Origin of the sequence: Mycolicibacter senuensis (assembly GCF_002101885.1) — a bacterium.
In the GTDB taxonomy this organism is placed as follows: domain Bacteria; phylum Actinomycetota; class Actinomycetes; order Mycobacteriales; family Mycobacteriaceae; genus Mycobacterium; species Mycobacterium senuense.
The window spans coordinates 1-53,346 of record NZ_LQPS01000009.1 but is presented as its reverse complement, the minus strand read 5'-3'; the positions used below and the strand labels follow the sequence as shown (position 1 = coordinate 53,346).

Below are 53,346 nucleotides of genomic sequence, written 5' to 3'. Positions count from 1 at the left end.
GTGGAAAAGTAGGACACCGCCGAACACAACATAAAGCCCTGTGGCCCCCAAAACAATTGGGGGCCACAGGCATTTCCAACAGCCCGAGCCGAAGCGCGTGACCAGAGCTCGGATCGGTGCAGTAGCCGGACTACTAGCGGCGGGCCGTATCCTTACACGAGGTTTTACGGTGAAAGGTTTCCGTGGTCGACAACAGAGCAAGTGGCGGACGTGGTCAGTCGCGCGGAGGCGCCGGACGTGACCAGCGCGGTCCGCAGCAACGACGGGGAGCCGGTGACCAGCGGCGCACACCCAGCGGTGACCAGCGGCGCACGCCCCGCGGCGCCGGACCGGATCGGGACCGTCGCAGCCAGCCGCGGCGTGACCACGACGGAGGCGCACGGCCGCCACGTGCCGCCGCTGCGGAACCGGTTGCGCGCTACGACGATCCGCCGCTTCCGGCCGGGATCGAGCCCAAGCAACTGGCGCCGGAGGTGCGCCGGGAACTGAGCACGCTGAACCGGGCCACCGCCGACGGCGTCGCCTGTCATCTGGTGGCCGCCGGCATGCTGCTCGACGACGACCCGCAGGCGGCCCTTCGGCATGCCCGGGCCGCCCGGTCCCGCTCGACGCGGATCACTGCGGTCCGCGAAGCGGTCGGCATCGCCGCCTACCACTGCGGCGACTGGGCGCAGGCGCTGGCCGAGTTGCGGGCGGCACGGCGCATGGGCAGCAAGTCCGCGCTGTTGCCGCTGATCGCCGACTGTGAGCGCGGCATGGGCCGGCCGCAGCGGGCGATCGAACTGGCCGCCGGCGACGAGGCCGCCCAGCTGGAAGGCGATGAGGCCGACGAACTGCGGATCGTCGTCGCCGGCGCCCGCGCCGACCTGGGTCAGCTGGAGCAGGCGCTGACGGTGCTCTCCACCCCGGCAGTCGATCCCGACCGCACCGGGTCGACGGTGGCGCGGTTGCACTATGCGCGTGCCGAGACGCTGGTGGCGCTGGGGCGCGAGTCCGAGGCGGTGGAATGGTTCCTGCGGGCAGCCGCTGCCGACACCGACGGAGTGACCGACATCGAGGACCGGATCGCCGAGCTCGGTGGTAGCGGGGCCCTGGCCGCCGAATATGACTGTCTGCTACTGGATCTCGACGGCACGGTGTTCCGGGGCGGCGAGCCCACCGTCGGCGCCGTCGAAACCCTCGCGGAACTGCCGAGCCGCGCCCTGTTCATCACCAACAATTCCTCGCGCGGCGCCGACGAGGTCGCAGCGCACCTGAACCAGCTGGGCTTCACCGCCGCCGCCGAGGATGTCGCCACCAGCGCCCAGATCGCCGCGCACCTGCTGGCCGAGCAGCTGCCCGCCGGGTCCCGCGTGCTGGTGGTGGGCACCGAATCACTGGCCGCTGAGATCGCCGCCGCCGGCCTGGAACCGGTGCGGCTGGCCTCCGATGAGCCGGCCGCGGTGGTTCAGGGGTTGTCCACCGAGACCGGCTGGGCGGATCTGGCCGAGGCGGCGCTGGCGATCCGGGCTGGCGCGCTGTGGATGACCACCAACGTCGACAAGACACTGCCGTCGGAACGCGGCCTGCTGCCCGGCAACGGCTCGATGGTGGCCGCGCTGCGGGCCGCGACCGACGCCGAACCGCAGGTGGCCGGCAAGCCCGGCCCGGCGCTGCTCACCGAGGCGCTGACCCGCGGCGCGTTCTACGCGCCGCTCGTGGTCGGCGACCGGCTGGACACCGACATCGCCGCCGCCAACGCCGCCGCGCTGCCCAGCTTGATGGTGCTCACCGGCGTCAACTCGGCGCGTGATGCGGTCGGCGCGGTCGCCGAGCAGCGGCCCACCTACATCGGCCACGACCTGCGGGCCGTGCATCTCGACGCCGACGGGCTGGCGATCGGCCCGCAACCGCAGTGGCAGATCAGCGTGGACGGTACGACGCTCACGGTGGCCGCGGCGCAGCCCGAGGAAGATGACTCCGATGGCCTGTCGATCGTGCGGGCCGTGGCCGCTGCGGTCGCCGAGGCCGACCTGGCCGGGCGCCCGTTCACCGTCGAGTCCGCCGATGACACCGCCGGGCAGGCCCTGCAACACTGGTGCTTGCTCGGCACCTGGCCCTGAGGGGAATCGGCTAGCGTTGGTGGCACCCATGAACAGTGAGATTGATGACGTCCGGGACCGCATCGCGGCCTTGCTGGCCGAGCTGCCCGGGGAAGCCGAGCTGGCCGAGCTACCGGCTCAAGGTGATCTCGGTGATCTGCAAGCCTTGGCGCAGCGCCTCGAGGAGGCGCACGAGGTGTTGGTCGCCGCCCTGGAGTCGGTGGAGAAGGGCTGAGAGCAGCGATGTCGCGGCGCGCGCGTGTTGACGCCGAACTGGTCCGGCGCGGACTGGCGCGATCCCGCCAGCAGGCCGCCGAATTGATCGGCGCCGGCAAGGTCACCATCGACGGCATCCCCGCCGTCAAACCGGCGACCGCCGTGACGCTCTCGGCAGCCCTGGCAGTCGCCGACGACGGCGAACGCAGTTGGGTCTCGCGCGGGGCGCACAAGCTGATCGGGGCGCTGGACACCTTCCGGATCGCCGTGGCCGACCGGCGGTGCCTGGACGCGGGCGCCTCGACCGGCGGGTTCACCGAAGTGCTGCTGGACCGGGGCGCGGCCCGGGTGGTCGCAGTCGATGTCGGCTACGGCCAGTTGGCCTGGTCGCTGCGCACCGATCCCCGCGTCGTCGTGGTCGAACGCACCAACGTCCGCGGGCTGACGCCGGAGATCGTCGGCGGGCCCGCCGAATTGATCGTCGCCGACCTGTCGTTCATCTCGCTGGCCACCGTGTTGCCCGCGCTGGCTGGCTGCGCGTCACCCGACGCCGATATGGTTCCGATGGTGAAGCCGCAGTTCGAGGTGGGACGAGCGCAGGTGGGCGCCGGCGGGGTGGTGTCGGAGCCGCGCCTGCGCGCCGACGCGGTGCTGTCGGTGGCGCATTGCGCGGCCGGGCTCGGCTGGGGCACCGTGGGGGTCACCGCCAGTCCGCTGCCCGGGCCGTCGGGCAACGTCGAATACTTTCTGCATCTGCGCGCCGCCGCCGCCGCACCGCTGAGCGGTGACACGCTGGAGGCAGCTGTCCAGGATGCCGTCGCGAAGGGACCCCAGTGAATAGCGGGAACGGCGAACGCACCGTTCTGTTGGTGGTGCACACCGGGCGGGAAGAGGCCACCGACACCGCCCGCCGGGTCGAGAAGGTGCTGGGCGACCACGGCATAACCCTGCGGGTGCTGACCGCCGAGGCCGTCGACAAGGGCTCGCTGCACCTGGCGCCCGACGACATGCGCGACCTCGGTGTCGAGATCGACGTGGTGGACCCGGACAACCGGGCCGCCGAGGGTTGCGAGCTGGTGCTGGTGCTCGGCGGCGACGGCAGCTTCCTGCGGGCCGCCGAACTGGCCCGCACCGCCGACATCCCGGTGCTGGGGGTCAACCTCGGCCGGATCGGGTTCCTGGCCGAGGCCGAGGCCGACCACATCGACGGGGTCCTCGACCACGTCATCGCCCGCGACTACCGGGTCGAGGACCGGATGACCCTCGACGTCGTGGTGCGCGCCGGCGGAGAGATCGTCGGCAGCGGATGGGCGCTCAACGAGGCCAGCATGGAAAAGGGGCCCCGGCTGGGCGTCCTCGGTGTCGTCGTCGAGGTGGACGGCAGGCCGGTGTCGACGTTCGGCTGCGACGGCGTGCTGGTGTCGACACCGACCGGCTCGACCGCCTATGCGTTCTCCGCGGGCGGGCCGGTGCTCTGGCCCGACCTGGACGCCATCCTGGTGGTGCCCAACAACGCGCACGCGCTGTTCGCCCGGCCGATGGTGACCAGCCCCGACTCGACGATTGCGATCGAGGTGGAAAGCGACGGGCACAACGCGCTGGTGTTCTGCGACGGCCGCCGCAAGATGCTGGTGCCGGCCGGCGGGCGGCTCGAGGTGCAGCGCGGCGGCAAGCCGGTCAAGTGGGCGCGGCTGGGCAGCTCCCCGTTCACCGACCGGCTGGTGCGCAAATTCCGGCTGCCGGTGACCGGCTGGCGGGGACAGTGACGACGGTGCCGGCCGTTGCTTACTGAGATCCGCATCGAGTCGCTGGGCGCGATCCAGGCGGCGACCGCCGAATTCGACCGCGGCCTGACCGTGCTCACCGGGGAGACCGGCACCGGCAAGACGATGGTCGTCACCGGCCTGCACCTGCTCGGCGGTGCCCGCGCCGACGCCAACCGGGTGCGCTCCGGGGCCGCCCGCGCGGTGGTGGAAGGCCGGTTCTGCACCGCCGATCTGGCACCGGCCTCGGCCACACAGATCGACGAGATCCTGGAATCCTCCGGCGCCGAGCGTGACGAGGACGGCAGCGTGATCGCGGCCCGTTCGGTCAGCCGCGACGGGCCGTCGCGCGCCTACCTGGGTGGTCGCGGGGTGCCCGCCAAGTCGCTGAGTGGGTTCACCGGCGGGCTGCTGACCCTGCACGGCCAGAACGACCAGTTGCGGCTGATGCGCCCCGACGAACAGCGCGGCGCGCTGGACCGGTTCGCCGCGGTCGGCGCCCGGCTGGAGCGCTACCGCAGCGCGCGGGAAGCCTGGCTGTCGGCGCGGCGTGACCTCATCGACCGCCGCAACCGGGCCCGGGAACTGGCCCAGGAAGCCGACCGGCTCGCCTTCGCGCTGCGCGAGATCGACGACGTCGACCCGCGCCCCGGTGAGGACGACGCGCTGACCGTCGAGATCCGCCGGCTCTCCGAACTCGACGCACTGCGCGCCGCGGCCGCCGGGGCCCGGGCGGCCCTGGCCGGCGGTATCGGGGATGAAGCCGACGCGCTCGCCGCGGCCGACGGGCCGACCTCGGCGACCGACCGGCTCGGGCAGGCGCGAACGGCGTTGACCGCCACCGACGACACCGCCCTGCAGGCGCTGGGCGACCAACTCGGCGAGGCGCTCACGGTGGTCGGCGACGTGGCCCGCGAACTGGGCGGTTACCTCGACGAGCTGCCCACCGGCGCCGACGCGCTGGACGCCAAGCTGGCACGGCAGGCCGAGCTGCGTTCGCTGACCCGCAAGTACGCCGCCGACATCGACGGAGTGCTGGCATGGGCGGCCGGGTCGCGTGACCGGCTGGCCCAACTCGACGTCTCCGAAGAAACCCTGGCGGCGCTGGCCGATCGCGTCGACGAACTCGGCGAGCGGGTGGTCAAGACCGCCACCGATCTCAGTGCCGCGCGCAGCAAAGCGGCCGGCTCGCTGGCCAAGGCGGTCAGCGCCGAGCTGTCCGGGCTGGCGATGGCCGACGCCGAGTTCACCGTCGGGGTGCACCACAGCCCGGCCGCCGACGACGACCCGGCCGCCCTGCGGCTGCCCTCGGGACAGCTCGTGCACGCCGGCTCCGACGGCATCGACGACGTCGAGTTCGGGCTGGCCGCCCATCGGGGCATGACGGTGCTGCCGCTGGCCAAGAGCGCCTCGGGAGGCGAGCTGTCCCGGGTGATGCTGGCACTGGAGGTGGTGCTGGCCACCTCGGCCCTGTCCGCGTCGTCGCGCGACTCGGTGGGCACCACGATGGTTTTCGACGAGGTTGACGCCGGCGTCGGCGGCCGCGCGGCGGTGCAGATCGGGCGGCGGCTGGCGCGGTTGGCCCGCACCCACCAGGTCATCGTGGTGACCCACCTGCCTCAGGTGGCCGCCTACGCCGACGTGCACCTGATGGTGGAGCCCACCGGCAGTAACGGCGCCAGCGGGGTGTGCCGGCTGACCGATGAGGACCGGGTCGGCGAACTGGCCAGGATGCTGGCCGGCCTGGGGGAGACCGACACCGCCCGGGCGCACGCGCGGGAGTTGCTGGACGCTGCCCGAGACGATCGGGACGCAGACCGCGACGGACCAGCCACCGTGTGACAACTGTGACGTAATTGAACTTCTGGGGCTATTGTTACGGCGCGCCTCCCGGGTTTTCCGTGGTATCGAGGACAGAATCGCCGCCATGAAGATGTCTGCGCTGCTGTCTCGTAACACCTCCCGGCCCGGTGTCATCGGCACGGCCCGGGTTGATCACGACATCGACCGACTGCTGCGGCGGGTCGGCCCCGGCGACATCGTGGTGCTCGACATCCTGGATCTGGACCGGATCACCGCCGACGCCTTGGTGGAGGCCGAGATCGCCGGCGTCGTCAACGCCTCGGCATCCATCTCCGGCCGCTACCCCAACCTCGGGCCCGAGGTACTGGTCGCCAACGGCGTCACGCTGATCGACGAAGCCGGGCCCACCGTGTTCAAGAAGATCCGCGACGGCGCCAAAATCCGGTTGCACAACGGCGCCGTCTACTCCGGTGACCGGCGACTGGCCCGAGGCGTCGAGCGCAGCGACGTCGAGATCGCCGACCTGATGCTGGAGGCCAAGAGCGGGCTGGTGGCGCACCTGGAGTCCTTCGCCGGCAACACCATCGAGTTCATCCGCAGCGAGAGCCCGCTGCTGATCGACGGGATCGGGATCCCCGAGATCGATGTCGATCTGCGGCGCCGGCACGTGGTACTGGTCGGTGACGAACCCGACGCCGCCGACGACCTGAAATGCCTCAAGCCGTTCATCAAGGAGTACCAGCCGGTGCTGATCGGCATCGGCTCCGGCGCCGACGTGCTGCGCAAGGCCGGCTACCGGCCGCAGCTGATCGTCGGCGACCCCGATCAGATGAGCGCCGAGGTGCTGCGGTGCGGATCGCAGGTGGTGCTGCCCGCCGACGCAGACGGCCACGCGCCGGGGCTCGAGCGCATCCAGGACCTCGGTGTCGGCGCGATGACGTTCCCGGCCGCCGGGTCCGCGATGGACCTGGCCTTGCTGCTGGCCGATCATCACGGCGCGGCGCTGCTCGTGACGGCCGGGCACACCGCCAACATCGAGACGTTCTTCGACCGGACCCGCCAGCTGACGAATCCGTCGATGTTCCTGACCCGCCTCAAGGTCGGCGAGAAGCTGGTGGCCGCTCGCGCGGTCGCCACGCTGTACCGCAGCCGGATCTCCGCCGGTGCGATCGCGCTGCTGGTGCTGTCGATGCTGCTGGCGATCATCGTCGCGCTCTGGGTGTCGCAGACCGATGCCCTGGTGCTCGAGTGGCTCAGCAACTACTGGCACGACCTGTCGCAGTGGCTGCGGCACTGGGTGACGTAACAGGATCGGGGGTACCGCGATGATCACCCCTCGTTACCACGCGATGTCGCTGACCGCCGTGCTGCTGGCGCTGGTGTTCGGTGTCGTGCTGGGCTCCGGGCTGCTGTCGGGGCCGCTGATGGGCGGCCTGCAGTCCGACAAGCAGGAGTTGCGCGCCCAGATCGACACGCTGCACCAACAGCAGAACGCACTCGGTGAACGGCTCAGCAACGCAAACGAATTCGACGCTGCCATGGCGCCCCGCATCGTGCGTGACGCGCTGCACGGCAAGTCCGCGGTCATCTTCCGGACACCCGACGCGGTCGACGAGGACGTCGACGCGGTGGCGCGGATCATCGGCCAAGCCGGCGGAGCCGTCACCGGAACGGTCGCGCTGACGACGCAGTTCGTCGACGGCAACGCCGAGGAGAAACTGCGCGCCGTGATGGAGTCCGGGATCGTCCCGGCCGGTGCCCAGCTGAGCAGCCACCTCATCGACCAGGGCGCTCAGGCCGGGGACCTGCTCGGCATCGCGCTGCTGATCAATCGGGACCCGGCCGTCGTGCCCGCCGATGACCCGCAGCGCGCCACGGTGCTGGCCGCGCTGCGCGACACCGGCTTCATCACCTACCGCGAGCAGCGATTCGGCCCGGCCAACGCGGCCGTGGTGGTCACCGGCGGCGCCCTGCCCGAGGATGCCGGCAGCGCCGGGGTGAGCGTCGCCAGGTTTGCTGCGGCAGTGGCACCGCACGGCTCGGCGACGGTGTTGGCCGGCCGGGACGGCAGTGCGTCGGGTACCGCGGCGGTCGCGATGGCCCGCGCCGACTCCTCGGTGGCCGCGACGGTCAGCACGGTCGACGACGTCGACGTCGAGTCGGGCCGGATCACCACGGTCATGGCGCTGAGCAGCCTCATCGAGGGCGGCGATCCGGGTCAATACGGCATCGGGCACGGCGCCGGCTCGGTCACCATCGCGCAATAGCGGACCGGTGACGGTCCCTATCGCCGGGCGTGTCCCGGGCCGGGTTGCGCCGTCGATGTTAGGGTGAGATTCCGTGGGTCGGCAGGCCCTCAATCCCTGCGCCGTCGTCACGGAGGTTGGTGTTGCCACCACTGCGAAAGCACCCGCAAACCGAGCCGAAGCACCTCTTCGTCACCGGTGGAGTTGCCTCCTCACTGGGTAAGGGATTGACCGCGAGCAGCCTCGGTCAGTTGCTGATCGCCCGCGGGTTGCAGGTCACCATGCAGAAGCTCGACCCCTATCTCAACGTCGACCCCGGCACGATGAACCCGTTCCAGCACGGGGAGGTCTTCGTCACCGAGGACGGCGCCGAGACCGACCTCGACGTCGGTCACTATGAGCGGTTCCTCGACCGCGACCTGTCCGGTTCGGCGAATGTGACTACCGGCCAGGTGTATTCGACGGTGATCGCCAAGGAGCGCCGCGGCGAGTACCTCGGCGACACCGTGCAGGTGATCCCGCACATCACCGACGAGATCAAGCGGCGCATCCTGGCGATGTCCGATCCGGACGCCAACGGCCGGCGCCCCGACGTCGTGATCACCGAGATCGGCGGCACCGTCGGCGACATCGAGTCGCAACCGTTCCTGGAGGCCGCCCGCCAGGTCCGCCACGATGTCGGCCGGGACAACGTGTTCTTCCTGCACGTGTCGCTGGTGCCCTACCTGGCCCCCTCGGGCGAGCTCAAGACCAAGCCCACCCAGCACTCGGTGGCCGCGCTGCGCAGCATCGGTATCACCCCGGACGCGCTGATCCTGCGTTGCGACCGCGACGTGCCCGAACCGCTGAAGAACAAGATCGCGCTGATGTGCGACGTCGACGTCGACGGGGTGATCTCCACCCCGGACGCGGCGTCGATCTACGACATCCCCAAGGTGCTGCATCGCGAGGAACTGGACGCCTACGTGGTGCGCCGGCTCAACCTGCCGTTCAAGGACGTCGACTGGACCGAGTGGGACGAACTGCTGCGCCGCGTCCACGAACCCCACGAAACGGTGCGAATCGCCTTGGTGGGCAAATACATCGATCTCTCCGACGCCTACCTGTCGGTGACCGAGGCGCTACGGGCCGGTGGCTTCACCCACTACGCGAAGGTCGAGATCAACTGGATCACCTCCGACCAGTGCGACACCCCCGCCGGGGCGGCCGCCGCACTCAGTGAGATGCACGGCGTGCTGATTCCCGGCGGCTTCGGGATCCGGGGCATCGAGGGCAAGATCGGCGCCATCGCCTACGCCCGCACTCACGGGTTGCCGGTGCTCGGACTGTGCCTGGGCCTGCAGTGCATCGTGATCGACGCCGCCCGCACCGCCGGGATCACCGAGGCCAGCTCGGCGGAGTTCGACCCGGACACCCCCGACCCGGTCATCGCCACCATGGCCGACCAGCAGGAGGCGGTCGCCGGGACGGCGGACCTCGGCGGCACCATGCGCCTGGGCGCCTATCCGGCGGTGCTGGAAGCGGATTCGATTGTGGCCGAGGCATACCAGGCCACCGAGGTCTCCGAGCGGCACCGGCACCGGTTCGAGGTCAACAACGCCTACCGGGACCGGATCGCGCAGAGCGGGCTGCGGTTCTCCGGCACCTCCCCGGACGGCAAGCTGGTGGAGTTCGTCGAGTACCCGCGCGAGATGCACCCGTTCCTGGTGGGCACCCAGGCCCACCCGGAGCTCAAGAGCAGGCCGACCCGGGCGCATCCGCTGTTCGCGGCGTTCGTCGGCGCGGCCATCGACTACAAGGCCGCCGAGCGGCTGCCGGTGGAGATCCCCGACCAGCACCACGAGCCCGCCGATGCCCAGCACCGGGCAGACGGGCGCCTCGGCAGCGCCAAGCCGTTGACCGGCTCCCTGCAAGAAGCCCTGCCGGAACATGTAACCCGTGGCTGACCACGTCTTCGAGACCACCTCGTCGCAGCTGCTGCACAGCGGCAAGATCTTCGCGTTGCGCCGCGATGAGGTGCGCATGCCAGGCGGCAATACCGCCACCCGCGACGTGGTGGAGCACTATGGCGCCGTCGGGGTCGTCGCCATGGACGAGGACGGCAACATCCCGCTGATCTACCAGTACCGCCACGCGTTCGGCCGGCGACTGTGGGAGCTGCCCGCCGGACTGCTGGACCTCGGCGGTGAGGCGGCGCATGTGACCGCCGGCCGCGAACTCGTCGAAGAGGCCGGCTTGACGGCGACCACCTGGCAGGTGCTGGTCGACCTCGACTCCACGCCGGGGTTCAGCGACGAGTCGGTGCGGGTGTATCTGGCCACCGGTCTCTCGGAGGTCGAGCGCCCGGAGGCGCACGACGAGGAGGCCGACCTCACGTTGCGCTGGTATCCGATCGACGAGGCCGCCAAGCTGGTGTTCAGCGGTGAGATCGTCAATGCCCTTGCGGTGGCAGGGATCCTGGCGGCCTATATGCACCGTCAGGGATTCACGACGTTGCGTCCGGTGGACGCCGAGTGGGCCGACCGGCCGACCGCGTTCGCCGCCAGGAAGAACCGGTCATGACCGCGGCGGCGCAGCCGGTCTATCCGCTGAACGGGCAGCTGCAGGGCTACCTGGATCATCTGACGATCGAGCGAGGGGTCGCCGCCAACACGTTGAGCTCCTACCGCCGGGATCTGCGCCGCTACAGCGAGCACCTGCTGGCCCGCGACGTCGACGACCTGGCACGGGTCGGCGAGAACGACGTCACCGACTTCCTGGTGGCGCTGCGGCGCGGCGACCCGGAGAACGGCATACCGGCGCTGTCGGCGGTCTCGGCCGGGCGCGCCCTGATCGCGGTGCGGGGCCTGCACCGGTTCGCCGCCGCCGAGGGCATGACGCCGGTGGACGTGGCGCGCGGCGTCAAGCCGCCGACGCCGGGACGACGACTGCCCAAGAGCCTGACTATCGACGAGGTGTCGGCGCTGCTGATCGGTGCGGGCGGCGAAAGCGCCTCGGACGGTCCGCTGACACTGCGCAACCGGGCGTTGCTGGAGATGCTGTACTCCACCGGCTCGCGGATCTCCGAGGCCGTGGGACTGGACCTCGACGACGTCGACGTCAGTGATCGGTCAGTGCTGTTGCGCGGCAAGGGCGGCAAGCAGCGGCTGGTGCCGGTGGGCCGGCCCGCGGTGGCGGCGCTGGACGCCTATCTGGTGCGGGCTCGCCCGGACCTGGCACGCCGCGGGCGCGGCACCGCGGCGGTGTTCCTTAACGCCCGCGGCGGGCGGCTGTCGCGGCAGAGTGCCTGGCAGGTGCTGCAGGACGCCGCCGAACGCGCCGGGATCACCGCGAAGGTGTCACCCCACACGCTGCGGCATACGTTCGCGACCCATCTGCTCGACGGCGGCGCGGACGTGCGGGTGGTGCAGGAGCTGCTCGGCCACGCCTCGGTGAGCACCACCCAGATCTACACGCTGGTCACGGTGAAGGCGTTGCGCGAGGTATGGGCCGGCGCCCACCCGCGCGCCCGCTAACCACCCAGGTACGTCGACTCCAGCACCAGGTCCTGCAACAGGCTCTGATACTCCACGTGCGTCTTGTGCTCGACGGTGTCCCACCGCGATCCCTGCTGGGCCCGCATGTATTCGCGGTACCGCGGCGCCCCCGGCAGTTTGACGTTGTCGGCGACCACCACCGACCCCGGATGCAGCCAGCCCCGGTCCAGGATGGCATGCAGATCGGGCAGGTAGGCGTCCTTGTCGTGGTCGATGAACAGGAAATCCAGCGTGCCGGCGGTGAAGCCGTGCCGTGCGGTCAGCGCGTCCAGCGTGCGCCCGCCGTCACCGATGGTGCCCACCACGCAGGTGATCCGTTCGGCCACCCCGGCGTGCGCCCAGATCTGCCGGGCGTTGTCGGCGTTGGCCTCGGCGAGCTCGATCGAATAGATCCGGGCACCCGGAGCGGCGCGGGCGATACGCAGGGCGCTGTATCCGCAGTAAGTGCCCAACTCCAGGGCCAGCGCCGGCTGGACCCGCTGCACCGCGGCGTCGAGCAGCGCGCCCTTCTCGTCACCGATATTGATCAGCAGCGACTTCTCGTAGGCGAACTCGTCGATGCGGGCCAGCACGTCGTCGATGTCGCCGGCTCGGGCATGAGCCAGCACGTAATCGACCGCGGCGGCTTCACGGCCGTCGCCGATCTGGCCGGTGGTGGTGATGTTGCGGGCACCGGTCGCCATCCGCAGGAACGACCACCGCAGGAAGGGGATACGTCGTTTCAGACTCATGGATCCGATCTTATGGCGCTCGGCGCGCCCGCGGACTGTTCATGTAGCAGGTATGGGCGTCGGTCACCCGTTAGACTTCTTCGGATGTTCGCCACGACGACGCCGATCCGGCCATGAGCGACGACGACAGCTCCGCCGTCGGCTTGACCGGGCGGCCGCCGCGCGACATCCCCGAGCCCCAGCCCCGCTCCACGCACGGCCCCGCCAAGGTCATCGCGATGTGCAACCAGAAGGGCGGCGTCGGCAAGACCACCTCGACCATCAACCTCGGCGCGGCGCTGGCCGAGTACGGCCGAAAAGTGCTGCTGGTGGACTTGGACCCGCAGGGCGCGCTGTCGGCCGGCCTGGGGGTGCCGCACTACGAACTGGCGCACACCGTCCACAACCTGCTGGTGGAGCCGCGGGTCGAAATCGACGACGTGCTGACACCGACCCGCGTGGAGAACCTGGACCTGGTGCCCTCCAACATCGACCTGTCGGCGGCCGAGATCCAGCTCGTCAACGAGGTGGGCAGAGAGCATTCGCTGGCGCGGGCGCTGCGCCCGGTGCTGGACCGCTACGACTACCTGCTGGTGGATTGCCAGCCGTCGCTGGGGCTGCTCACCGTCAACGGGCTGGCCTGCGCCGACGGGGTGCTGATCCCGACCGAATGCGAGTACTTCTCGCTGCGCGGGCTGGCGTTGCTGACCGACACCGTCGAGAAGGTCCGCGACCGGCTGAACCCGAAGCTGGAGATCAGCGGCATCCTGCTGACCCGTTACGATCCGCGCACGGTCAACTCCCGGGAGGTGATGGCGCGGGTGGTGGAGCGCTTCGGCGACCTGGTGTTCGACACCGTGATCACCCGAACGGTCCGTTTTCCGGAGACCACCGTGGCCGGCGAGCCCATCACCACCTGGGCCCCGAAGTCCGGGGGAGCGCAGGCCTATCGCGCACTGGCCCGCGAAGTCATCGACCGATTCGGCGCGTGAGTACCGACGCCCAGACCGACACCGAAACGGCTGCCAGCGGTTTTCGCGTTCGACTGACCAACTTCGAGGGTCCGTTCGACCTGCTGCTGCAGTTGATCTTCGCGCATCGCCTCGATGTCACCGAAGTCGCCTTGCACCAGGTCACCGATGATTTCATCGCCTACACCCGCGATGTCGGCGCGCAACTGGAACTCGAGGAGACCACGGCGTTTCTGGTGATCGCCGCCACGCTGCTCGACCTCAAGGCGGCCCGGCTGCTGCCGGCCGGGCAGGTCGACGACGAAGAGGACCTGGCGCTGCTGGAAGTCCGCGACCTGCTGTTCGCGCGGCTGCTGCAGTACCGGGCGTTCAAGCATGTGGCGCAGATGTTCGCCGAACTGGAGGCCGCTGCGCTGCGCAGTTATCCGCGTGCGGTCTCGCTCGAGGACGGTTTCGCCAACCTGCTGCCGGAGGTGATGCTGGGCGTCGACGCCGACTCGTTCGCCCAGATCGCAGCGGCGGCGTTCACCCCGCGCCCCGTTCCGACCGTCGGCACCGAGCACCTGCATCAGGTGATGGTGTCGGTGCCCGAGCAGGCCGGTGTGTTGCTGACACGGTTGGAGGCCCGCGGCACCGGTCAGTGGGCGTCGTTCTCGGAGTTGGTGGCCGACTGCCAGGCGCCGATCGAGATCGTCGGCCGCTTCCTGGCGCTGCTCGAACTGTATCGGGCGCGGGCGGTAGCATTCGACCAGTCAGAACCACTTGGTGTGCTCCAGGTGTCGTGGACCGGTGAACGTCCCAGCAATGAAGACCTGGTGAAAGCAGAATCGGCCGAGTAGTGCGAGACGAGTTGATGACCGACCACATGCCCGAATCCGAGGTGTCCGGCGACGCCGCGGCTGCCGAGACGGTGGACGACACCGAAACCGAGCAGCAGGAGCCGTCAGGCGGGCCGGGCTCCGATCTGGGTATCGACGTCGCCCTGGCCCCCGAACTCGAGGACTCCGAGTTGGGAGCGGTGCTCGAGGCGCTGTTGCTGGTGGTCGACACCCCGGCGAGCGTGGAGTCGCTGGCGGCCGCCACCGACCAGCCGGTCTACCGGATCACGGCCAAACTGCGGGCGATGGCCGATGAACTGGCCGACCGCGACAGCGGCATGGACCTGCGCGAGGCCGGCGGCGGGTGGCGGTTCTACACCCGCGCCCGGTTCGCCCCCTATGTGGAGCGCCTCCTGCTCGACGGCGCGCGCTCCAAACTGACCCGCGCCGCCCTGGAGACACTGGCCGTGGTGGCCTACCGTCAGCCGGTGACGCGCGCCCGGGTCAGTGCGGTGCGCGGCGTCAACGTCGACGCGGTGATGCGCACGCTGCTGGCGCGCGGCCTGATCACCGAAGCCGGCGCGGACGCCGACACCGGCGCGGTGACGTTCGCCACCACCGAGCTGTTCCTGGAGCGGCTGGGCCTGTCGTCGCTGGCCGACCTGCCCGACATCGCGCCGCTGCTGCCCGACGTCGACGTGATCGACGACCTGAGCGAATCCCTGGACAGCGAACCGCGTTTCATGAAACTCGGCGGTTCCCCGGCGGCCGACCAGCCGCTCACGTTCGATGTGGACCACCTCTGATGGCGTGGCCGAACGAAGAACAAGAGGGCGTGCGCCTGCAGAAAGTGCTGTCGCAGGCCGGGGTCGCCTCGCGCCGGGTCGCGGAGAAGATGATTCGCGACGGCCGAGTCGAGGTCGACGGGCAGGTGGTGACCGAACTGGGCACCCGGGTGGACCCGGCCGCGTCGGTGATCCGCGTCGACGGGGCGCGGGTGACCGTCGACGACACCCGAGTTTATCTGGCGCTGAACAAGCCGCGCGGTGTGCACTCGACGATGTCGGATGACCGCGGCAGGCCGTGCATCGGCGACTACGTCGAGCACCGGGTCCGCGGTGACGCCAAGCTCTTTCACGTCGGACGGCTCGACGCCGACACCGAGGGACTGATGCTGCTGACCAACGACGGCGAGTTGGCGCACCGGCTGATGCACCCCTCCTTCCGTGTCCCCAAAACCTATGTCGCCACCGTGCTCGGGTCTGTGCCGCGCGGACTGGGCAAGAAGCTGCGCGAGGGCGTGGAACTCGACGACGGGCCGGCGAAGGTCGACGACTTCGCCGTGGTCGACGCCGTACCCGGCAAGTCCTTGGTGCGGGTGACCCTGCACGAGGGCCGCAAGCGCATCGTGCGGCGGATGTTGGCGGCGGTCGGATTTCCGGTTCAGGAGTTGGTGCGCACCGACATCGGCGCGGTTGCGCTGGGGGAGCAGCGGCCCGGGACCATTCGGGTGCTGACCCGCAAGGAGATCGGCGAACTGTATACGGCGGTCGGACTGTGAGCGCGGGCAGCATGGCCGTCGTGGCCATCGACGGGCCCGCAGGCACTGGAAAGTCCACGGTTGCACGCGGATTGGCGAAGGCACTGGGATCGCGCTACATCGACACCGGCGCCATGTACCGCGTCGTCACGCTGGCGGCGCTGCGCGCAGGCGTCGCCCTCGATGACGCCGACGGCATCGCCGCGGTCGCCCAGAACGTCGAGGTCTCGGTGGATTCGCGATCTGACGGCGACCGCGCTTACCTTGGTGGAGAAGATGTTTCGCGCGAGATCCGCGGTGATGCGGTGACCGGGGCGGTGTCGGCAGTGGCGGCTGTCCCCGCGGTGCGGACCCGTCTGGTGGCCCTACAGCAGCAGTTGGCCGCTGCCGGCGGCGGCGTGGTGGTGGAAGGCCGCGACGTGGGCACCGTGGTGCTCCCCGACGCCGACGTGAAGATCTTCCTGACCGCCTCGGCCGAGACCCGCGCCCAGCGCCGCAACGACCAGAACATCGCGGCCGGCCTGCGTGACGATTACCCCGGTGTGCTGGCCGACGTGCGCCGGCGCGACGAACTGGATTCCACCCGGTCGGTATCGCCGCTGCGGCCCGCCGACGACGCGGTGATCGTGGACACCGGTCAGATGACCCAGGCGCAGGTGATCGACCACCTGCGAGACCTGGTCGAGCAACGCTGCGGGGCGATCCGATGACTACCTCCGAATCCGACGGCACCTGGTTCGACGAGACCGACTGGGAGATCGGCGAAGACGGTGGCTTCGACGAGAACGTCGAGGACTCCGGGCCGCCGCCCGTGGTGGCCGTGGTCGGCCGGCCCAACGTCGGCAAGTCGACGCTGGTCAACCGCATCCTGGGCCGGCGCGAAGCCGTCGTGCAGGACCTGCCCGGCGTGACCCGCGACCGGGTCTCCTACGACGCACTCTGGACCGGTCGCCGTTTCGTGGTGCAGGACACCGGCGGCTGGGAACCCGACGCCAAGGGGCTGCAGCAGCTGGTGGCCGAGCAGGCGGCGGTGGCGATGCGCACCGCCGACGCCGTGATCCTGGTAGTGGACACGGTGGTCGGCGCCACCGCCGGCGATGAGGCGGCCGCCAAGATCCTGCGCCGCTCCGGTAAACCGGTGTTCTTGGCCGCCAACAAGGTTGACAGTGATCGCGCCGAGGCCGACGCGGCGGCACTGTGGTCGTTGGGACTGGGCGAGCCGTTCACGGTCAGCGCGCTGCATGGCCGCGGGGTGGCCGATCTGCTCGACGAGGTGGTCGCCAAGCTGCCCGAGGTGGCCGAGATGTCGGCGGGCAGCGGCGGCCCGAGACGGGTCGCCTTGGTCGGCAAACCCAACGTCGGCAAGAGCTCGCTGCTCAACCGGCTCGCCGGCGATGAGCGTTCCGTGGTGCACGACGTCGCCGGCACCACCGTCGACCCCGTCGACTCGCTGATCGAGATGGACGGCAAGATCTGGCGTTTCGTCGACACCGCCGGGCTGCGCCGCAAGGTCGGGCAAGCCAGCGGGCACGAGTTCTACGCCTCGGTGCGCACCCACGGCGCCATCGATGCCGCCGAAGTGGTGATCGTGCTGGTCGATTCGTCGCAGCCGCTGACCGAGCAGGACCAACGGGTGATCTCGATGGTGGTCGAGGCGGGCCGCGCGGTGGTGCTGGCCTACAACAAGTGGGATCTGGTCGATGAGGATCGGCGCTACCTGCTGGACAAGGAGATCGACCGGGACATGGCCCGGCTGGCCTGGGCGCCACGGGTGAACATCTCGGCCAAAACCGGTCGCGCCGTGCAGAAGTTGGTGCCCGCGCTGGAGACCTCGCTGGCATCGTGGGACACCCGAATCTCCACCGGCCAGCTCAATTCCTGGCTCAAAGAGGTCGTCGCGGCGACACCGCCGCCGGCGCGGGGCGGCCGTGCGCCGCGGATTCTGTTCGCCACCCAGGCCACGGCGCGTCCGCCGACGTTCGTGTTGTTCACCTCAGGGTTCCTGGAGGCCGGCTACCGCCGATTCCTGGAACGCCGGCTGCGCGAGACGTTCGGGTTCGAGGGCAGCCCGATCCGGATCAATGTGCGGGTGCGAGAGAAGCGGGGCGCCAAGCGCACTCGCTGAGGTCACGGAGAAGGGGGAACCGGTGCCGGTTTCACAGATGGTGTTGATCGTCTTGGCCGGGGTGGGCGCCGGGGCGATCAACTCGCTGGTCGGCTCCGGCACGCTGATCACCTTCCCGACACTGGTGACGCTGGGTTTCCCGCCGTTGACCGCGACCATCTCCAACTCGATCGGCCTGGTTGCCGGCGGGATATCGGGTACCTGGGCGTACCGTCGTGAGCTGCGCGGGCAGTGGGATCAGCTGCGCTGGCAGATCCCGGGATCGGTGGCCGGCGCCATCTTGGGCGCCTATCTGCTGCTGCACCTGCCCGAAAGCGTCTTCAACCGGGTGGTGCCCGTGCTGTTGGTCATCGCCTTGACGCTGGTCGTGGTCGGGCCGCGGGTTCAGGCGATCGCCCAACGCCGGGCGGAAGGGGCCGGTCGCTCGCTTGAGCACCTGAGTCGCGCCCGGATGACAGTACTTACCATCGGAACTTTCGCGGTCGCCGTCTACGGGGGTTATTTCTCTGCAGCGCAGGGGATCCTGCTGATCGGCGTGATGGGGGTGCTGCTGCCTGAGTCGATGCAGCGGATGAATGCGGCCAAGGTATTGCTGACGACGTTGGTCAATGTGGTCGCAGCGTTGGCTTACATTCTGACCGCATTCGACAGGATCAGTTGGGTTGCAGTGGGATTGATCGCGGTCGGTTCCATGGTAGGCGGCTACTTGGGCGGGCATTACGGCCGCCGGCTGTCACCGAATACCCTGCGGGCGGCGATCCTGGTGGTCGGCCTGATCGGGCTCTACCGGCTGCTGACGGTCTGAACGCGTCAGATCGCGTCGCGGTTGCGCCACCGCTCCCAGCGATTCCGCGGCCGGCGCAACGCCGACATCACCGTGCTCATCGGCGCGGCATTCTGCTGCACCGGTTGGGCAGGTTCGGACTCGACCACCGCCGGCTTCTCGCCTTCCCACCACACCGGTTCCAACAGCGCCGAGACCACCGGGATCGCGCGCTGGACGCTCTTACGTCCCCATTGGCAGGCCCGCTCGATGGTGGCCGCCGACGGGGCCAGGTTGACCGGTGACAGCGTCGGGGAGAACCGGACCAGGTGGTCGGCGTAGGGGGCGTTGCGCACCATCTGCAGCTGGATCGCCTGGGTGATCGGCACCAGCCACAGGTGCCGCGGATCCCACTGCGGATGGAAGCAGTCGAAGGCCAGATAGCAGGCGTTGCGGGTGCCCAGCCGGCCGTCGCGGACCCGCTTCCAGGCCAGCTCGACGGGAACGTTGCTGGCCGCGCCGCCGTCCACCAGGGCGCCCACATCGTTGTCGGCGAGCAGCGCATCGAATATCGGCACCATCCGCGGGTCCTTGGTCTCGTGGTGCAGCACCCCCGGGATCGCCGAGGAGAACGACGCCGCGTCGACCACGTTGACATCGCGGTCCGGGTCGTCGCCGCCGATGACCAGCGGTTTGACCACCCGCGGATCGATGAAGGCCGCGGTCTGCCAGAGCCGGGTCGCCACCTGCGGGCCGAGTCCGATCGGCAGATACGGGAACGAGCGCAGCTGCAGCGCGGCGAGCCGCTGATTGCGGTAGCGCGCCGGCAGTGCGGCAAAGGGCTGCCGGCGCACGCCCGCGACCACCGCGTCGAACGGGATGGCCAGATCCGACATCCGCATCGGCTCGCCGTCCTCGCGCCGGAACATGGCGTCGGCGAACTGGTTGAAATTCAACGAGAACACGCCGGTCAGACCGTGACGGCGGCGCAGCCGTTCCGGTCCCAGGATGGCGCGGAACGACACCGTCTTGGCCCACGCGACGTACTCCTCGATGGGCACCGGCAGCGTCCGGCCGACCACCGATCCCAGGATCGAACCGAACGACGAGCCGATCAGATAGTCGGGCACCGGTCCGGCCTCCAGCAGCGCATTCATGCCGCCGATATAGACGAACCCGGCCCCGCCGCCACCGCCGAGCACGGTGACCAGCTTCTTGTGACCGACCTCGGCGTCGAGTTCGCACGCGGAGAAGTCATCACCGTGCCGCTCGATCAACTGCCGGCGCTGCTCGTCCTGATCGGCGGCCAGCCCACCGAGCGCGTCGCGCGCGGCGGTCAGCGCGATCACCGGGTCGCGTTCCTCACGCAGCGGGCCGTAGAGGGCATCGGTCACCTTGCCCCGCCACGGGGTCAGCTCCGCGCCGACGGAGACATCACCGCGCCCGCGGGTGCCGCCCGGGCCCGCGGCCCCCGGCTCGAAGTCGCCCAGCCGGGCGAAGTTGAGCAGATACCGCAGCCGGCGCAGCTGCTCGGCGGAGAGCACATCGGGATGGCGCAGCGAGTGACGGACCAGCCGGTTCTCCATCTTCTGCAGCAGCAGGACGGCGTCACCGGGGTCGACGGTATCGACGACGTCGTCGGTGACGGTGTCCTCGGTGGTTCCGGGGATGTGCATCGGGTCAGGGCGGCGATCGACCATGCCGAGCATTGCTTCGACGAAGGGGATCTGCATCAGTTGCGGTTCCTGGGGTTGGGGCGTTGCGGAGGGGGAGTCACGCTCGCGTGGCGAGCCTACGCGTCTCGATCCGGGCGGCCGGTGCCCTCACGCGGGTTCGGCGCGCCCGATCGCTTGCGGTAGGCTTTCGACCTGCTGCCAGGGTTGTTCGGCGGTGGCGGGCTGTGGCGCAGTTTGGTAGCGCACTTGACTGGGGGTCAAGTGGTCGCAGGTTCAAATCCTGTCAGCCCGACAGAGTTTTAGCAGGTCAGCGCGTTTTTACGGCGACCGCCAAATCCGGCCTCGGAAGGCTAGCGCCACTCGGCACGACGCCGCAACGCTCACTGGACCCGCTCGGGTCTGCCGGCGGGGAACGAACCCGGCGGGCCCGCAAGATAGGCCGAATCCCAGCGCAACAGCCCCGGTGAATGCGGCTGCCCGAAACCGACACGAACGCGCGCGACGAAGTCACCGGCCTCGGCCGCATTGATGCGGATCTGGGCGTTGATCTCCTCGACGACCCGCTCGTGGGAAAGATCCTCGGCCAGGATCACCTCGACAGGTCTCCAGCTCTCCTGCATTCGCTCATCTTTCTCGGGGCCGGCCTGACCAGCGAAGCACCCTGAATTGTGTTGTGCGGCCTGCTGCCGGTAACGGCCGCTCAGCCCAGGTGGAACACGACCTCAAGCGCCAGGACTCAGAAGACGTACAGGCCAAGGATCGCTGCGTCTACCGGGAGTCGAGCATCGGTTCTTTCATGTGTCGCAACATATTCGGGCACCGGCTGCGTGAACCCCAAGTGTGTTCCCAGTCACTACGGTTGGGGACTTAAGTCTGTGAGCGGCACGGTAACCGGCTCGATACGTGATCGCAATCACATCGAGGGGCGCCGATTTCTCGCCCGTCGCGGCTACCGACGAGGGTGTTCACCGTCGCCGACGACGCCGCGCCGTCGGCGACTGCCGCGCTGAGGCGCTGAGGCGGTTCAACCGACACCTGTGCGCGGTGGCCCTATTCTCGGGCCATGGGTCGAAACCCGTGGGTCTGGTTCAGCGCTGCAGTGGTCACTGCGACGGTGATACTCACCCTCGGAACCACCGCGGCATTCCGTTTTGACCTCGATGTCGATTGGTACACCGGGGCGGGGCAGTGGCTCGGTGCTGCGGTTTCGGTGCTCGCAGCCGGGACAGCCCTATGGATAGCGACGAATGACCGCAAGAAGGCGGTTGCGGATCGCCGAGCGGACAGGGCGCAGCTTGAAGCGGATCGCCGAGCGGACAGGGCGCAGGTTGAAATGGATCGCCGGGCCGACCGGGCGCAGCTTGAAGCGGATCGCCAGGCCGAGAGATCGCAGCTCGAAGCCGACCTGCTTCGCGAAGCGGGGCTGGTGCGACTTACCGATCTGTCGAACACGGGTGATCTACACCTCGACTACGGTGAGCCACCGCCTACTGGCGGAGAAGTCTCTGTCACGGTCCGAAACCATCGAGTGGATCGAATCTGCGACCTCGATCTGAGGGTCGTTGCGGCACCACCAGCAGACGGTGATGCGCCGAATCCGGCGGCTGTCGAGCAGCTATGGACGAAGGCAGACCTCCATGATCCCGAAGCCGAGGATGATCCACGGAAATGCTCCATCGCTTCTGATGACAAGCTCTACATCAAATCCAGGCTGAATCCCTGGGCCGAGGCGGTATTGGTCACGTTGCGGTACACGGACCAACGCGGGCGTCGATGGCAGATCGATCCTGACGGAAACGTCGAACGCGTCACCGATCCACCACCACCCAGCCAGCCGTCCCCGCCTCCGGCGCGCATCTAGGTCAGGACGTGTTCGGTCCAACTGGCCGGGTCCGTCCTACGTCTGCGTCCAGCCGGCCATCACGGGTGAATGAGTCTTGGGTGACCGGGGAAAGGCGAGATCACCGCCGACGACGCGCACCTGCCATATCAACATTCGGCGCACACTTGATGATTCACGGACAGCCAACGGTTGATGACCACGTGACAACAGCGTTGCGCAGCGTTACGACAAACCTCGGGACCGCGCGCGAGTCGAGGCCCATGCACCTACTTCCGCACCCGCTGCCACTGCCAGATCGCATGGTCGAGATCGGTCGGCAACATACCCATCTCGGTGGCCGCGGCCGTGACGATCACGCCGGCGAACTCCGTTGCGACATCCTTCCGCGGAAGCCGCAGCGAATCCGCCACGAACCGGCAGATCATCCGGTCGGGTTTCACGCCCTGGATCCCGGCGAGCATCTGCGCGTAGTGCCAGGTGATGCCGGAGATTTGACCGGTCACGGCCCGCCATGCCGCCCCCACTCGTGCGAGACGGTCCTCGTCGCCGGCCGCGTCACGAAGGGCAGCAGTCGTTTTGATGCCCTCGGCTGCGAGCGTCTGGGCCGCGTCCCGGATCGCCTCGGCCTTCAACACACCGTTGCGGGTGGAGGTCCGGTTCCGGTTGCCGATCTGCGATGCCCAGCCGTCAGGACCGCCAAGTTCCTCGAACGTGGCGAGTAGCTCAGGCACGCCGTCGCTGTTCGGGTCGCCGCTCCGGCCACGGCGGCGGTAGGCCCGGTACCGGTCGACGACCCGTTCCACGCTGGAGTACGTGACGCCGGTGGACTGCACACTGTCGACGATGCAGAGGGCGAGGCTATCGCGGTAGCCCGCCGGCGCCTTGGCGCCGCGGAACTGCTCGCAGCTGGTGATCAGGGCCTGCAATTGCTCGGCGGTGTGGGTCATGGGCGCCAGCTTCGCACGGGGATCAAGTGCTCAGGAAAGGGCACTCCACCCTCGGTTTAGCGCCGCGTCGGGTCGAATCCTGCGTGATCGCCAGCCAAGCTGAAGTCGGCTCCCGCAGGCGGCTCAGCACGACATCTCCAGGCACGCCCGTGTATGCGGCGAGGGAGCTTGACGATCGACCAGCGTAATGCGACAGCCACTGCGGCGCGGTGCGGTTCCTGCGGGATCTTGGCTAGGTTTCCGTACATGGATTCAGCACAGGTGCTGGCGCAGTTGTCGGATCACCGGTCCAGCTGGGAGCTTCTCGATGCCCCAGCAGCATCCGGTGTTTACGCCTTCTTCCTCTGTGATGGCGTCTTGCCGGGAGTGCACTGTGCGGCCGGCGGCTGCCTTTACATCGGGCTGTCGTCGAACCTCGCCCAGCGAGAGTTCGACACGCACTTCCGAGCGGGACGTAGCGGTTTCTCCACGCTGCGTCGATCACTGGGTGCGTTGCTGATCGACGACCTCCAGCTGCAACCCGAACCCAGAAGCGCGGGCAACAGCGACACCAACTATCGCAACTACCGCTTCGACGCTGGCGGAGAAGAACGGCTCAGCGCCTGGATGCAGCGTCATCTTGATATAGGCGTCTACCCCGAGGCTGATCCCAAACCGCTTGAGCGCGAACTCATCGAACTGGCTGGACCGCCACTGAACCTGACGCATTGGCCGAACCCCGACGCCCCGCTGATCCGTGCCGCACGCAAGCGCTGCGTCGACGCGGCGCGGGCCAGGCGCCGACAGTGACGCGGTGGCGGCGCGACGATCGCAGAACTCCCGGCAGTTCTCGGCCGACGCCGGCCGACTGGCATAGGTGCTCTCAAATGGCGGTGCCCCACCGTCCGTGGTAGACACCTGACGTGACGATCTCAGGTTGGCTTAAGGGAAGTTCGGCGTCGCCGCTGCGGAGACTGGCAGCTGCGGGAGCGTCGGTCGGGGCGCTGGCGGCGTTCGGGTTGGCGCCGTCCGCTCACGCCGACTTCGAGGACTTCTTCGCCGACCTGTTGGATCCGGCGGCGTGGGGCACACTGTTCGACCCCGGTTTCTGGGACGGTTCGGAGTCGGCGTCGACGCTCGACTTCGCGGCACTGTTCAATGGGGATGACCTGGCGGCCGCGGCCGTCGCAGATGGCCTGCCTGGCATGGCTGTCGACACTGATTTCGCCGACTGGTTCCAGACCGATTTCTATCTGCCGCTGCATGCTGCGATGCAGGACTGGATCGACAGTCCGTTCGGGTCGCAGGTCAACGACTTCATCAACCCGTTGTTTGCGTTCGGTGGCGCTTGCGGCCTGGTCTGCAACGGTGTCGATGGCACCGAGACCGATGTCGACGGTGGCAGTGGCGGCTGGATCTTCGGTGACGGCGGCACCGGCTGGAGCAGCACCGAAGACGGTGTGGCCGGTGGCGCTGGCGGTGACGGCGGTTGGCTGGGCAACGGCGGTGACGGCGGTGTTGGCGGCGCCGGAGCCGACGGCGGTGCCGGCGGTGCGGCTGGCTTGTTCGGCAACGGTGGCAACGGCGGTGACGGCGGCTCCGGCTTGGACGGGCTGCACGCAGGAGTCGGTGGCAACGGCGGTGACGCCGGCAGCAGCGGTGACTATTTCGGCAGCGCAGGCGTCGGCGGCAACGGCGGCAACGGTGGCAACTCGGTCGGCGACGGTGGAACCGGTGGTGCCGGCGGTAACGGCGGTGTGGGCGGCGGGAACGGCGGTCACGGCGGAACATCGGTCGGCGCCAACGGGACCGGTGGCGCGGGCGGTGACGGCGGCTATGGCAGCGGTAACGGTGGAAACGGCGGGGCCGTCAACGGGGCAGGAAGTGTCGCCGGTGATGGCGGCACCGGCGGCGCGGGCAACTTCGGCACCATACTGGGTGGCGGTCGCGCGGGAGGTCCCGGCGGTGCCGGCGGCAACGGCGGTGACGCCATCGGGGACGGCAGCACCGCGGGCAACGGCGGCGATGGTGGTACCGGCGGCTACGGCAGCGCCCTGGGGAGCGGCGGCGACGGCGGTATCGGCGGCGCGGGCGGCAACGGCGGTGACGCCACCGGTGACGGCAGCACGGCCGGCAACGGAGGTAACGGCGGCAACGGCGGCACGAGCAGTACCACTTCCGATGGCCGCAACGGCGGCGTAGGCGGCAACGGCGGAGACGGCGGTGCAGCCAGCGGAGACCACAGCAGCGGTGGTAACGGCGGCAACGGCGGTGACGGCGGCATCAGCAGCCTGGTGGGCGGCGGCCAGGACGGCGGCGTTGGCGGCAATGGTGGCAATGGCGGCGCAGTTAGCGGTGCAAACAGCGTCGCCGGCAGCGGCGGGACAGGTGGGACCGGTGGCATAACCAGCCCGCTGAGCGGTGGTCGGGACGGCGGGGCCGGTGGTCACGGCGGTGATGGCGGTGTCGCCGAGGGTGAGGGCAGCATCGCCGGTGCCGGTGGCAAGGGAGGCGACGGCGGTATCGGCGGCATGCTGGGCGGTGGCCGTAACGGTGGCGTTGGCGGTAACGGTGGCAACGGCGGTGATGGTGTCGACGGTGCTGCTGCCAGCCACGGGGGTGCCGGCGGTGCCGGCGGCGGTGTCGGTCTGAACGCGAGCGGCCAAGGCGGCACCGGTGGCGTCGGGGGCAATGGCGGCGCCAGCGACGGCGGAGTCGGCGGTGCCGGGGGGAGCGGCGGTGAGGGAGCGAGCAGTAGTGGCTTCGGGGGTGCCGGCGGTGGCGGCGGCGGTGGCGGCGGTGCTGGCACTGGCGGTCAAGGTGGTGATGGCGGAACCGGCGGAAACGGTGGCAATGGCCTGACTACCGGCTCCGATGACGCGCCTCGTGGCACCGGCGGGACCGGCGGCACCGGCGGCGACGCCGATGGCGGTACCGGCGGAGTCGGCGGGAACGGCGGAAACGGCGGCTCCGGCGACTTGGGTAGCGCCGGCGGTGTCGGTGGCAACGGCGGTGATGGTGGGCAAGTCGGTCCCAACGGCAACGGTGCCGGAGGCAACGGCGGTAACGGTGGAGGAAACTCGCGCGAGCCCGGTGCAACGGGTGGCAACGGCGGCGCCGACGGAACGCCAGGAACACCTGGAACCGATGGCGACGCCACCCTGAACCCCGCCGGCTGACCGACCGGGTGAGGGGCGCCGTGCAACTCGCGCGCTGGCGGCTAACCCTCGCCCTCGCACTGCTTTTCGCTGCGGGATTGCCGGCCGCGCCTCCGGCGGCTGCGATGGTGATCATGGGCGGTGGGGCGGTCATCGTCGTCAACGACAACAGCTTCTGCACCTTGACCACGATCGGACGCGACCGGGCCGGCGACGTCGTAGGCTTCACCGCAGCGCAGTGCGGCGGGCCGGGGGCTGCCGTCGCAGTTGCGGGAACCGACACCACCGTGGGCACCGTGGTGGCCGCCAACGCCGACCTCGACTACGCGGTGATCAAGTTCGATGCGCCCGACCTGATTCCGGTGTCGGACTACGCCGGCGTTGCGATCAACGGCCTCGGCCCCGACCCGGTGTCCGACTCGCGGGTGTGCAAGTGGGGACCCGCCAATCCTGGCAGCTGTTATGGCATCAGGCACGATGGCTGGCGGCGCATGCAGATGTACGGGTGGTTTGACGGAGGTGATGTGGGAGCCCCGGTAACGATGGACGGTCTTTTGGTCGGAATGGTCGTCGGTGGCGGCATCACCTGGGGCGGCAGGTCGACCCCCTCATTGCCGATCACGTACTTGACGAAATTCAGCGCAATCCTGGCCGACGTCAACGCCGGCGACGGACCCGGCAGCGGATTCGTCCCGATCGGGAGCTGACGGGATGGTGCGGTTCTGGTCGCGGGCGGCAAACGGGAATGCGCTGGTGGCCGGGCACCGAGCGCACCCTGATGGCCAACAGTGCCGGACCGACCGTTGACCGCGGTCGCTTACCCGTCCTAAGCTGTCGATACTGACAACGCATGTTGTCCAAAGTCGTCCAACACTGACGGGGAGTGCGCGCTCGTGACTCAAGACATGTCGGAAACCTGTCCGGCGGCCGACGATGCGGCGATGGCCCCGGGTTGTCCGGTGAGCACCGGCGGCTACGACGCGCCACCGGTTCCGCTCGGCCCCGACTCGCTGACCTGGAAGTACTTCGGTCAGTGGACCGGCCTCTTCCAGGGGACCTGGGCGGGCTCGATGCAGAACATGCACCCGCAACTGGGTGCGGCGGTGAAGGATCACTCGATCTTCTTCATGGAGCGCATCCCGCGGCTGATGCGGTCGATCTACCCGATCGGCGGCGTGGTGTTCGACGGCTACCGCGCCCCGCAGACCGGCGCCGAGGTCCGCGACTACCACATCGGAATCAAGGGCGTCGACGAGCAGGGCCGCCGGTACAACGCGCTGAACCCGGACGTCTTCTACTGGGCGCACGCCACGTTCTTCAAGTCGACCCTGCTGGCCGCCGAGAAGTTCGCCGGCGGACTCAGCGAGGACGACAAACGACAACTCTTCGACGAACACGTCGCCTGGTACCGCATGTACGGCATGAGCATGCGTCCGGTGCCCAAGACCTGGGAGGAGTTCTGTGAGTACTGGGACCACATGTGCCACAACGTGCTGGAGAACACCTGGGCCGCCCGCGAGGTCATGGATCTGTCGACCATGCCCAAACACCCGTCACTGCAGTGGATTCCGGACTGGTTGTGGGCGCTCAACCTCAAGGTGATGCAGCGCTTCCTGACGTTCATGACGGTGGCCCTCTACGACCCGCCGGTGCGCGAACTCATGGGCTACACCTGGTCGGCGCGACAGGAGCGGGTGCACGGGTATCTGTGCAAGGCGATCACGTTGGTCTCCAAGTACGGGCCGAAGCGCGCACTGATGCATCCGCGCAAGCGGTCGGCGTTGGACCGTGCCTCGGGCCGCCTTCCGGTCGACGCCCCGCTGGTGCAGACCCCGGCGCGTAACCTGCCGCCGGTCGAATACCGCGACAGCCCGCACTTCTACTGCCCGAAGGTCGACTGAGTCAGCTGTTCAGCGACCACACCGAATAGTTCAGTGCGGTCGCGAACAAAATCCAGCCGAGATACGGCAGCATCAGCAGCGCCGCGGCGCGATGACGCTTCCAGAACGCGATGATGGTGACCACCACGACGACGTCCAGCACCACGATGTCGACGAGGGCCGGACCGCGCCAGCCCAGTCCGAAGAACAGCGGTGACCACGCCAGATTCAGCGCCAACTGGACGCTGTAGGCGATGACTGCCGGGTTACGCCACCGGGGATCGGTACGCCAGACCAGCCAGGCCGCGACCGCCATCAGCAGGTAGAGGCCACTCCACACCGGCCCGAACAGGTAGCTCGGTGGCGCCCAGCCGGGCTGGGCGAGCTTGCCGTAATCGGCTGCGGCATCGGCGGACGCCAGCCCTCCGAGTGCGGCGACGATGATGACGGCGAAAAGCGAGACCAGCAGCGCGGCGAGGTGCAGCGAACCGGGTTGATGCGCTTTCGGCGAGGTTACCTGCATGGGTTTCACCCTAAAGGGCGGCGGCCGAATGCTGGTGCGGTTGGGGGAGCAGCGCAATCCTGGGAGGATGACGCGTCACAGGTAAGGTGCAACCGTGGTTGCAGCGGGCAACACGGTGCTGCTGACCGACGAGTTCCGGCAAGCGTTGGCGCTGTTGGATTCAGGCCGAAACCTGTTCCTGACCGGTAAGGCCGGCACCGGAAAGTCGACGCTCATCCGCCATTTCATGGCCGGGACCGACCGCAACGTCGTCGTGGTCGCTCCGACCGGCATCGCGGCGCTCAACGTCGACGGGCACACCATCCACCGCCTGTTCGGATTCCGCCCGACAACGACGCTCTCCGATGTCACCGGCGGGGCTTATCGGCCAGGACGCTTCAGCAAGACGCTCGGCAAGCTGCAGACCCTGATCATCGACGAGGCGTCGATGGTTCGTGCCGACGTGTTCGACATGGTTGCAGGCGCGTTGCAGCGGTTCGGCCCAGAGCCCGGAACCCCATTCGGCGGGGTGCAGGTCGTGTTGGTCGGCGACCTCTATCAGCTGCCGCCCGTGGTCACCGAGGGCGAGCAGCACTACTTCTCGACAACCTATGACACCCCGTACTTCTTCTCGGCCAACGCCTTCAGCCGCCAGGACTTCCCGGGCATCTCGCTGTCGACGGTGTTTCGCCAGCTCGGCGATGACCGGATGACCGCGATCCTCAACGAGATTCGCGAAGGCGTGTTGCTCGGTCATGCCCGGCACCACCTGGACGCCCGGGTGGACGCCGACTTCGTGCCTCCCGACGACGAGTTCTGGTTGACACTCGCGCCGACCAACAGGCTGGTAACCGCCCGCAACCGCCAGCACCTGCAACGGTTGCCCGGCGAAGAAATGGTGCACCGGGCCACCGAATCCGGTGACCTGTCGTTATTCGACAAGCCGATCGACGAGGAGTTGCGGTTCAAGGTCGGCGCCCAGGTGATGATGCTGAACAACGACCAGGCCGAGCGCTGGGTGAACGGCTCGATCGGACGTGTGGTGGGGGTGGATTACGACCGTCACGGCGCAGTCGTCGAGGTCGAGTTCCCCGACGGTGAGATCGCCGAGGTCGCCCCGTTCACCTGGGAGGCCACCCGCCCGGTGGTCGACGGCGGAACCTTGCGCCGGGAGGTTGTCGGCACCTACACCCAGTTGCCGTTCAAGTTGGCGTGGGCGATCACGATTCACAAGAGCCAGGGCCAGACGCTGGACCGGCTGGTGGTGGACCTGTCCGGGGGTATGTTCTCCACCGGCCAGCTCTACGTGGCCCTGAGCCGATGCACGTCGTTGGCGGGCCTGGTGCTCAAACGCCCGGTGCTGCCGAAGGATCTCAAGGTGGACCGCCGGATCGCCCGGTTTCTGCGTGCCTCGGCCGACCCCGAGCGGTCTCGCCGCTTCTGCGCGATCGGTCTGCTCACCGTGGGCGACGAGGGCCGGATGTCCCGGCCGCGCCCGGTGGAGTTGGCGGTGGCGTTCGATGACGGCACCGCGGTGTCGACGCTGATCAACCCCCAGCGTGACCTGGCCGACGCCCGGCAGGCGTACCGGATCGGAGTGGCAGATGTGCTGCTGGCGCCCACGCTGCGGGAGGCGTGGGCAGTGATCGCACCGATGCTGGCCGGATGCACACCGGTGGGGGCGAATATCGACGAGATGCTGGGGCTGATCGACTTCGAACTCAAACGACTGGGGCAGGTCGTTCCCATGCCGCTGGGGACCGAACTGCGCGGCGCTGCCGTCACCGGCCAGACAGCGCTGCAGCGGGCCAGATCGGCGCTGGGAAAGCTGGATGCCGGCGCCCTGGATGCCGGCTCGTCGCCGTTCGACGAGCCCGACGAGACCGACGCGCTGGCGGGAATCCTGCTCAGCCGCGACCCTGACGTCACAACACCGACGGCAGAACACCTGCCGGCCCTGTCGGCGTTGCTGCGGATCAGCCGCGGCATCGGCGCCGTGCTGCTGGGCACCGCCCCGGCCGATGAGATCCTGCTCGCCGGTGCGACGAGTTGGGAGCACGCGGCCCGCCAAGCCGCCGCCGACCAACTACTGCTGGCGGCGGCCCGCACCCGGCTACCCGGCGAGGTGCTGGCGCGGCTCCGGGCCGCGTTGGGGGTGTTGGGTGCCGGTGAACTGGGCGCTGAGTTGGCTCAGGCGCCCGTGACCGCCGACGACATCGACACGGTCCTGGTTCCCGGCGCCCGCGTCTGCTTCACCGGAACCGCGGTGGACGGGCAGGGCCGGATGGTGGATCGCGACGAGATGGAGCGGCTGGCCGCCTCGGCCGGGCTGGCGCCGGTGCGTTCGGTGACCAAGACGCGGTGCGAGGTGCTGGTGATCGCCGAAGCGGGCAGCCAGTCCGGCAAGGCCCGCAAAGCCCAGGAGTACGACAAACCGGTATTCACCGTGGCGGAGTTCCTCGGCTGGATCGCGCGCCGGTGACCGGTGGCACACCACCCGACCGGCCGGGCCGATGCCCGTGAACGCCCCGGCACTCAATCCGGCGGCGCCGGCGTCATCGAGGTGATGAAGTACATCTCCTGCCCGGTCGGGTAGCCGCCGCCGTTGGTGGCGATGTGCACGTGGTCATAGTGGTTGGCGGTCTCGTTGCCGTAATCCGACGTCCAGTTCCCGCCGCCGACGCCCGGGTAGATCTTCTGCCGCCAGATCACATGGTTGACACCCCAGCGTTTGGCGTTGGCCAGGGCGTAGCCGGCGACCTGATCGCCGAGCAGGATGCCGGCGTCGCTGTGATAGTCCGGGATCATCACGTCGATGGCCAGCCCGTCGGGATGCCATCGCAACGGGTCCTGCCGGTAGCCGTAGATGGTCTTGATCTCCTGGAACAGCACGCCGATGGTGCGGGCCGCCCAGATGGTCTTGACCTGCAGCCCGTTCTCGGGGGCCACCCCGGCGGGCAGCGGAAAGGTGAACTGCTGGCCCTCGGTCGGCATCGGCACGTTGGCGGCCAGCGCGGCGGCTTCGGCGGGGTCGGCGAGGCGGATCTTGCCGGCGGGTGGCGGCGGTGCGGGCGGCGGGGCCGCGTCGGCGGTCTCGGTGGGTTTCGGCGCCGTGTCCTGGGCGCCTTGGGCCTGGATGAGGGCGGCGGAGACCGCCAGCGACGCCACGATGGCGAGGCCGCGACCGCATCGCCGGGCGAACGTCCCTCTGTCCACCCCGAGCACTTTAGTGAACTGACCTCGCATATTGCCGGACCGGTGGCCCGGCCCGGCTATCGCGTCGCATACTCCGGGGTCCAGCGGGCCCGCCGGACGGCGGCTGCGAGCTCGTCGTCGGAGGCCTCCGGCGCGACCCCGTCGCGCACCGCCCGGATCGCCACCGCCGTGGCGATGCGGGTGGTGATCTCCGGCAGATCCGCGAAGGACGGCAACAGCGGCTGGTCGGGATCGGACAACGCCGGGGAGGCGTCGCCGAGGGCGGTGGCCGCCGCCCGCATCATGGCGTCGGTGACGCGGGTCGCTCGGGCAGCGGTCACCGCCAGTCCGATCGCCGGGAAGATGTAGACGTTGTTGCATTGGGCGATGTGGCGGGTGCGCTCGCCGCGGCGCACCGGGGCGAACGGCGAACCGGTCGCGATCAGCGCTCGCCCGTCGGTCCACGCGTCGAGCTCAGCGGGGTGCGCCTCGGCGCGGCTGGTCGGATTGGACAGCGGGAAGATGATCGGGTGGTCGGTCTTGGCCGCCAGCGTGCGGACGATGTCCTCGGTGAAGGCCCCGGCCGCCGTCGACAACCCCAGCAGTATCCCCACATCCACGTGGCGCACCACATCGGCCAGGCCCCGCCCATCCCAACCCGCCAGGCGGGAAGCGGGCTGCGCGAACCGGCGCTGGCTGTCGGACAGATCGGTGCGATCGTCGGTCAGCAGCCCCTCGACGTCGATAGCCCAGATCCGTTCGGCGGCTTGCGCATCGGTCAGTCCCTCCGACACCATCTCCTGGCGGATCATCTCCAGCACGCCGATGCCCGCCGAACCGGCGCCCAACATCACCACCTGCTGCCGCGACAGCGGCCGGCCGGCAGCCCGGACGGCGCCGTGTAGCGCGCCGAGGGCCACCGCGGCGGTGCCCTGGATGTCGTCGTTGAACGTCAACAACCGGTCGCGGTAGCGCTCCAACAGCGGAAGTGCATGCGCGGTGGCGAAATCCTCCCACTGCAGCAGCACATCGGGCAGTTCCTCGCGCACCACCGTGACGAAGTCATCGACGAACGCGTAGTACTCCTCATCACTGATGCGGCGATGACGCCAGCCGAGATACTGCGGATCGTCGAGCAATTCGACGTTGTCGGTGCCGACATCGAGGATGATCGGCAACGTGCGGGCGGGCGCGATGCCGCCGATCAGGGTGTACAGCGAGAGCTTGCCGATCGGGATGCCCATGCCGCCGATGCCCTGGTCGCCCAGGCCGAGAATGCGCTGCCCGTCGGTGACGACGATGACGTCGATCTGCTGCTCTCGCCGGTTGCGCAACACCTCCCGTAGCTGTTGCCGATCCGGATACGACACGAACAACCCGCGCGGTCGCCGGTAGATCTCGCTGAACTGTCGACAGGCCTCGCCGACCGTCGGGGTGTAGACGATCGGCAGCATCTCCTCGAGGTGTTCACTGAGCAGTCGATAGAACAACGTCTCATTGCGGTCCTGCAGCGCCCGCAGATAGATGTGCTTGTCCAGATCGTCACGGCGGGTGGAGAACTCGGTGTAGGTGTGGGCAGCCTGTTCGGCAATGGTCTTCACCGCGACGGGCAGCAGGCCCAGCAGGCCGTGCTCCCGGCGTTCCTCGTGGCTGAATGCGGTCCCCTTGGTGGTCAGGGCGTCGAAGAGCAGATCCTGGCCCCGGCGCTGTTGCGGTCTCACCGCGTCACCTCCCTCATCTCACCTGCCGACCGTAGACGTAGACGCGTTCGATGTTGCGGTCATCGCCGCAGTAGATGAGCTTCTCGACCCGCTGCGTCAGCGTCATGCGTTTGAACCGCGTCCACCTCGAGTCATCGACGATGAGTGCGTCGAACGCGTAACCCGGTTCGAAACTGCCGGTCTTGCCGAAGAAACCGCCACCGCCCTTGGTCGCGCAATAGAACGCCTCGGCGGCCCGCACCGGCCGCGTCGTACGCTCAGCGAGATAGCTCACGGCGCCGGACTGGATTGCCCCGACGATGTTTTGGAACATGTTGAGCGCGTGTCCGGCCGAGATGTCGCTGCCCAGACCGACGCGGATACCCATGTCGTGGTATTCGGCCAGCGGCATCACCCCGCTGAGCAGGTTCAGATTCGAGTGGGGGCAGTGCGCGACGAGGATGCCGGTGTCACGGAGCACCCGCTTCTCGCGATCGTTGAGATGAATCGCATGGGCCACCACGGTGTCCGCGGTGCCCATCAGGCCTGCGCGCTGATAGATGTCGACGAAGTCGGCGCTGTCCGGGTACATCTGCAAGGTCATCTCGATCTCGGTGGGGTTCTCCGCCAGATGCATGTGACACGGGATGCCGAACTCGCCGGCCTGCTGCGCCAGCCCGGCCATCAGCTCGCGCGAGCAGACCATAGCCACACTGGGGCCGATGGCCGGAGTGATCAGTGGCGATCTGGGCAGCGTCTGCTCGATGAAACGCCGGGAGTCGGCGATCTCCTGCGCGGTGTCCACGCGGGAGTCAGCCGGTGCATTGCGGTCCCGGGACACCTTGGCCACACACGATCGCAGTCCCGCGGCGATGAGCTTGTCGACGAGAATGCCGGTGCTGTCGGCGTGGATGGTGCCCATCACGATGGAACTGGTGATGCCGTTGCGCAGCAGGCATTCGACGAACTCACCGTAGACGGCGTCTGCGTAGCCCGCGTCGCGCAACGCGGCCTCCTGGGGGAAGGTCAGCGTGTGCAGCCAGTCGATCAGCTCGGTGCTGCCCTGCAACCCGGTGATCGGCAGTTGGCAGGCGTGCACATGCGCATCGGTGAAACCCGGCAGCAACAGCCGGTCGCCGTGGTCGGTGACCGGCACACCGGCGTACCGGTCCGGCAGTTCGGCAACGCACTCGGCGATGACACCGTCGTCGTCGACGATGGCGTAACCGTCGGCGAGGGTGACGAAGTCGCGCGGCGTCGGGGTGAACACGATGTTGCCGCGATGGATCTGCACGCCGGCCTCCTCAGCTGCTCACGGGGCGCGGGGCGCACCGCTCGATGACCCGCAGGACCTTGTCCGGACCGTCGCCCGGCCAGAACTCCCGTACCGCCCAGGTGGCGCCGAGCGCCCGCAGTCGATCGAGATCGGCGTCCGGGCCGGCGGCCACCGCGATGTCGAAGCCGGCCAGATCGCCGCGGGCGGCCCCGATCGTCTCGGCGATACGGGCGATCCCGTCGTGATCCATTCCCAGCGGGAAGATGCCGTCATAGCGGGCGGCGCGCTCGATCGGGGCGCCACCGGTCCGATTGGTGCCGAACCAGACCGGGATGCGCGGCCGTTGCATCGGGCCCGGAGTGAGGCGGATGCCGTCCACGACGATCTCACCGCGGTGGGTCACCGTTTCACCGGCCCACAACGCGGTCAGCGCCGCGGCGGCCTCGTCGAGGACGCGGCCCAGCCGACGCGGGTCACCGTCGTCGCCGAAGGCCGAATACTCCCGCCAGACATCGCGGCCGGTGCCCAGACCCAGAATCAGCCGGCCACCGCTGAGCCGGTCCAGCGTGACGGTCGCGCGCGCCACGTCGACCACCCGGCGGCGGGGCAGCGGAGTCACCATCGGGCCCAGCCTGATGCGCTCGGTCGACGTCGCCGCCGCGGCCAGTGTGATCCAGGGGTCGGCGATATCCCATTCACCGGCAACAGGACTCAGGACGTGATCCCACACGAACAGCGCATCCCAACCGGTCTGCTCAGCGGCGCAGGCGATATCGGCGATCGCGCGGGGGTGGGCCAGCGCGCCGAACAGGGGCACGTGGATCGCGTGACGCATCAACCGATCCTAACCACCGGAAGCCGGAACCGGCGGTGCAACTCAGCGCCGTGCCCGGTCGATACGCCGGATCAGTCGGGCGGTCGCGTTCTCCGCGGCGACCCGGCGGGCGGACTCTTTCCCGCGGGGCTTCACCCGGTTCAGCGCCGCGCGGATGGTCATGCCCTGCGCGTAGGCCTCCACCACCCGCGGGTCCACGTAGGAACCACGGGCCACCGCCGGCGTGTTGCCCAACTCCTCGGAGACGCAACGCATTACCGCCGCGATCTCCCGCCGGCGAACGGTTTTGGATGTCGGCTCGCGAGCAGTGGCGAAGTTCTCGGCTGCCAGCACGGTGCCATGCCAGGTCCGCAGATCCTTGACGCTGAACTGCTCATCGGTCAGCCCGGAACCGCTCGTTGAGGTCGTCGGCGCGCACCTCGCACCAGCCTTCGGGCGTGCGGTACACCAATAACCGGGGAATGTCGGTCGGGGCGCGTAACAACGAGCGCACCGCCCGTACGACCAGCGGGTCGTCGACCGACACCGTCCGCCGTACGCCGCTTTTGGCCGGGTAGTCGAAGTCCACGCTGCCGCTGCGTATCCGGACGTGGTCACGCAGCAGCGTGGCCAGCCCGAAGCTGCCGTTCTCGTGGGCGTATTCCTCGCCGCCGGCCCGGAAATAGCCCCGGTCGATCAACTGCTGGGCGACGGCCAGCACCCGGCCGTGATTCAGCCCGCGGCCGCCCAGGTCGGCCAGCAGATCGGCGCGCCACTGCGGCAGCATCTTGGCCAGGGTCAGCACCCGGTCGTACTTCTCTTCGGCTCGCTCTGCCTGCCACAGCTGGTGGTACAGGTACTGCCGGCGTCCGGCGACATCGGTTCCCACGGCCTGGATGTGGCCGTTGGGGTAAGGGCAGATCCACACGTTTCGCCAGGCCGGGGGGATGGCGAGTTCCTTGATCCGAGCGAGTACCGCCGGGTCGTCGACGGGCTCGTTTCCGTGGGTGTAGGAGAAGCCGCGGCCCCGTCCGATCCGGCGGAATCCGGCGGCGCCGACCTGGCTCCTGCGCAACCTCATGGCACCGAATTACCCCCGGCGCGCCCGGCTGACACCCGGGCCGGGCTGTCACATGGTCTACACGCCCGGGCACAGCTCGTGCTGGGCGGCCTCGGCGATGAGGATGAACTGCGGCCACGCCGGATAATTCGGTGCCTGGACCGCCACGCTCCTGCCGACGCGCAGGTTCTCGCAGATCATGTGCCCGAGTGCGCGCACGCTCGGCTCGGAGATCGGCTCGTCGTCGGCGTAGCGGGCGGTGTAGCCGTGGCTATTGAGGTATTTCATGAAGCTGCTGTCGTCGGCGTGGGCGGTGGCGGGGGTTATCCAGGCGCCTACCAGGGCCACCGCCGGGACGCAGCCGGCGGCCAGCGGTGCGGTGAAGCGGGCGACCCAACTCATGCTGGCGATGCTACGGCGAGCGCCGGGGATCAGCGATGACCGGTCCCGATGGCAGGACCGCGAAGTCCTCCCGGCGGCGGCCCGGCAACTGCTAGCGTCAGCGGCGACAGAAAGGCGCTGGACGTGAAAGCAACCACCCTGCTGCCGACCCTGGTCGCCACTGTGCTGGCCGGGCTGATCGGTGCCGCGTCATCGGCTCACGCCGACCCGCTCAATCCCCGCGATCCGGATTACTGCGGTAACAGCGCCGACATCCTGCTCTGCGCCGAGCAGCAGTCGACCTACCCGAACGCGGGGGAGATGGCCTACCTCAATGCCATCCGCGGGCAGTTCCCGCCCGGCAGCGAAGCGCCGCGGCTGGCCGCCGGGCGGACCGCCTGCCTGGAGTTCCCGAAGCATCCGACCAGCCTGATCGTCGAACAGATCTCGGTCTACCTTCAGGTTCCCAAGCCGACCGCCACCGGAGTCGTCGACGCCGCGCACGCCGAGATCTGCCCGTCGGTGCAGCGAAGCTGAGCCGGTTCACCGGGGGGCGGAGCGCAACCCGTCGCGAATCGCCGCCTGCGCCGCAACGTCGCACTCGTTGTATCGCAGGCACCACTGCCGGGCGATGTCGGCCTCCGGTCCACGCCCGCGAGCGACGTCGATCGCCAGCTGGGACGCCCGCCCGCCTGCGTCGTCGACGTCCCACTCGAAGCCGAAATACCCGGCAACGCTTTTGATCGACGAGGAGGTGCGCGCGAAGTACTCGGCGTCGAACCACTGATGCAGGTCGTGGGTGAGTCCGTCGAGGGCTTCGACGACGCCGGCAAACCTGCGAGTTCTCGACCGCTCGGGGTGATGCCAGTGGAAGACGGCCAGCGATTTGCCCTCCCGCGTAGCCCGATCACGCAATTGCCATATGCGGGAAACGAATTCGTCGGCGAGCTGCGCTTCGCCGGGTTCGTCGAGCGGCTCGAATGACACCACTGGATCGTAGAGCGCGGTGGTGTCGTCCTGGCCATCACGGATGCGAAGACCCCACTGGTAGATCCGGGAGTCGGTATCCCACTCGATGTCGAAGTCCACCTCGATGTCGGCGGACGGCACCGTCGGGCAGCCTGGCCGGTGCTGCTCATAATCGATGCCGGCGCAGCTCATCCGGGCGCGACGGACGGCGTTGGCCAGCCGCTCCTCCGGCTTCTGGGTACGCACCGATTGGATGCGGAATTCCGCGGCGTGGCGGTCCGGGTCGACCTGCGCCAACTGCGCGACGCTCAACGTGGTGCCATCGCCGCAGTGCCGATAGAGATACTGCCACTCCCGGACGTTGAGGTGGCCGGTCTCGAGGGCTAACGATGCGTCGTGTTCACCGGCCACCGTGGCGCAGTGCTCGAACCAATCACAAGAATCGCAGTCACCGATCCGGTAGGGCCGCACCAGTTCCCGGCCGGATGCCGCGGCGTGTAGTGCGCCAGTTGCATGACGTCGTCGCGCCAGCGCGCCCCGTGATCGCTGTAGCCGGGGAAGGTGAGCAGCCGATCCGATTCCGACAGGGTCGAGACCTGCACGTCAGAGGTTTTCGCGCTGCTTACAGTGCGGTGGTTCTTGATGTCGACGGGCAAGTAGCCGTTCTCGTACCGGATCAGCACATCGGGCTTCCCGACGCGGCCGTTCACCTCCGGCAACCACGCGCGGGCGATCACGTCGACACCGGCTTCCATCGCCGCACGGGTGGCTCGTTGCTGCTCGCTGCGGCCGGCGTCGGCGTCGAGCACCAGCAGCCGTCCCGAATCGCGGTAGCGGGAGCCCAGCTCGTCGAAGATCGCCGCTTCAAAGGCGATGCCGACCGCGCGCAATGCCAGCTGCTCCGGTGAGGGAGTCACCGGCTCGACGTCGCCGGGGGAGAACAGGTTGTGGGTGACGCGGGCGCACTGCTGGGCGTGATAGCCGCCGAGGGTGACCCGTTCCATGGCCTGTAGATCCTAGGGCGTCGTCCGCCTTGTGGCAGCGGCGATTTCGCCGATCAGCGCGGCGACGACCCCGAACGCGAAGTACAGCGGGACCAGCCACGGGGCCACCCCGAGCAGTGCGTCGGAATCGGCGGCGTAACGAAACTGGCCCGCCGCGGCGATCGCGATCTCGATGGCCGGGCCGCACACCGCGGCCAGGACACCGCACACAATGGCGGGACGATCCCCCAGGGCGCAGTAGGTGAGCACCGCGAACGCGCAGATCAGCGTCATGATCGGCACTTGCGGCGCGGTGTGCAGCAGTGCGGTCACGACGTAGCTGCCCAACACGGCGGCGACGCCGGCGACGCCCTGGCGCACCGTGACGTCGGTGCGCACCGTGGGGAGATGTAGCCGCAGCTCCGCCAGGATCGCGGTGCCGGCGCCGACCATGACGGCAAACCAGATGGGGCTACTCCAAACGAACGGTACCGCGTGTGACGGCGGTAGGTATTCGGTGGTTCCGGTGACCACATGGGAGTGATCACCGACCAAGCCTGCCGCCGCGCCCACGGCGAACAGCAGTAATGCGATCCAGGGGCTGAGTTTCACCACGGCAGTATCGTCCATCGGGTGAGTGACGACGACCGGACCCGCTGGGATGCCAAGTATGCCGACCGCGGTGTGCCGTCGCCCGAGGCGATCGGCCCGGCAGCGGTCTTCACGGCGTTCCGCGACGAGTTCCCGGTCGCAGGCCATGCGGTTGACGTGGCCTGCGGGCCGGGGACCGCTGCGGTCTGGCTCGCCCGCAGGGGACTGCGGGTGCGGGGCTTCGACGTGTCCCCGGTTGCGCTCGAGCAGGCGCGGGCGCTTGCGGCAGGCAGCGGCGTCGGCGACCGGTGTCGCTTCGAGCTCGCGGACCTCGACGGCGGGCTACCCGACGGGCCACCGGCCGACGTCGTCTACTGCGCCCGGTTCCGCGACGGCCGACTGGACGCAGGAATGATCGAGCGCCTGGCTCCGGGCGGACTGCTGGCCGTGACCGCGCTCAGCCAGGTCGGCAGCGCCACCGGGCGGTTCCGTGCCGCGCCCGGTGAGCTCCGTCGGGCGTTCGCCGGTCTTGAGGTGATCGCGGACGGCGAAGGGGAGGGGCTGGCGTGGTTGCTGGCGCGACGCCGGACCGGCGCAGCGCCGGCAACCGGTTAAGGCTGCGGCGGCGCGTCGCGCTCGACGGGCTCCGGGCCCGGCTCGGCCGGCGGCTCGCCGAATGCCGGGGCGTCCATCGGCGGAGCCTCGCCGGGCGGCGGTGCCTCGAAAGGTGGCGCCTCGAACGGCGGCGGCGCCTCGAACGGCGGGGCCATCTCCATGCCCATCGGCTCGGGGCCCGGCTCGGGAGCGGGCGGCGGCTCCACCATGGCGGCGAACTGCACCGGCGCGGCTTCATCGGCGGGTGCCTCGGTAGGCATCGGCAGGTACATGTGATGGGTGAACTGCGGCTGGTAGGCGCCGCCACCGCCGATCTTCACGCCGCCACGCTCGCCGCTGGACACCGGAGTGCCGTCCGGCAGCGTCACCGCGGTGTGGCTCCTGTTCCAGCCCACCACCAGCGCTCCCGGGGCGGTCCCGTGCTGGAAGCCGCGGGCCAGCAGAGCCGACTCCTCGTTGGCGGTGTGAAACCGGTCACCGAAGGCCGGCCGGCCGGTGGCGACGTTCGACACCCACGAGGCCAGGCCCGAGCAGTCCGTCCCGGCTGGGCTGTCCCCACCGGTGATGTACGGCGTGCCCGAAACCTGCTGGATGAGCGCCATCAGCGCTTCGAGACCAAACATGACCAGGCACATTAACAATGGCCAACTGAGTCAACCAAAATCTGTGGCAGGCATCACGTTTGAGGTCCAAGTTGTTAAACATTACGCCGCAACAGAAAACACCAGGTAGAAGGATGAAATTATGCCGCTCAGACCGGATTTCGCGCTCGAAGTGCTGGTTAGGCGGGGTAGCTGGCTCACCGAGAGTGGTTGCGAGCGGCGTTATTTCAAACTGCTCAGCGAATTCCTCTGCTGGACGGGTCAACTGCGTTAACGGTACCGACGGTATCGGCGAGAACGTCTGCCGCGCAAAGTGTGTCGATTCCCCGGTTGCGCGGCGTCAGTGAATGTGGTTGTTATTCGCCATTCTTCAAGGAATTTCGAAACGATGGCCGGCCGGCGCCGCGCGGTGCTTCGCTCCAACCGTCGCCGCCGAGAGCACGGCGGGCACGGGGGAGCCGAACCCGACCGCGCGGCGAGCGCAGGGCCGCCGGTACCCACCGATTCGCACCCCGAGCCGCTCCGGCGACGGCGCGGCATCCGGCGACCGCCGTCGGGCCGCCGAGCCGGCTCCGCGCCCGCCGCGCGACACCGGGTGAGAAGATGGCGACGCGCACACCGATCAGCGGTCGTTGCCGATGTGGACGTGAGACGGTATCAAGCTATGCAGAACCACAGCTACCTGACTTACGAAGAGTTCGGGCGGAAGTTCTTCGAGATCGCGGTCACCGAAGAGCGTGTGGCAGCTGCGTTCGCCGCGATCGCCGGTGATGAGTTCGAGATGCCACCGATGCGCCAGGGGCCGGGCGGGATCGCCCGGGTCAGCGCGAAGGTGCGGATCCAACAACCTCGGGTGACCCGCGGTCTGGGCGATCTGCTCACCTTCGCCATCCACATTCCGCTGGTGATCGATCTGCTCATCGACCTGCGTCTGGACAAGCAGCGGTTCACGGTGGCCGGTGACATCGCGCTGCGGGCCACGGCGCGCGCTGCCGAACCGTTACTACTGATCATCGACGTGCCGAAGCCGCGGCCGTCCGACATCACCGTGGAGGTGTCCTCGACGTCCATTCGCGGTGAGTTGCTGCGGATCTTCGCCGGCGTCGACGGGGAGATCCGACGGTTCATCGCCAGTTACGTCGCCGACGAGATCGAGACCCCGCAGTCGCAGCAAGCCCAGGTCATCGACGTCGCTGAGCGGCTGGACTCGGCCTGGACGGGCATCTGAGCGGGCGTCGAGTGCCGCCGCGGGTCAGTTCGGCCGCGCGCTAGGGGTAGGGGATCGCGGGAATCGCCGGGATATCCGGAATGGCCGGGATCGCCGGAATCGCCGGGATGGCGGGGATGGCGGGAACCGCGGGAACGGCAGGCGCCGACGGGACCCGAGGCGCCGCGGGTGCCGGTGCGGGCGTCGCGCCGCCCCGCGGCGCGGGGTGCTCGACGGCCGGCGCCGCGCTGGTGAGCGGGGCCTCCGGGCCGACGGTCTGCTCCGGCACGGTGGCGGGTTCGTCAGGGTCGATCGGGGCGATCGGGGCCAGCGGGGCGCTGGGCGCGGTGGTGACCTCGCTGGAGATCCCTTCCTCCGAATCGTTCTCGCAGTCGCCGCAAGCGGTCGCCACCGCGCCCACCGCGATCCCTGCCACCACCACCGACAGGACAGACTTGCCGATACCGCGATTCCGCATGGGTTCTCCCGTCGCTCGGTTGACTGGATCTACCCTACGACGGCTCGGCGGGCGCGCGGACTACAGCGTCTGCCGGTACCCGAAGAACTCGTGATCCTCGTTGTAGCCGCCGTAGCCGCCGCCGACCTCGCAGAAGTGCTCGACGAACTCGATTCCTTTGAGCCACTTGACCATTTTGAAGCCGTGCTGCAGTTCGTTGCGTAGCCGCAGCGGCGCTCCGTGGCCGTAGCTGAGCGGTTCGTCGTTCATGCGGTAGGCCAGCATCGTCAGGTGGTGGTCCATCTGCTCGATGGCGTGGGCGTCGTAGTAGAGCCCGCCCTCGGAGCCAGGCGCCATCGAGTAGAACACCACCCACCTGGCCTGCGGCAGTGGTCTGACGATGTCGAGGACGGTCTTCATCGCCACGCCGCCCCACTTGGCCACGCCCGACCAACCCTGAATGCAGAAGTGCTGGGTGATCTGCTCGTGATAGGGCAGCGCCTTCAGCTCCTCCAGCGAGAAATCCCTCGGGTGCTCGACCAGTCCGTAGACGTGCAGCCGCCAGTCGGCGAAATCCTGGGCGAACAACTGCTTGTACTCGACGGCCTCGGGGTAGGTGCCGTTGTGCCAGAAGTGCGGTGAGATGTGTTCCTCGGTGAAACCGCCGGGTTCGGGGTTGACGTACTCGAACAATCGCTGCAGCGGGCCGATCAGCGCATAGCCGACCCGCTGCACCACCCGCGGATGGCGGTAGGTGAACGGCGTCGCCCACACCCAGCCGACGGCCGTCACCGCCATCGCCGCGGCGAAGACCCAGAAACCGGCGAGGCCGGAACCGTCACGAGCGGCGAACATGTGGTTGAAGTTGCGCACCGCGTCGGTGGCGAACACCAATGTCACGTGCACGCCGATGAACACCAGGAAGTAAGCCATCACCAAGAAGTGCAGCGAACGGGCCAGCTGGATGCTCAGCCGCTTGCTGATGCGGGTCAGCCGCATCGACACCGCCGGGCTCATCCCGATCCCGGTGATCACGGCTGCCGGGGCGGCGATGAACACCGTGGTGAAGTACGCCAACTGCTGCAGGCCGTTGTAGGCCACCCAGCCGTTGTCGTCGGGCCAGTCCAGCGACAGGTATTGGATGCCCACCGACAGCGCGTTGGGGAAGACCGCCCAACTGGTCGGCACGAGGTGCCGCCAATGCCCGGTGGCGAACAGCAGCACGTAGAACACCGCACCGTTGGCCAGCCACAGCACGTCGGCGCCCAGATGCCACCAGCGGGCCAGCCCGATGGCATGCCGGATTCCGGGCAGGCCGAGCTGATCGGGCAGCCCGACCGAGTCCTGCTTGGCCGTCCACATCGGGTCCTTGGGGACCGGCCCGGCGATGCGGAACCACTCGTCGGTGTCCGGGGTGGCGTTGCGGCTGAAGTACAACCGCGGATGGTCGGCCAGGATCTGGATGCCCGACCGGACGATGAACGTCATCAGGAAAAGGTTGAAGAAGTGCTGCCAGCCGGCCCAGGCGGGTATCCCCGCGGTTCCGCCGGCGGTCGTGGCGGTACCGGGGTAGCGGTGGACGAAGGCGCTGACCGCCGGGAAGTCCACCAGGTACCTCGCCACCGCGACGGCAACAACCAGGACCGCGAAACCGATTGGGACCAGCCATAATAGGTTGAACCATCGGTCTCGGCCGACGCGCAATCGCGGGGCGGTGGCCATCTTCTCGCCCAGGCCGCCCGCCCAGGTCTCGTGGTCGACGACCTGGTGCGCCGGGGTGAGCTCGTCGCGGTGGCTCACCAGCGCTGTTCGACCGGCGCGGTGGTTGTTCTCAGTGGCTGCCATGGCCCGATTCCTCACCCGATCCCGTCCATAATAAAAATGATTACGATGCGGAATATTAATCGGCGCGGCTGCGAGCCGGGTGGGGATTCGGTGCCGGGTCCCTGAAGGTGCCGCCGGACCCGACCTCGAAGGCACGGCGGGGCCGGCCCGCACGGGCCGGTGGTGAGACGGGGAACGTCAGATCGTCTGGTGGCGACCGAAGAACTTGTGGTCTTCGCTGTAGCCGCCGTGACCGCTGCCGATCTCCTTGTAGGACGCCACGAACTCGATGCCCTTGATCCACTTGACCAGCTTGTAGCCGTGCTGCAACTCGTTACGCAACCGCAGCGGCCGACCGTGCATGTAGGGCAGCGGTTCGTCGTTCATGTTGTAGGCGAGCATCGACATGTGATGCCACATCTGGTCTACCGGGTGTGCGTTGTAATAGATCCCGCCGGTGGCGCCCAGACCCATCGAGTAGAACACCGCCCATTTCGCCTCGGGCAGTGGCTTGACGATGTCCATGATCGTCGACATCTGCACGCCACCCCACTTGGCCACCCCGGACCAGGCCTGCACACAGAAGTGCTGGGTGATCTGGTCGTGGTAGGGCAGCGCCTTGAGATCCTCCAGGCTGAATTCCATCGGGTTCTCGACCAGTCCGTAGACCTTGAGCCGCCAGTCCTGGAAGTCGCTGGCCTCGTGCTCCTTGTATTCGACGGTCTCCGGCAGCCGGCCGTTGCGCCAGTGGAACGGCGAGATGTCGTCTTCGGTGAAGGTGCCGGGCTGGGGGTTGAGCTTCTCCAGGGTCCGCTGGAACGGACCGATCAGGGCGAAGCCCACTTTCTGCACCACCCGCGGGTATTTGATCGTGAGCGGAGTCGCGGCGAACCAGGCGAGGATGCACACCACGGCGGCCGCGCAGAAGACATAGAAACCCACGGCACTGTGGCAGCCGGGCTCGGCGCCCTCGACACAACCGCGAGCGGCGAACATGTGGTTGAGGTTGTCGAAGGCGTCGGTGGCGAACACCATCGTGACGTGGACCAGGATGAACACCAGGAAGTAGGCCAGCACCAGGAAGTGCAGTGAGCGGGCCACCTGGATGTTGAGTCGCAGGTGCTTGCTGATCAGCCCGAGCCGCTGGGACAGCGCCGGCGACATGCCCAGGCCGGTGATCACCGCGGCCGGGGCGGCGACGAACACGGTGACGAAGTAGGAGATCAGCTGCAGCGCGTTGTAGTTGGTCCAGGTGTGGTCGTCGGGCCATTCCAACGACATGTACTGGATCATCACCGAGGCGGCGTGCGGGAAGACGTCCCAGCTAGTCGGGACGATACGGCGCCACTGGTCGGTGCTGAACAGCAGGACGTAGAACACCGCCCCGTTGAGCAGCCACAGCACGTCCAGGCCCAGGTGCCACCAGCGGGCCAGCCCGATCGAATGCCGGAAGCCCGGCAGCCCGAAGTGCCGCGGCAGCGCCACGGTGTCGGCGTTGGCGGTCCAGTACGGGTCGTCGGGGACCGGCGGCCCCACCCGCAGCCATTCGTCTTTTCCCGGGGTGGAGTTGCGGCTGAAGTACAGCCGCGGATGGTCGCAGAGAATTTGGATTCCGGACCGGATGATGAACATCATCATGAACAGGTTGAAAAAGTGCGTCCAGCCGGCCCACGCGGGCAGCCCGCTTTCGACCTTCGTCGACGGCATGCTGCCCGGGTATTCGGCGATAAACTCCTCCACGCCGGGGATGTTGCGGATGCCCTTGCCGGCCGCGATCGCCGCGAGCAGCCCGACGAAGCCGATCGGTATCAGCCACAGCAGATTGAACCAGCGGTCTTTTCCGACACGCAGGTGCGGAGCGGTCGCCCGCCGGGACAGGTCGAAGCCACCCCCGTAGGTCTCGACGTCGACGGTGTCATCGTGGTTCTTATGGATCTCGGTGCGATAACCCTGCTCCAACTCCAACTCGACGTCGACGACGTCGGTGGGGTAGTTGACCTGGTGGGTTGTCTCTTCCCCGGCCGGAGAAGTGGCAGGACCCCGCGGGTCGAGCTGCCCTTCAGCGCCGTGGCCGTCGATCGTCGTCACGCCGCGACAGTACAACCGCGGGCGTCGACGACCGCCGCTCTGACACCAAATACACAGGTTTCTAGCAGCAACTTCAGATTTGCAGATACGGCCACCACGGCCCGGATCGCAGCCGCGGATGCGGTTTTGGTACGCGGGCCCGCCACCGGCCCGGATTCCGGGGTGGGCGGCTTTCGATCGACCGGATTCTTTCCGGGTCCGGATCGGGATCCCGGCCCTGCGGCGCGCACGTGCGCTCAGGTGTATCTCGCGCGTAACTGACCGTTCACCTGATGCGCCCATAATTCGAGCCAGCATCGGGGACCCGAATTCGCCATCGCTGCCGGATTGCAATCCGCGCTGCGGGCGGCCGCTGCGCATCACGGCTAGCATGCGCAGTGGAGAAACTTGTGATCAGGCAGGGGTAGATGACGACCAATATGGCACCGGAACGGCGTCGTAGCCGGGCAGTCCGACAGCTGGGGGTTGGGGCGCACGGTGGCTGACGAACAGCGGGGGCCCGGTTACGGCCTGGGGTTGTCGACACGCACCCAGATGACCGGGTACCAATTCCTGGCGCGACGGACCGCGATGGCGTTGACCCGCTGGCAGGTTCGGATGGAGGTGGAGCCCGGCCGGCGGCAGGCGCTGGCCGTGGTCGCCTCGGTCTCGGCGGCGTCGGTCATCTGCCTGGGTGCGCTGCTGTGGTCGTTTCTGAGCCCGTCGGGTCAGCTGAACGAATCGCCGATCATCGCCGACCGTGATTCGGGCGCGCTGTATGTGCGGGTCGGCGGCACCTTATATCCGGCACTGAATTTGGCATCGGCGCGGCTGATCGCCGGTCGCTCGGACAATCCGCACAAAGTGCGCTCGGCGCAGATCGCCGAGCAGCCGCACGGCCCGCTGGTCGGTATCCCGGGCGCGCCCTCGGACATTCTGCCGACCTCACCGTCGTCGTCGTCGTGGCTGATCTGCGACACCGTGGGCAACGTGCAGGGCGTCGGAGTGCCGTCGCCGGTCACGGTGACCGTGATCGACGGCACCCCGGACCTCAACTCCCGCCGCCGGGTACTGGACGGCCCGGACGCCGTCGTGCTGCGCTACAACGACGAGTCGTGGGTCGTTCGGCAGGGCCGGCGCTCGCGTATCGACGCCGCCGACCGGGCGGTGCTGTTGCCGCTGGGGCTCACCCCCGAACAGGTCGAGCATGCGCGGCCGATGAGTCAGGCGCTCTTCGACGCGTTGCCGGTCGGTCCGGAGCTGGCGGTGCCGTTCGTCCCGGAGGCCGGCCGTCCGCCGGCCTTCCCCAACGCCCCCGGGCCGGTGGGAACCGTCTTCACCACGCCGCAATTGGCCGGGCCGCAACAGTATTCGGTGGTGCTCATGAACGGTGTGCAGACCGTGTCACCGGTGGTGGCGCGCATCCTGCAGAACGCCGGGGCGACCGCGGGCGGTGCGCCGGTGGTGGTGGCGCCGCCGGAGCTGGCGAAGATGCCGGTGGTCACCGGGCTGGACCTGTCGGCCTACCCGGACGGCCCGCTCAACGTCGTTGACATGAAGGAGAACCCGTCCACCTGCTGGTGGTGGGAGCGGTCCAACGGTGAGAGCCGGTCCCGGGTCCAGGTGGTGTCCGGCCCCACGATCCCGGTGCCGCAGAAAGAGATGAACCGGGTGGTTTCGCTGGTGAAGACCAATGACAACAACATGCCGCAGGCCGACCGGGTCTACTTCGGTCCGGGCTACGGCAACTTCGTCGCGGTGACCGGCAACGATCCGGACGCCTCCACGCGGGAATCGCTGTGGTGGCTGTCCGCATCGGGGGTGCGGTTCGGGGTGCCCGGCGACGATGAGCGCAAGGCGTTGGGGCTGGTCAGCGAGCCCGCACTGGCACCGTCGGTGGCGTTGCGGCTGCTGGCGCACGGCCCGACGCTGTCCCGCCAGGATGCCCTGGTACGTCATGACACCCTGCCGACCGATATGAGCCCTGCAGAATTGGCGGTGCCCAAGTGAAACGTGGATTCGCCCGGCCGACGCCGGAACGCGCGCCGGTGGTCAAGCCGGAGAACATCGTATTGCCCACGCCGCTGAGCGTGCCGCCGCCGGAAGGCAAGCCGTGGTGGCTGGTGGTGGTCGGGGTGCTGGTCGTCGGCCTGCTGGTCGGCATGGTCTCGATGACTGTGGCCAACGGCTCCCGGATGTTCCTGGGCGCCGGCTCCATCTTCCCGATCTTCATGATCGGCGGCATCGCGATGATGATGTTCGGCGGCCGCTTCGGCGGTGGCGCCCAACAGTTGAGCCGTCCCAAGCTCGACGCGATGCGCGCCCAGTTCATGCTCATGCTGGACCGGCTGCGCGAGTCGGCCGCCGAGTCCGCCGACAGCATGGACGCCAACTACCGGTGGTACCACCCGGCGCCGTCCACGCTGTCCGCAGCGGTCGGGTCGTCGCGGATGTGGGAGCGCCAACCCAACGGCAAAGACCTCAACTTCGGGCTGGCCCGGGTCGGGGTGGGCATGACGCGGCCCGAGGTCACCTGGGGTGAGCCGCAGAACATGCCGACCGACATCGAGCTCGAACCGGTGACCGGCAAGGCGCTGCAGGAGTTCGGGCGCTACCAGAGCGTGGTCTACAACCTGCCGAAGATGGTCTCGCTGTTGGTCGAGCCCTGGTATTCACTGGTCGGCGACCGCGAGCACGTGCTCGGGCTGATGCGTGCCATCATCTGCCAGTACGCCTTCTCCCACGGGCCCGACCACCTGCGGATGGTCGTCGTGACTTCCGATGTGGAGCAGTGGGATTGGGTGAAATGGCTGCCGCACTTCGGCGACCCCCGCCGGCAGGACGCCGCCGGTAACGCCCGCATGGTTTACGGCTCGGTGCGCGACTTCGCCACCGAACACGCCGAGCTGTTCTCCGGGCGCGGCTCCTTCCTGCCGCGCCACGCCAGCTCGTCGGCGGAGACGCCGACGCCGCACCACCTGATCATCGTCGACGGCGTCGATCCGCAGTGGGAGTACGTCAACACCACCGAGGGCATCGACGGGGTCACGTTCTTCGACCTGACCGGCGCCCCGGAGTGGCGGGGCGTGTCACAGCGGGTGCTGCGCTTCGACGACAAGGGCATCATCAACGCCCTGCCGCGCGACCGCGACACCTGGATGGTCATCGACGACAACGAGTGGTTCTTCGCCCTGGCCGACCAGCTCAGCCTGACCGACGCCGAACAGTTCGCGCAGCGGATGGCGCACTGGCGGCTCGCCGAGGCCTACGAGGAGATCGGCCAGCGCGTGTCGCACCACATCGGCGCGCGCGACATCCTCTCCTACTACGGCATCGAGGATGCCGGGCGCATCGACTTCAACCAGTTGTGGACGAGCCGGCAGAACGAAGGCAGCCGGTCCCGGCTGCGCGTCCCGTTCGGCAACCGCTCCGACAACGGCGAGCTGCTGTTCCTCGACATGAAGTCCCTGGACGAGGGGGGCGACGGCCCGCACGGCGTCATGTCGGGAACCACCGGCTCGGGTAAGTCGACGCTGGTGCGCACGGTGATCGAGTCGCTGCTGCTGGGGCATTCGCCCGATGAGCTGCAGTTCGTGCTCGCCGACCTCAAGGGTGGTTCGGCGGTCAAGCCGTTCTCCGGGGTGCCGCACGTGTCGCGGATCATCACCGACCTGGAAGACGACCAGGCGCTGATGGAGCGCTTCCTGGAAGCCATGTGGGGCGAGATCGCCCGCCGCAAGTCGATGTGTGACAGTGCGGGCGTCGACGGCGCCAAGGAGTACAACGAGATCCGGAACCGGATGCGGGCACGCGGCGATGACAGCCTGCCGCCGCTGCCGATGCTGGTCGTCGTCATCGACGAGTTCTACGAGTGGTTCCGCATCATGCCGACCGCGGTGGAGGTGCTGGACTCGATCGGCCGGCAGGGTCGCGCCTACTGGGTGCACCTGATGATGGCCTCGCAGACCATCGAGAGCCGCGCCGAGAAACTGATGGAGAACATGGGCTACCGGCTGGTGCTCAAGGCGCAGACCGCCGGTGCGGCACAGGCCGCCGGCGTGCCGAACGCGGTGAACCTGCCGGGCAAGGCGGGCCTGGGCTATTTCCGCAAGAGTGGCGAAGAGGTCATCCGCTTCCAGGCCGAGTTCCTGTGGCGTGACTATCAGCGCGGCGGGATCCTCGACGACGAGCAGCTGCCGCAGGTGCACTCCATCGACTACATCCGGCCGCAGCTGTTCACCACCGCGTTCACCCCGCTGGAGGTGAGCGTGAGCGGCACCGAGCTCGAAGCGGCCGACGAGGTCCCGGCCATCACCGCCACCCCCGCCGAGGAGCCCCCCGCCGAGGAAGAGGACTGGATCCGGATTCCCAAGGTGGGCACGGTGATCATCGATCAGCTGCGTCAGATCGACTTCGAGCCGTACCGGCTGTGGCAGCCGCCGCTGGACGATCCGGTGGCTGTCGACGACCTGGTGAACCGCTACCTGGGCCACCCGTGGCAGGAGAACTACGGCACCCGCCGGGACCTGGTGTTCCCGATCGGTGTCATCGACCGGCCGTTCAAGCACGACCAGCCGCCGTGGACGGTGGACACCTCCGGCCCCGGCGCCAACGTGCTGATCCTGGGGGCCGGCGGCGCCGGCAAGACGACGGCGCTGCAGACGCTGATCTCCGCGGCCGCGCTCACCCACACCCCCGAACAGGTCCAGTTCTACTGCCTGGCCTACAGCGGCACCGCGTTGACCACGGTCGCCACGCTGCCGCACGTGGGCAGTGTCTGCGGACCGACCGACCCCGACGGGGTCCGGCGCACGGTGGCCGAACTGCTGGCGCTGGTGCGCACCCGCAAGCGCAGCTTCCTCGAGAACGATGTGGCCTCGATGGACGTGTTCCGGCGCCGCAAGTTCGACGGCGCCCCCGGAAAGGTGCCCAACGACGGTTTCGGTGACGTCTACCTGGTGGTCGACAACTACCGTGCACTGTCCGAGGACAACGAGGTGCTCGTCGAACAGGTCAACCAGATCATCAACCAGGGCCCGTCGTTCGGCGTGCACGTGGTCGTGACCGCCGACCGCGAGTCGGAGTTGCGGCCACCGGTGCGAAGCGGCTTCGGGTCCCGGGTCGAGTTGCGCCTGGCTGCGGTGGAGGACGCCAAGCTGGTGCGTTCCCGGTTCGCCAAGGACGTCCCGGTCAAACCGGGACGGGGCATGGTCGCGGTCAACTACGTGCGACTGGACAGCGATCCCCAGTCCGGTCTGCACACGCTGATCGCCCGGCCCTCGCTGGCCGACACCGACGATCACGTATTCGAGTCCGACAGCGTGGGCGCCGCAGTCAGCCAGGTGGCGGTGGGCCGGGTACGCCCGGTGCGGCGTCTGCCGGCGCGGTTCGGGCTGGACGAAGTGCGGGCTGTCGCGGTCAACGACCAGCGCGAAGGCGTCGGGGCCGGCGGTATCGCGTGGGCCATCTCCGAACTCGACCTGCAGCCGGTCTATCTGAACTTCGCCGAGAACGGGCACCTGATGGTGACCGGGCGCCGCGAATCGGGCAAGACCACCACGCTGGCCACCATCATGAGCGAGATCGAGCGGCTGTACGCGCCCGGCTCCGGCACCGCGCCGCCCACCACGCAGCGATCCGCGCAGGTGTGGCTGATCGACCCCCGTCGTCAGCTGCTGACCACCCTGGGCTCGGACTACGTGGAGAAGTTCGCCTACAACATGGACGGGGCGGTAGCGCTCATCAACGAGCTGGCCGCCACGCTGGCCGACCGTGAGCCGCCGCCGGGTCTGTCGGCCGAAGAACTGCTGTCGCGTACCTGGTGGAGCGGACCGGACATCTTCTTGATCATCGACGACATCCAGCAGTTCCCGCCCGGATTCGACTCGCCGTTCCAGAAGGCCGCCCCGTGGGTGACCCGCGCGGCAGACGTGGGCCTGCATGTGATCGCCACCCGGACCTTCGGCGGGTGGTCGTCGGCCGGAAGCGATCCGCTGCTGCGGGCCCTGCACCAGGCCAATGCACCGCTGCTGGTGATGGACGCCGACCCGGACGAGGGCTTCATCCGCGGCAAGATGAAGGGCGGTCCGCTGCCCCGCGGGCGTGGCCTGCTGATGGCCGAGGACACCGGGGTATTCGTGCAGGTCGCCGCCACGGAGCTGCGGCGGGCGCCGACAGCCGAACGCACTGCCACCCCGGTGCGCTGAGCCGCTCCGACCCAACTGCCGCCGCGGTGCCCGTAACGGCGCCGCGGCGGTTGCTGGCCCGGCGGCGCCGCCGGCAATTCGCCGCGGCCAGATTTTAACGGCGCAACGCGTTGCGCCCACGGCGGCGAGACCGCCGCAGACCCCCTCCGAAGGTGAATAACAGTCTGGTGTTTCGGCAGGTCGTCGCTGTTTTGTGGGCCGCGCCACTCGTTGCGGACCACATCAGGTGAACAGTTGCTTTCGGCAGATGAACAGTAGGCGTAATCGACCGTTTCGGCCTTTCCCAGCCTTTAGGATTTGTGGCAGAAAGATTGCTGACAGCGATCCGAGGAGGAACTTCAATGTCGTTCGTGAACACGCAACCGGAGGCGCTCGCCGCCGCTGCGGGCAACCTGAGCGGTATCGGAGCAGCGCTCAACGCGCAGAACGCCGCTGCTGCGGCCCCGACCACCGGGGTGATTCCGGCCGCCGCCGACGAGGTCTCGGCGTTGACCGCAGCACAGTTCGCCGCCCACGCGACCATGTACCAGCAGGTGAGCGCTCAGGCCGCGGCGATCCACGAGATGTTCGTCGCCACGCTCAACAACAGCGCCACCTCTTATGCAGCCACCGAGGCGGCCAACGCGGCTTCGGCCGGCTGAGCGGATTGAACGAGCAGGAGTGACGGCCATGCCGGCGACCTAAGACAACGACGTCAACCAACCCGACCAACGAACTTCAGACAAGGAGAAACAAGTGGCAACACGTTTTATGACCGACCCGGACGCGATGCGGGCGATGGCGGGGCGTTTCGACGTCCACGCGCAGACCGTTGAGGACGAGGCCCGCCGGATGTGGGCGTC

General features: G+C 68.6%; 46 protein-coding genes, 1 tRNA gene and 3 pseudogenes. 32 read left to right on the top strand and 18 right to left on the bottom strand.

All coding sequences use genetic code 11. The features are described from left to right. Nucleotides 1-182: 182 nt before the first annotated feature. From AWC24_RS22785 to xerD, 11 genes and pseudogenes are all read left to right on the top strand, one after another. Nucleotides 183-1,076: pseudogene (locus tag AWC24_RS22785) on the top strand (hypothetical protein); the annotation flags it as partial. Next, nucleotides 1,053-2,102 carry an HAD-IIA family hydrolase gene (locus AWC24_RS22780; protein WP_272937703.1) on the top strand — a complete coding sequence of 350 codons (1,050 nt, stop codon included), beginning with the start codon at nucleotides 1,053-1,055 and terminating at the stop codon, nucleotides 2,100-2,102. The pseudogene AWC24_RS22785 and the gene AWC24_RS22780, both read left to right, overlap by 24 nt. 28 nt (nucleotides 2,103-2,130) lie before the next feature. Then, nucleotides 2,131-2,316 carry a hypothetical protein gene (locus AWC24_RS01335; protein ID WP_085081707.1) on the top strand — a complete coding sequence of 62 codons (186 nt, stop codon included), beginning with the start codon at nucleotides 2,131-2,133 and terminating at the stop codon, nucleotides 2,314-2,316. Nucleotides 2,317-2,324: 8 nt separating this feature from the next. Next, the gene (locus AWC24_RS01330; RefSeq protein ID WP_085081706.1) at nucleotides 2,325-3,134 is read left to right on the top strand and encodes a TlyA family RNA methyltransferase; all 810 of its coding nucleotides are present in this window, start codon (nucleotides 2,325-2,327) and stop codon (nucleotides 3,132-3,134) included. Continuing rightward, nucleotides 3,131-4,063, top strand: coding sequence for an NAD kinase (locus AWC24_RS01325; RefSeq protein ID WP_085081705.1), 933 nt, complete (start codon nucleotides 3,131-3,133; stop codon nucleotides 4,061-4,063). Before AWC24_RS01330 ends, AWC24_RS01325 begins: the two co-directional genes overlap by 4 nt. 15 nt (nucleotides 4,064-4,078) lie before the next feature. Continuing rightward, nucleotides 4,079-5,902 (top strand): DNA repair protein RecN, encoded by a 1,824-nt coding sequence (gene recN / locus AWC24_RS01320; protein WP_085081704.1) that lies wholly within the window; start codon nucleotides 4,079-4,081, stop codon nucleotides 5,900-5,902. An 85-nt stretch (nucleotides 5,903-5,987) separates the two neighbouring features. Beyond that, entirely contained in the window at nucleotides 5,988-7,169 is a 1,182-nt protein-coding gene (steA, locus tag AWC24_RS01315) for a putative cytokinetic ring protein SteA (RefSeq protein WP_085081703.1), read from the top strand. Nucleotides 7,170-7,188: 19 nt separating this feature from the next. Then, the gene (locus AWC24_RS01310) at nucleotides 7,189-8,130 is read left to right on the top strand and encodes a copper transporter (RefSeq protein ID WP_085081702.1); all 942 of its coding nucleotides are present in this window, start codon (nucleotides 7,189-7,191) and stop codon (nucleotides 8,128-8,130) included. Between the two features lie 131 nt (nucleotides 8,131-8,261). Further along, nucleotides 8,262-10,055, top strand: coding sequence for a CTP synthase (gene pyrG / locus AWC24_RS01305; RefSeq protein ID WP_109560277.1), 1,794 nt, complete (start codon nucleotides 8,262-8,264; stop codon nucleotides 10,053-10,055). Continuing rightward, nucleotides 10,048-10,671 (top strand): NUDIX domain-containing protein, encoded by a 624-nt coding sequence (locus tag AWC24_RS01300; RefSeq protein ID WP_085081701.1) that lies wholly within the window; start codon nucleotides 10,048-10,050, stop codon nucleotides 10,669-10,671. The genes pyrG and AWC24_RS01300 overlap by 8 nt, the downstream gene beginning before the upstream one ends. Beyond that, nucleotides 10,668-11,624 (top strand): site-specific tyrosine recombinase XerD, encoded by a 957-nt coding sequence (xerD, locus tag AWC24_RS01295; RefSeq protein ID WP_085081715.1) that lies wholly within the window; start codon nucleotides 10,668-10,670, stop codon nucleotides 11,622-11,624. The genes AWC24_RS01300 and xerD overlap by 4 nt, the downstream gene beginning before the upstream one ends. Here xerD and AWC24_RS01290 read toward each other — a convergent pair. After that, the gene (locus AWC24_RS01290; protein WP_085081700.1) at nucleotides 11,621-12,376 is read right to left on the bottom strand and encodes an O-methyltransferase; all 756 of its coding nucleotides are present in this window, start codon (nucleotides 12,374-12,376) and stop codon (nucleotides 11,621-11,623) included. The genes xerD and AWC24_RS01290 overlap by 4 nt on opposite strands. Nucleotides 12,377-12,489: 113 nt before the next feature. Here AWC24_RS01290 and AWC24_RS01285 point away from each other — a divergent pair, with 113 nt between their 5' ends. From AWC24_RS01285 to AWC24_RS01255, 7 genes are read left to right on the top strand one after another with little or no spacing between them, the layout of a single operon-like run. Further along, on the top strand, nucleotides 12,490-13,347 hold the full coding sequence (locus tag AWC24_RS01285) for a ParA family protein (RefSeq protein WP_085081699.1): 858 nt from the start codon (nucleotides 12,490-12,492) through the stop codon (nucleotides 13,345-13,347). Further along, entirely contained in the window at nucleotides 13,344-14,165 is an 822-nt protein-coding gene (locus AWC24_RS01280; protein WP_085081698.1) for a segregation/condensation protein A, read from the top strand. Before AWC24_RS01285 ends, AWC24_RS01280 begins: the two co-directional genes overlap by 4 nt. Nucleotides 14,166-14,179: 14 nt before the next feature. After that, a complete protein-coding gene (scpB, locus tag AWC24_RS01275; RefSeq protein WP_234807212.1) occupies nucleotides 14,180-14,950 on the top strand; it encodes an SMC-Scp complex subunit ScpB in 771 nt (256 codons plus the stop codon). Then, nucleotides 14,950-15,705 carry a pseudouridine synthase gene (locus AWC24_RS01270; RefSeq protein WP_085081697.1) on the top strand — a complete coding sequence of 252 codons (756 nt, stop codon included), beginning with the start codon at nucleotides 14,950-14,952 and terminating at the stop codon, nucleotides 15,703-15,705. Before scpB ends, AWC24_RS01270 begins: the two co-directional genes overlap by 1 nt. A gap of 11 nt (nucleotides 15,706-15,716) precedes the next feature. Next, complete coding sequence (cmk, locus tag AWC24_RS01265) at nucleotides 15,717-16,394, top strand: (d)CMP kinase (protein WP_085081712.1); 678 nt, start codon at nucleotides 15,717-15,719, stop codon at nucleotides 16,392-16,394. Continuing rightward, nucleotides 16,391-17,809: a ribosome biogenesis GTPase Der gene (gene der / locus AWC24_RS01260; protein ID WP_085081696.1), complete on the top strand. Its 1,419-nt coding sequence runs from the start codon at nucleotides 16,391-16,393 to the stop codon at nucleotides 17,807-17,809. Before cmk ends, der begins: the two co-directional genes overlap by 4 nt. Nucleotides 17,810-17,846: 37 nt before the next feature. Beyond that, a complete protein-coding gene (locus AWC24_RS01255) occupies nucleotides 17,847-18,614 on the top strand; it encodes a sulfite exporter TauE/SafE family protein (RefSeq protein WP_085081695.1) in 768 nt (255 codons plus the stop codon). Between the two features lie 5 nt (nucleotides 18,615-18,619). Here AWC24_RS01255 and AWC24_RS01250 read toward each other — a convergent pair whose 3' ends face one another. Beyond that, the gene (locus tag AWC24_RS01250; RefSeq protein ID WP_085081694.1) at nucleotides 18,620-20,305 is read right to left on the bottom strand and encodes a patatin-like phospholipase family protein; all 1,686 of its coding nucleotides are present in this window, start codon (nucleotides 20,303-20,305) and stop codon (nucleotides 18,620-18,622) included. A gap of 161 nt (nucleotides 20,306-20,466) precedes the next feature. Between AWC24_RS01250 and AWC24_RS01245 the strand changes: the two genes are divergently transcribed. Next, nucleotides 20,467-20,540, top strand: a tRNA-Pro gene (locus tag AWC24_RS01245). Between the two features lie 88 nt (nucleotides 20,541-20,628). Here the strand turns inward: AWC24_RS01245 and AWC24_RS01240 are convergent. Continuing rightward, on the bottom strand, nucleotides 20,629-20,868 hold the full coding sequence (locus AWC24_RS01240) for a hypothetical protein (protein WP_133055678.1): 240 nt from the start codon (nucleotides 20,866-20,868) through the stop codon (nucleotides 20,629-20,631). Between the two features lie 443 nt (nucleotides 20,869-21,311). Between AWC24_RS01240 and AWC24_RS22035 the strand changes: the two genes are divergently transcribed. After that, nucleotides 21,312-22,109, top strand: a complete 798-nt coding sequence (locus tag AWC24_RS22035; protein ID WP_133055677.1) for a hypothetical protein — start codon at nucleotides 21,312-21,314, stop codon at nucleotides 22,107-22,109. A 248-nt stretch (nucleotides 22,110-22,357) separates the two neighbouring features. Here AWC24_RS22035 and AWC24_RS01235 read toward each other — a convergent pair whose 3' ends face one another. Next, on the bottom strand, nucleotides 22,358-23,038 hold the full coding sequence (locus tag AWC24_RS01235; RefSeq protein WP_085081692.1) for a DUF8548 family protein: 681 nt from the start codon (nucleotides 23,036-23,038) through the stop codon (nucleotides 22,358-22,360). A 168-nt stretch (nucleotides 23,039-23,206) separates the two neighbouring features. On the opposite strand from AWC24_RS01235, the gene AWC24_RS01230 reads away from it, so the two are divergent. From AWC24_RS01230 to AWC24_RS01210, 4 genes are all read left to right on the top strand, one after another. After that, nucleotides 23,207-23,827, top strand: a complete 621-nt coding sequence (locus AWC24_RS01230; RefSeq protein ID WP_133055676.1) for a GIY-YIG nuclease family protein — start codon at nucleotides 23,207-23,209, stop codon at nucleotides 23,825-23,827. A gap of 113 nt (nucleotides 23,828-23,940) precedes the next feature. Then, nucleotides 23,941-26,196 carry a PGRS repeat-containing protein gene (locus tag AWC24_RS23235; protein WP_163705290.1) on the top strand — a complete coding sequence of 752 codons (2,256 nt, stop codon included), beginning with the start codon at nucleotides 23,941-23,943 and terminating at the stop codon, nucleotides 26,194-26,196. Between the two features lie 20 nt (nucleotides 26,197-26,216). Beyond that, a complete protein-coding gene (locus AWC24_RS01215; protein ID WP_085081690.1) occupies nucleotides 26,217-26,882 on the top strand; it encodes a chymotrypsin family serine protease in 666 nt (221 codons plus the stop codon). 198 nt (nucleotides 26,883-27,080) lie between these two features. Beyond that, a complete protein-coding gene (locus AWC24_RS01210) occupies nucleotides 27,081-28,076 on the top strand; it encodes an oxygenase MpaB family protein (RefSeq protein WP_109560274.1) in 996 nt (331 codons plus the stop codon). Nucleotide 28,077: 1 nt separating this feature from the next. Here the strand turns inward: AWC24_RS01210 and AWC24_RS01205 are convergent, their stop codons facing one another. Further along, nucleotides 28,078-28,578, bottom strand: coding sequence for a TspO/MBR family protein (locus tag AWC24_RS01205; protein ID WP_085081688.1), 501 nt, complete (start codon nucleotides 28,576-28,578; stop codon nucleotides 28,078-28,080). Nucleotides 28,579-28,672: 94 nt separating this feature from the next. On the opposite strand from AWC24_RS01205, the gene AWC24_RS01200 reads away from it, so the two are divergent. Further along, nucleotides 28,673-31,039, top strand: a complete 2,367-nt coding sequence (locus tag AWC24_RS01200; protein ID WP_234807210.1) for an AAA family ATPase — start codon at nucleotides 28,673-28,675, stop codon at nucleotides 31,037-31,039. 53 nt (nucleotides 31,040-31,092) lie between these two features. Here AWC24_RS01200 and AWC24_RS01195 read toward each other — a convergent pair whose 3' ends face one another. From AWC24_RS01195 to AWC24_RS01170, 6 genes and pseudogenes are all read right to left on the bottom strand, one after another. Further along, the gene (locus tag AWC24_RS01195; protein ID WP_085081686.1) at nucleotides 31,093-31,803 is read right to left on the bottom strand and encodes a VldE C-terminal domain-containing protein; all 711 of its coding nucleotides are present in this window, start codon (nucleotides 31,801-31,803) and stop codon (nucleotides 31,093-31,095) included. Between the two features lie 26 nt (nucleotides 31,804-31,829). After that, the gene (locus tag AWC24_RS01190) at nucleotides 31,830-33,473 is read right to left on the bottom strand and encodes an NAD-dependent malic enzyme (protein ID WP_085081685.1); all 1,644 of its coding nucleotides are present in this window, start codon (nucleotides 33,471-33,473) and stop codon (nucleotides 31,830-31,832) included. 13 nt (nucleotides 33,474-33,486) lie between these two features. Continuing rightward, nucleotides 33,487-34,746, bottom strand: a complete 1,260-nt coding sequence (locus AWC24_RS01185) for an amidohydrolase family protein (RefSeq protein ID WP_085081684.1) — start codon at nucleotides 34,744-34,746, stop codon at nucleotides 33,487-33,489. Between the two features lie 10 nt (nucleotides 34,747-34,756). Further along, nucleotides 34,757-35,563 carry an LLM class flavin-dependent oxidoreductase gene (locus tag AWC24_RS01180; RefSeq protein ID WP_234807209.1) on the bottom strand — a complete coding sequence of 269 codons (807 nt, stop codon included), beginning with the start codon at nucleotides 35,561-35,563 and terminating at the stop codon, nucleotides 34,757-34,759. A 42-nt stretch (nucleotides 35,564-35,605) separates the two neighbouring features. Next, nucleotides 35,606-36,623: pseudogene (locus tag AWC24_RS01175) on the bottom strand (DNA topoisomerase IB). Nucleotides 36,624-36,680: 57 nt separating this feature from the next. Further along, nucleotides 36,681-37,004 carry a DUF732 domain-containing protein gene (locus tag AWC24_RS01170; RefSeq protein ID WP_085081683.1) on the bottom strand — a complete coding sequence of 108 codons (324 nt, stop codon included), beginning with the start codon at nucleotides 37,002-37,004 and terminating at the stop codon, nucleotides 36,681-36,683. Between the two features lie 123 nt (nucleotides 37,005-37,127). Here AWC24_RS01170 and AWC24_RS01165 point away from each other — a divergent pair, with 123 nt between their 5' ends. Then, complete coding sequence (locus tag AWC24_RS01165) at nucleotides 37,128-37,520, top strand: hypothetical protein (RefSeq protein ID WP_085081682.1); 393 nt, start codon at nucleotides 37,128-37,130, stop codon at nucleotides 37,518-37,520. Between the two features lie 6 nt (nucleotides 37,521-37,526). On the opposite strand, the gene AWC24_RS22760 is transcribed toward AWC24_RS01165, so the two are convergent. The 3 genes from AWC24_RS22760 to AWC24_RS01155 are packed head-to-tail and all read right to left on the bottom strand — an operon-like array spanning nucleotide 37,527 to nucleotide 39,565. After that, a complete protein-coding gene (locus tag AWC24_RS22760) occupies nucleotides 37,527-38,363 on the bottom strand; it encodes a ribonuclease H-like domain-containing protein (protein WP_234807208.1) in 837 nt (278 codons plus the stop codon). Further along, nucleotides 38,336-38,956 carry a hypothetical protein gene (locus AWC24_RS22755; RefSeq protein ID WP_234807207.1) on the bottom strand — a complete coding sequence of 207 codons (621 nt, stop codon included), beginning with the start codon at nucleotides 38,954-38,956 and terminating at the stop codon, nucleotides 38,336-38,338. The genes AWC24_RS22760 and AWC24_RS22755 overlap by 28 nt, the downstream gene beginning before the upstream one ends. A gap of 12 nt (nucleotides 38,957-38,968) precedes the next feature. Then, nucleotides 38,969-39,565, bottom strand: coding sequence for a diacylglycerol-binding protein (locus AWC24_RS01155; RefSeq protein WP_085081681.1), 597 nt, complete (start codon nucleotides 39,563-39,565; stop codon nucleotides 38,969-38,971). Nucleotides 39,566-39,568: 3 nt separating this feature from the next. On the opposite strand from AWC24_RS01155, the gene AWC24_RS01150 reads away from it, so the two are divergent. Then, entirely contained in the window at nucleotides 39,569-40,141 is a 573-nt protein-coding gene (locus tag AWC24_RS01150; protein ID WP_085081680.1) for a class I SAM-dependent methyltransferase, read from the top strand. Here the strand turns inward: AWC24_RS01150 and AWC24_RS22750 are convergent. Continuing rightward, nucleotides 40,138-40,764: a glycoside hydrolase gene (locus tag AWC24_RS22750; RefSeq protein WP_085081710.1), complete on the bottom strand. Its 627-nt coding sequence runs from the start codon at nucleotides 40,762-40,764 to the stop codon at nucleotides 40,138-40,140. The genes AWC24_RS01150 and AWC24_RS22750 overlap by 4 nt on opposite strands. A gap of 643 nt (nucleotides 40,765-41,407) precedes the next feature. On the opposite strand from AWC24_RS22750, the gene AWC24_RS01140 reads away from it, so the two are divergent. Then, nucleotides 41,408-41,971, top strand: coding sequence for a hypothetical protein (locus AWC24_RS01140; protein WP_085081679.1), 564 nt, complete (start codon nucleotides 41,408-41,410; stop codon nucleotides 41,969-41,971). Nucleotides 41,972-42,011: 40 nt separating this feature from the next. Here AWC24_RS01140 and AWC24_RS01135 read toward each other — a convergent pair whose 3' ends face one another. The 3 genes from AWC24_RS01135 to AWC24_RS01125 form a co-directional block, all read right to left on the bottom strand. Continuing rightward, nucleotides 42,012-42,428, bottom strand: coding sequence for a hypothetical protein (locus AWC24_RS01135; RefSeq protein ID WP_085081678.1), 417 nt, complete (start codon nucleotides 42,426-42,428; stop codon nucleotides 42,012-42,014). Nucleotides 42,429-42,488: 60 nt separating this feature from the next. Then, complete coding sequence (locus AWC24_RS01130; RefSeq protein ID WP_085081677.1) at nucleotides 42,489-44,252, bottom strand: molybdopterin-dependent oxidoreductase; 1,764 nt, start codon at nucleotides 44,250-44,252, stop codon at nucleotides 42,489-42,491. Nucleotides 44,253-44,429: 177 nt separating this feature from the next. Then, on the bottom strand, nucleotides 44,430-46,196 hold the full coding sequence (locus AWC24_RS01125) for a molybdopterin-dependent oxidoreductase (protein ID WP_085081709.1): 1,767 nt from the start codon (nucleotides 46,194-46,196) through the stop codon (nucleotides 44,430-44,432). A gap of 600 nt (nucleotides 46,197-46,796) precedes the next feature. On the opposite strand from AWC24_RS01125, the gene eccB reads away from it, so the two are divergent. The 4 genes and pseudogenes from eccB to AWC24_RS01105 form a co-directional block, all read left to right on the top strand. Continuing rightward, on the top strand, nucleotides 46,797-48,308 hold the full coding sequence (eccB, locus tag AWC24_RS01120; protein ID WP_085081676.1) for a type VII secretion protein EccB: 1,512 nt from the start codon (nucleotides 46,797-46,799) through the stop codon (nucleotides 48,306-48,308). Then, nucleotides 48,305-52,504 (top strand): type VII secretion protein EccCa, encoded by a 4,200-nt coding sequence (eccCa, locus tag AWC24_RS01115; protein ID WP_085081675.1) that lies wholly within the window; start codon nucleotides 48,305-48,307, stop codon nucleotides 52,502-52,504. The genes eccB and eccCa overlap by 4 nt, the downstream gene beginning before the upstream one ends. A 341-nt stretch (nucleotides 52,505-52,845) precedes the next feature. Next, nucleotides 52,846-53,145 (top strand): PE family protein, encoded by a 300-nt coding sequence (locus tag AWC24_RS01110; RefSeq protein ID WP_085081674.1) that lies wholly within the window; start codon nucleotides 52,846-52,848, stop codon nucleotides 53,143-53,145. 94 nt (nucleotides 53,146-53,239) lie between these two features. After that, nucleotides 53,240-53,346, top strand: a pseudogene (locus AWC24_RS01105) (WXG100 family type VII secretion target); the annotation flags it as partial.

Bases quoted from the DNA above. Each gene is read 5' to 3' on its own strand.
- AWC24_RS01335 (WP_085081707.1), top strand. From the start codon at position 2,131: ATGAACAGTGAGATTGATGACGTCCGGGACCGCATCGCGGCCTTGCTG.
- AWC24_RS01330 (WP_085081706.1), top strand. From the start codon at position 2,325: ATGTCGCGGCGCGCGCGTGTTGACGCCGAACTGGTCCGGCGCGGACTG.
- steA (WP_085081703.1), top strand. From the start codon at position 5,988: ATGAAGATGTCTGCGCTGCTGTCTCGTAACACCTCCCGGCCCGGTGTC.
- AWC24_RS01310 (WP_085081702.1), top strand. From the start codon at position 7,189: ATGATCACCCCTCGTTACCACGCGATGTCGCTGACCGCCGTGCTGCTG.
- xerD (WP_085081715.1), top strand. From the start codon at position 10,668: ATGACCGCGGCGGCGCAGCCGGTCTATCCGCTGAACGGGCAGCTGCAG.
- AWC24_RS01290 (WP_085081700.1), bottom strand. From the start codon at position 12,376: ATGAGTCTGAAACGACGTATCCCCTTCCTGCGGTGGTCGTTCCTGCGG.
- AWC24_RS01285 (WP_085081699.1), top strand. From the start codon at position 12,490: ATGAGCGACGACGACAGCTCCGCCGTCGGCTTGACCGGGCGGCCGCCG.
- scpB (WP_234807212.1), top strand. From the start codon at position 14,180: ATGACCGACCACATGCCCGAATCCGAGGTGTCCGGCGACGCCGCGGCT.
- AWC24_RS01270 (WP_085081697.1), top strand. From the start codon at position 14,950: ATGGCGTGGCCGAACGAAGAACAAGAGGGCGTGCGCCTGCAGAAAGTG.
- cmk (WP_085081712.1), top strand. From the start codon at position 15,717: ATGGCCGTCGTGGCCATCGACGGGCCCGCAGGCACTGGAAAGTCCACG.
- der (WP_085081696.1), top strand. From the start codon at position 16,391: ATGACTACCTCCGAATCCGACGGCACCTGGTTCGACGAGACCGACTGG.
- AWC24_RS01255 (WP_085081695.1), top strand. From the start codon at position 17,847: ATGGTGTTGATCGTCTTGGCCGGGGTGGGCGCCGGGGCGATCAACTCG.
- AWC24_RS01250 (WP_085081694.1), bottom strand. From the start codon at position 20,305: ATGCAGATCCCCTTCGTCGAAGCAATGCTCGGCATGGTCGATCGCCGC.
- AWC24_RS01240 (WP_133055678.1), bottom strand. From the start codon at position 20,868: ATGCAGGAGAGCTGGAGACCTGTCGAGGTGATCCTGGCCGAGGATCTT.
- AWC24_RS22035 (WP_133055677.1), top strand. From the start codon at position 21,312: ATGGGTCGAAACCCGTGGGTCTGGTTCAGCGCTGCAGTGGTCACTGCG.
- AWC24_RS01235 (WP_085081692.1), bottom strand. From the start codon at position 23,038: ATGACCCACACCGCCGAGCAATTGCAGGCCCTGATCACCAGCTGCGAG.
- AWC24_RS01210 (WP_109560274.1), top strand. From the start codon at position 27,081: ATGTCGGAAACCTGTCCGGCGGCCGACGATGCGGCGATGGCCCCGGGT.
- AWC24_RS01205 (WP_085081688.1), bottom strand. From the start codon at position 28,578: ATGCAGGTAACCTCGCCGAAAGCGCATCAACCCGGTTCGCTGCACCTC.
- AWC24_RS01195 (WP_085081686.1), bottom strand. From the start codon at position 31,803: ATGCGAGGTCAGTTCACTAAAGTGCTCGGGGTGGACAGAGGGACGTTC.
- AWC24_RS01180 (WP_234807209.1), bottom strand. From the start codon at position 35,563: ATGCGTCACGCGATCCACGTGCCCCTGTTCGGCGCGCTGGCCCACCCC.
- AWC24_RS01170 (WP_085081683.1), bottom strand. From the start codon at position 37,004: ATGAGTTGGGTCGCCCGCTTCACCGCACCGCTGGCCGCCGGCTGCGTC.
- AWC24_RS22755 (WP_234807207.1), bottom strand. From the start codon at position 38,956: ATGGAACGGGTCACCCTCGGCGGCTATCACGCCCAGCAGTGCGCCCGC.
- AWC24_RS01155 (WP_085081681.1), bottom strand. From the start codon at position 39,565: ATGGACGATACTGCCGTGGTGAAACTCAGCCCCTGGATCGCATTACTG.
- AWC24_RS22750 (WP_085081710.1), bottom strand. From the start codon at position 40,764: ATGTTTGGTCTCGAAGCGCTGATGGCGCTCATCCAGCAGGTTTCGGGC.
- AWC24_RS01140 (WP_085081679.1), top strand. From the start codon at position 41,408: ATGCAGAACCACAGCTACCTGACTTACGAAGAGTTCGGGCGGAAGTTC.
- AWC24_RS01135 (WP_085081678.1), bottom strand. From the start codon at position 42,428: ATGCGGAATCGCGGTATCGGCAAGTCTGTCCTGTCGGTGGTGGTGGCA.
- AWC24_RS01130 (WP_085081677.1), bottom strand. From the start codon at position 44,252: ATGGCAGCCACTGAGAACAACCACCGCGCCGGTCGAACAGCGCTGGTG.
- AWC24_RS01110 (WP_085081674.1), top strand. From the start codon at position 52,846: ATGTCGTTCGTGAACACGCAACCGGAGGCGCTCGCCGCCGCTGCGGGC.